At 74.7% G+C, this 55404-nt stretch carries 51 protein-coding genes and 1 pseudogene (2 of these 52 running past the window's edge); 25 read left to right on the top strand and 27 right to left on the bottom strand.

The window, feature by feature from the left end:
- From thrS to ACFZBX_RS03825, 4 genes are all read right to left on the bottom strand, one after another.
- Positions 1-817: the 5' portion of a threonine--tRNA ligase gene (thrS, locus tag ACFZBX_RS03840; RefSeq protein WP_391531341.1), read on the bottom strand. 470 nt of this gene lie to the left of the window's left edge; the window shows 817 of its 1287 coding nt (coding positions 1-817); its start codon is at positions 815-817; its stop codon lies beyond the left edge, outside the window.
- Between the two features lie 216 nt (positions 818-1033).
- Positions 1034-1765: a leucine-rich repeat domain-containing protein gene (locus tag ACFZBX_RS03835; protein WP_391531340.1), complete on the bottom strand. Its 732-nt coding sequence runs from the start codon at positions 1763-1765 to the stop codon at positions 1034-1036.
- A 94-nt stretch (positions 1766-1859) separates the two neighbouring features.
- Entirely contained in the window at positions 1860-3272 is a 1413-nt protein-coding gene (gene lpdA, locus ACFZBX_RS03830) for a dihydrolipoyl dehydrogenase (RefSeq protein WP_391531339.1), read from the bottom strand.
- 160 nt (positions 3273-3432) lie between these two features.
- Positions 3433-4923 (bottom strand): M28 family metallopeptidase, encoded by a 1491-nt coding sequence (locus tag ACFZBX_RS03825; protein WP_391531452.1) that lies wholly within the window; start codon positions 4921-4923, stop codon positions 3433-3435.
- Between the two features lie 229 nt (positions 4924-5152).
- Between ACFZBX_RS03825 and ACFZBX_RS03820 the strand changes: the two genes are divergently transcribed.
- From ACFZBX_RS03820 to ACFZBX_RS03810, 3 genes are all read left to right on the top strand, one after another.
- Complete coding sequence (locus ACFZBX_RS03820; RefSeq protein ID WP_391531338.1) at positions 5153-5332, top strand: antitoxin; 180 nt, start codon at positions 5153-5155, stop codon at positions 5330-5332.
- A 249-nt stretch (positions 5333-5581) separates the two neighbouring features.
- Positions 5582-6067, top strand: a complete 486-nt coding sequence (locus ACFZBX_RS03815; protein ID WP_391531337.1) for a cation:proton antiporter regulatory subunit — start codon at positions 5582-5584, stop codon at positions 6065-6067.
- Between the two features lie 7 nt (positions 6068-6074).
- Positions 6075-7394: a cation:proton antiporter gene (locus ACFZBX_RS03810; RefSeq protein ID WP_391531336.1), complete on the top strand. Its 1320-nt coding sequence runs from the start codon at positions 6075-6077 to the stop codon at positions 7392-7394.
- Between the two features lie 55 nt (positions 7395-7449).
- Here ACFZBX_RS03810 and ACFZBX_RS03805 read toward each other — a convergent pair whose 3' ends face one another.
- Positions 7450-7710 (bottom strand): hypothetical protein, encoded by a 261-nt coding sequence (locus ACFZBX_RS03805; RefSeq protein ID WP_391531335.1) that lies wholly within the window; start codon positions 7708-7710, stop codon positions 7450-7452.
- 75 nt (positions 7711-7785) lie between these two features.
- On the opposite strand from ACFZBX_RS03805, the gene ACFZBX_RS03800 reads away from it, so the two are divergent.
- Together ACFZBX_RS03800 and ACFZBX_RS03795 are read left to right on the top strand one after the other, a co-directional pair.
- The gene (locus tag ACFZBX_RS03800; RefSeq protein WP_391531334.1) at positions 7786-8412 is read left to right on the top strand and encodes a TetR/AcrR family transcriptional regulator; all 627 of its coding nucleotides are present in this window, start codon (positions 7786-7788) and stop codon (positions 8410-8412) included.
- Entirely contained in the window at positions 8409-9785 is a 1377-nt protein-coding gene (locus ACFZBX_RS03795) for an MFS transporter (RefSeq protein ID WP_391531333.1), read from the top strand. The genes ACFZBX_RS03800 and ACFZBX_RS03795 overlap by 4 nt, the downstream gene beginning before the upstream one ends.
- A 49-nt stretch (positions 9786-9834) precedes the next feature.
- Here ACFZBX_RS03795 and ACFZBX_RS03790 read toward each other — a convergent pair whose 3' ends face one another.
- On the bottom strand, positions 9835-10197 hold the full coding sequence (locus ACFZBX_RS03790) for a hypothetical protein (protein ID WP_391531332.1): 363 nt from the start codon (positions 10195-10197) through the stop codon (positions 9835-9837).
- A gap of 201 nt (positions 10198-10398) precedes the next feature.
- On the bottom strand, positions 10399-11799 hold the full coding sequence (locus tag ACFZBX_RS03785) for an MATE family efflux transporter (protein ID WP_391531331.1): 1401 nt from the start codon (positions 11797-11799) through the stop codon (positions 10399-10401).
- Between the two features lie 178 nt (positions 11800-11977).
- Between ACFZBX_RS03785 and ACFZBX_RS03780 the strand changes: the two genes are divergently transcribed.
- The 7 genes from ACFZBX_RS03780 to ACFZBX_RS03750 all read left to right on the top strand — a co-directional run bounded on the left by ACFZBX_RS03780 (position 11978) and on the right by ACFZBX_RS03750 (position 17973).
- Positions 11978-12520, top strand: a complete 543-nt coding sequence (locus ACFZBX_RS03780) for a PadR family transcriptional regulator (protein ID WP_391531330.1) — start codon at positions 11978-11980, stop codon at positions 12518-12520.
- Positions 12521-12813: 293 nt separating this feature from the next.
- Positions 12814-13629 (top strand): class I SAM-dependent methyltransferase, encoded by an 816-nt coding sequence (locus tag ACFZBX_RS03775; protein ID WP_391531451.1) that lies wholly within the window; start codon positions 12814-12816, stop codon positions 13627-13629.
- Positions 13630-13689: 60 nt separating this feature from the next.
- Positions 13690-14322 (top strand): phosphatase PAP2 family protein, encoded by a 633-nt coding sequence (locus ACFZBX_RS03770; RefSeq protein WP_391531329.1) that lies wholly within the window; start codon positions 13690-13692, stop codon positions 14320-14322.
- A 368-nt stretch (positions 14323-14690) separates the two neighbouring features.
- On the top strand, positions 14691-15446 hold the full coding sequence (locus ACFZBX_RS03765) for an acyltransferase domain-containing protein (protein WP_391531328.1): 756 nt from the start codon (positions 14691-14693) through the stop codon (positions 15444-15446).
- A 204-nt stretch (positions 15447-15650) separates the two neighbouring features.
- Positions 15651-16541, top strand: coding sequence for an oxaloacetate decarboxylase (locus tag ACFZBX_RS03760; RefSeq protein ID WP_391531327.1), 891 nt, complete (start codon positions 15651-15653; stop codon positions 16539-16541).
- The gene (locus tag ACFZBX_RS03755) at positions 16538-16843 is read left to right on the top strand and encodes a hypothetical protein (protein WP_391531326.1); all 306 of its coding nucleotides are present in this window, start codon (positions 16538-16540) and stop codon (positions 16841-16843) included. Before ACFZBX_RS03760 ends, ACFZBX_RS03755 begins: the two co-directional genes overlap by 4 nt.
- Positions 16840-17973 carry a bile acid:sodium symporter family protein gene (locus ACFZBX_RS03750; RefSeq protein ID WP_391531325.1) on the top strand — a complete coding sequence of 378 codons (1134 nt, stop codon included), beginning with the start codon at positions 16840-16842 and terminating at the stop codon, positions 17971-17973. The genes ACFZBX_RS03755 and ACFZBX_RS03750 overlap by 4 nt, the downstream gene beginning before the upstream one ends.
- A 348-nt stretch (positions 17974-18321) precedes the next feature.
- On the opposite strand, the gene ACFZBX_RS03745 is transcribed toward ACFZBX_RS03750, so the two are convergent.
- Positions 18322-20265: a glycerophosphodiester phosphodiesterase family protein gene (locus tag ACFZBX_RS03745; protein WP_391531324.1), complete on the bottom strand. Its 1944-nt coding sequence runs from the start codon at positions 20263-20265 to the stop codon at positions 18322-18324.
- Positions 20266-20698: 433 nt separating this feature from the next.
- On the opposite strand from ACFZBX_RS03745, the gene ACFZBX_RS03740 reads away from it, so the two are divergent.
- Together ACFZBX_RS03740 and ACFZBX_RS03735 are read left to right on the top strand one after the other, a co-directional pair.
- Entirely contained in the window at positions 20699-24718 is a 4020-nt protein-coding gene (locus tag ACFZBX_RS03740) for a helix-turn-helix domain-containing protein (RefSeq protein ID WP_391531323.1), read from the top strand.
- A 306-nt stretch (positions 24719-25024) separates the two neighbouring features.
- Positions 25025-25438: a hypothetical protein gene (locus ACFZBX_RS03735; RefSeq protein ID WP_391531322.1), complete on the top strand. Its 414-nt coding sequence runs from the start codon at positions 25025-25027 to the stop codon at positions 25436-25438.
- A gap of 55 nt (positions 25439-25493) precedes the next feature.
- On the opposite strand, the gene ACFZBX_RS03730 is transcribed toward ACFZBX_RS03735, so the two are convergent.
- Complete coding sequence (locus ACFZBX_RS03730; protein ID WP_391531321.1) at positions 25494-26405, bottom strand: helix-turn-helix domain-containing protein; 912 nt, start codon at positions 26403-26405, stop codon at positions 25494-25496.
- Positions 26406-26427: 22 nt separating this feature from the next.
- Positions 26428-27237, bottom strand: coding sequence for an alpha/beta fold hydrolase (locus ACFZBX_RS03725; protein ID WP_391531450.1), 810 nt, complete (start codon positions 27235-27237; stop codon positions 26428-26430).
- Positions 27238-27493: 256 nt separating this feature from the next.
- On the opposite strand from ACFZBX_RS03725, the gene ACFZBX_RS03720 reads away from it, so the two are divergent.
- The 3 genes from ACFZBX_RS03720 (at position 27494) to ACFZBX_RS03710 (ending at position 31340) form a co-directional block, all read left to right on the top strand.
- A complete protein-coding gene (locus ACFZBX_RS03720) occupies positions 27494-27958 on the top strand; it encodes an NUDIX domain-containing protein (protein WP_391531449.1) in 465 nt (154 codons plus the stop codon).
- A gap of 1865 nt (positions 27959-29823) precedes the next feature.
- Positions 29824-30042 (top strand): ferredoxin, encoded by a 219-nt coding sequence (locus tag ACFZBX_RS03715; RefSeq protein ID WP_391531320.1) that lies wholly within the window; start codon positions 29824-29826, stop codon positions 30040-30042.
- Between the two features lie 92 nt (positions 30043-30134).
- Positions 30135-31340, top strand: coding sequence for a cytochrome P450 (locus ACFZBX_RS03710; RefSeq protein ID WP_391531319.1), 1206 nt, complete (start codon positions 30135-30137; stop codon positions 31338-31340).
- A 91-nt stretch (positions 31341-31431) separates the two neighbouring features.
- On the opposite strand, the pseudogene ACFZBX_RS03705 reads toward ACFZBX_RS03710, so the two are convergent.
- A pseudogene (locus tag ACFZBX_RS03705) lies at positions 31432-31691 on the bottom strand (transposase); the annotation flags it as partial.
- Here ACFZBX_RS03705 and ACFZBX_RS03700 point away from each other — a divergent pair.
- Both ACFZBX_RS03700 and ACFZBX_RS03695 read left to right on the top strand, forming a co-directional pair.
- On the top strand, positions 31624-32373 hold the full coding sequence (locus ACFZBX_RS03700) for a hypothetical protein (RefSeq protein ID WP_391531459.1): 750 nt from the start codon (positions 31624-31626) through the stop codon (positions 32371-32373). The pseudogene ACFZBX_RS03705 and the gene ACFZBX_RS03700 overlap by 68 nt on opposite strands.
- Positions 32364-32639, top strand: a complete 276-nt coding sequence (locus ACFZBX_RS03695; protein ID WP_391531318.1) for a hypothetical protein — start codon at positions 32364-32366, stop codon at positions 32637-32639. The genes ACFZBX_RS03700 and ACFZBX_RS03695 overlap by 10 nt, the downstream gene beginning before the upstream one ends.
- 37 nt (positions 32640-32676) lie before the next feature.
- Here ACFZBX_RS03695 and ACFZBX_RS03690 read toward each other — a convergent pair whose 3' ends face one another.
- The 9 genes from ACFZBX_RS03690 to ACFZBX_RS03650 form a co-directional block, all read right to left on the bottom strand.
- Positions 32677-33267, bottom strand: a complete 591-nt coding sequence (locus ACFZBX_RS03690) for a S1 RNA-binding domain-containing protein (RefSeq protein WP_391531317.1) — start codon at positions 33265-33267, stop codon at positions 32677-32679.
- 472 nt (positions 33268-33739) lie between these two features.
- A complete protein-coding gene (locus ACFZBX_RS03685) occupies positions 33740-34441 on the bottom strand; it encodes a type 1 glutamine amidotransferase domain-containing protein (protein ID WP_391531316.1) in 702 nt (233 codons plus the stop codon).
- Between the two features lie 346 nt (positions 34442-34787).
- Complete coding sequence (locus tag ACFZBX_RS03680; protein ID WP_391531315.1) at positions 34788-35810, bottom strand: class I SAM-dependent methyltransferase; 1023 nt, start codon at positions 35808-35810, stop codon at positions 34788-34790.
- The gene (locus ACFZBX_RS03675; protein WP_391531314.1) at positions 35807-36427 is read right to left on the bottom strand and encodes a cysteine hydrolase family protein; all 621 of its coding nucleotides are present in this window, start codon (positions 36425-36427) and stop codon (positions 35807-35809) included. The genes ACFZBX_RS03680 and ACFZBX_RS03675 overlap by 4 nt, the downstream gene beginning before the upstream one ends.
- On the bottom strand, positions 36424-37644 hold the full coding sequence (locus ACFZBX_RS03670; RefSeq protein WP_391531313.1) for an isocitrate/isopropylmalate family dehydrogenase: 1221 nt from the start codon (positions 37642-37644) through the stop codon (positions 36424-36426). Before ACFZBX_RS03670 ends, ACFZBX_RS03675 begins: the two co-directional genes overlap by 4 nt.
- A 61-nt stretch (positions 37645-37705) precedes the next feature.
- The gene (locus ACFZBX_RS03665) at positions 37706-38239 is read right to left on the bottom strand and encodes an EF-hand domain-containing protein (protein ID WP_391531312.1); all 534 of its coding nucleotides are present in this window, start codon (positions 38237-38239) and stop codon (positions 37706-37708) included.
- Positions 38240-38411: 172 nt separating this feature from the next.
- Complete coding sequence (locus ACFZBX_RS03660) at positions 38412-39275, bottom strand: hypothetical protein (protein ID WP_391531311.1); 864 nt, start codon at positions 39273-39275, stop codon at positions 38412-38414.
- Positions 39272-41182: a GMC family oxidoreductase gene (locus ACFZBX_RS03655; protein WP_391531310.1), complete on the bottom strand. Its 1911-nt coding sequence runs from the start codon at positions 41180-41182 to the stop codon at positions 39272-39274. Before ACFZBX_RS03655 ends, ACFZBX_RS03660 begins: the two co-directional genes overlap by 4 nt.
- Positions 41179-41565, bottom strand: coding sequence for a hypothetical protein (locus ACFZBX_RS03650; RefSeq protein ID WP_391531309.1), 387 nt, complete (start codon positions 41563-41565; stop codon positions 41179-41181). Before ACFZBX_RS03650 ends, ACFZBX_RS03655 begins: the two co-directional genes overlap by 4 nt.
- A gap of 341 nt (positions 41566-41906) precedes the next feature.
- On the opposite strand from ACFZBX_RS03650, the gene ACFZBX_RS03645 reads away from it, so the two are divergent.
- Positions 41907-42707 (top strand): DUF4389 domain-containing protein, encoded by an 801-nt coding sequence (locus tag ACFZBX_RS03645; RefSeq protein WP_391531308.1) that lies wholly within the window; start codon positions 41907-41909, stop codon positions 42705-42707.
- A gap of 51 nt (positions 42708-42758) precedes the next feature.
- On the opposite strand, the gene ACFZBX_RS03640 is transcribed toward ACFZBX_RS03645, so the two are convergent.
- Together ACFZBX_RS03640 and ACFZBX_RS03635 are read right to left on the bottom strand one after the other, a co-directional pair.
- Positions 42759-44561 (bottom strand): S8 family serine peptidase, encoded by a 1803-nt coding sequence (locus ACFZBX_RS03640; RefSeq protein ID WP_391531448.1) that lies wholly within the window; start codon positions 44559-44561, stop codon positions 42759-42761.
- 223 nt (positions 44562-44784) lie between these two features.
- Positions 44785-45663 carry an MBL fold metallo-hydrolase gene (locus tag ACFZBX_RS03635; RefSeq protein ID WP_391531307.1) on the bottom strand — a complete coding sequence of 293 codons (879 nt, stop codon included), beginning with the start codon at positions 45661-45663 and terminating at the stop codon, positions 44785-44787.
- A 115-nt stretch (positions 45664-45778) separates the two neighbouring features.
- On the opposite strand from ACFZBX_RS03635, the gene ACFZBX_RS03630 reads away from it, so the two are divergent.
- Entirely contained in the window at positions 45779-46216 is a 438-nt protein-coding gene (locus ACFZBX_RS03630; RefSeq protein WP_391531306.1) for a MarR family winged helix-turn-helix transcriptional regulator, read from the top strand.
- Between the two features lie 52 nt (positions 46217-46268).
- Here ACFZBX_RS03630 and ACFZBX_RS03625 read toward each other — a convergent pair whose 3' ends face one another.
- Entirely contained in the window at positions 46269-47024 is a 756-nt protein-coding gene (locus ACFZBX_RS03625; protein ID WP_391531305.1) for a thioesterase II family protein, read from the bottom strand.
- A gap of 76 nt (positions 47025-47100) precedes the next feature.
- Positions 47101-47754 carry an AAA family ATPase gene (locus ACFZBX_RS03620; protein WP_391531304.1) on the bottom strand — a complete coding sequence of 218 codons (654 nt, stop codon included), beginning with the start codon at positions 47752-47754 and terminating at the stop codon, positions 47101-47103.
- A 551-nt stretch (positions 47755-48305) separates the two neighbouring features.
- Here ACFZBX_RS03620 and ACFZBX_RS03615 point away from each other — a divergent pair.
- From ACFZBX_RS03615 to ACFZBX_RS03600, 4 genes are all read left to right on the top strand, one after another.
- On the top strand, positions 48306-48491 hold the full coding sequence (locus ACFZBX_RS03615) for a hypothetical protein (protein ID WP_391531303.1): 186 nt from the start codon (positions 48306-48308) through the stop codon (positions 48489-48491).
- A 164-nt stretch (positions 48492-48655) separates the two neighbouring features.
- The gene (locus tag ACFZBX_RS03610) at positions 48656-49468 is read left to right on the top strand and encodes an aldolase (protein WP_391531302.1); all 813 of its coding nucleotides are present in this window, start codon (positions 48656-48658) and stop codon (positions 49466-49468) included.
- A gap of 1 nt (position 49469) precedes the next feature.
- Positions 49470-50360: a dihydrodipicolinate synthase family protein gene (locus ACFZBX_RS03605; RefSeq protein WP_391531301.1), complete on the top strand. Its 891-nt coding sequence runs from the start codon at positions 49470-49472 to the stop codon at positions 50358-50360.
- 94 nt (positions 50361-50454) lie between these two features.
- On the top strand, positions 50455-51366 hold the full coding sequence (locus ACFZBX_RS03600; protein ID WP_391531300.1) for a squalene/phytoene synthase family protein: 912 nt from the start codon (positions 50455-50457) through the stop codon (positions 51364-51366).
- A gap of 20 nt (positions 51367-51386) precedes the next feature.
- Here the strand turns inward: ACFZBX_RS03600 and ACFZBX_RS03595 are convergent, their stop codons facing one another.
- The 3 genes from ACFZBX_RS03595 to ACFZBX_RS03585 all read right to left on the bottom strand — a co-directional run.
- Entirely contained in the window at positions 51387-51962 is a 576-nt protein-coding gene (locus tag ACFZBX_RS03595) for a helix-turn-helix domain-containing protein (RefSeq protein ID WP_391531299.1), read from the bottom strand.
- A 93-nt stretch (positions 51963-52055) separates the two neighbouring features.
- Positions 52056-53048 carry an ABC transporter ATP-binding protein gene (locus ACFZBX_RS03590; protein WP_391531298.1) on the bottom strand — a complete coding sequence of 331 codons (993 nt, stop codon included), beginning with the start codon at positions 53046-53048 and terminating at the stop codon, positions 52056-52058.
- A gap of 100 nt (positions 53049-53148) precedes the next feature.
- On the bottom strand, positions 53149-55404 hold the 3' portion of the coding sequence (locus ACFZBX_RS03585; RefSeq protein WP_391531297.1) for a hypothetical protein. 576 nt of this gene lie beyond the right edge of the window; only the last 2256 of its 2832 coding nucleotides appear in the window; its start codon lies beyond the right edge, outside the window; it ends in the stop codon at positions 53149-53151.

Raw genomic sequence — 55404 nt, 5'->3', positions numbered from 1 at the left:
ACCGCAGACCGAAGCGCTCCGGCTGGTGGAAGTCGATCTGCACGGTGGAGAGGGTGGACTCGCGTCCGGCGGCGTCGGCGATCTGGACGTCGATCTTGGGCCCGTAGAAGGCCGCCTCCCCCTCCGCCGCCTCGAACGGCACCCCGGAGCGCCGGAGCACCTCGGTGAGCAGCGCGGTGGCCCGCTCCCAGAGCGCCGGGTCGGCCACGTACTTGCCGCCCGCGCCGGGCAGCGAGAGCCGGTGGCGGACCGGCCGGATGCCGAGCGCCCGGTGCGCCTCGCCGATCAGCTCCAGGGCGGCGACCGCCTCGTCGGCGGCCTGCTCGGGGGTGCAGAAGACGTGCGCGTCGTTCAGCTGGATGGCCCGCACCCGGGTCAGCCCGCCGAGCACGCCGGACGGCTCGGAGCGGTACATGCCGCCGAGTTCGGCGATCCGCAGCGGCAGTTCGCGGTGGCTGCGGGCGCGCGAGCGGTAGACCAGGGCGTGGTGCGGGCAGAGGCTGGGGCGCAGCACGACCTGCTCGGCGCCCAGGTCCATCGGCGGGAACATGTCGTCGCGGTAGTGCTGCCAGTGGCCGGAGATCTCGTAGAGCTCGCGTTTGCCGAGGACGGGCGAGTAGACGTGGCGGTAGCCTGCGCGCCGCTCGCGGCCGCGGACGAACTCCTCCAGGGTGTGCCGGATCGCGGCGCCGTCGGGCAGCCAGTACGGGAGGCCGGATCCGATCAGCGGGTCGGTGTCGAAGAGTTCAAGTTCCCGGCCGAGCCGGCGGTGGTCGGGGGCCGGTGCGGGCGCGGCCGCGACGGGGTCGCTGTTCATGGCGGTGTCTCCACTCGGTCGGGCGGGCGAGTGGACCGGTACGGCGAAGCCCCGGGGCACTCGCCCCGGGGCTTCGGACCAGCTCAGCGGTCAGCGCGCCGGGACTCTCTCCGGCGTCGTCGTGAGGACGGCTGCGGCGCGCTTCATACGGGGGACGGTAGCAGCCGAACGCCACGGTGGGCGAGGGGTTTTCGGCTGCGGGCGCCCGGGGCGGCGTCAGTGCAGGACGTGGCAGCCGCGTGCCGCGAGCGCCGACAGCAGGGCGGGTGCCGGGTCGACCGCGTTCCACCGCAGGTCGAGCTTCTCCAGGGCGGGCAGCGCGGCCGGGTCCCCCAGCCAGTCCGGCAGGGCGGTGATCCGGTTGCCGCGCAGGTCGAGCCGGCGCAGCAGCGGCAGCCCGGCCAGCGCCGCCGGCACCTCGGGGAGCGCGTTCTCGCGCAGTTCCAGTTCGCGCAGCTCGGTGAGGCCGGTGAAGGAGCCGGGCAGGGTGGTCAGCGCGTTGCCGCGCAGCCAGAGTTCGCGCAGGGCGCGCAGGCCGCCGAGGGATTCGGGCAGCGCGGTCAGCCGGTCGTGCTGGGCGCGCAGTTCCACCAGGCCGGCCATCGCGCCGAGGGCGTCGGGGAGTTCGGCGATCGGGTTCTCGCCGATGTTGAGGTAGCGCAGCGCGGTGAGCCGGCCGAGGGCGGCCGGGAGCGCGGTGAGGGCGTTGTCGTGCAGGTAGAGGAAGTCGGTGAGGCCGGTGAGGGCGCCGAGTTCCGGCGGCAGCTCGGTGATCCGGTTGTGCCCGAGGTCGAGGGTGCGCAGCCGGTGCAGCCGGGCGACGGCGGGCGGGACTTCGGTGATGCCGGTCTCGGCGAGGATGAGCACCGTCAGCCCGGTGCGGTCCCAGACCTCGCCGGGCACCGTGCCGAGCTGCCGGCGCCAGAGGTTGAGGGTGGTGTCGGTCATCCGGTCATCCTGCCGCACCCGTCCCGCCCCCGCCCCGGCTCGCGTACGGCCGGAACGGGACGGGTGGGAGCGGGACCGGTGGGAACGGGTGCGGTCACATGTTGATCATGTGGCCGGCCAGTCCGTGGATCGCCTCCTTGACGGCCTCGCCCAGGGTCGGGTGGGCGTGCACGTTGCGGGCGACCTCGTGCACGGTGAGGTCCCACTGCTGGGCCAGCGTCAGCTCCGGCAGCAGCTCGGTGACCTCGGGGCCGATCAGGTGGGCGCCGAGCAGCTCGCCGTGGGTGTTGTCGCAGATGACCTTGACGAAGCCGGTCGGGTGGCCGAGGCCGTGCGCCTTGCCGTTGGCGGTGAACGGGAACTTGGCGACCTTGACGTCGTGGCCCAGGTCGCGGGCCTGCGCCTCGGTGTAGCCGAAGCTCGCGATCTGCGGCTGGCAGTAGGTGGCGCGCGGGATCATCGCGAAGTCCACCTCCATGGTCTCCGCGTCGCCGATGGTCTCGGCGGCGATCACGGCCATCGCCTCGGCGGCGTGCGCGAGCATCAGCTTGGCGGTGACGTCGCCGATGGCGAAGATGTGCGGGACGTTGGTCCGGCCGCGGCCGTCGATCGCGATCGCGCCGCGCTCGGTCAGCTTGACCCCGGTGTTCTCCAGCCCGTAGCCGTGCACGCGCGGGGCGAAGCCGATCGCCTGGAGCACCTTGTCGGCCTCCAGCACCTGCTGCTGCCCGTCCTTGGCGGTGACGGTGACCTTGACCTTGGCGGCCGGGTCCTTGTCGTCGATCGAGTCGACCCGGGTCGAGGTCAGCACCTGGATGCCGAGCTTGCGGTACTGCTTGGCCAGCTCGGCGGAGACCTCAGCGTCCTCCAGCGGCACCATCCGGTCGAGGAACTCGACGATGGTGACCTGCACGCCGTAGTTGTGCAGCACGTAGGCGAACTCGACGCCGATCGCCCCGGCGCCGGCGATGATGATGCTGCCGGGCAGGTCCTCGGTGAGGATCTGCTCCTCGTAGGTGACCACGCGCTCGCTCAGGCTGGTGCCGGGCAGCAGCCGGGTGGTGGCGCCGGCCGCGATGATGCAGTGGTCGAAGGTGACGACCTCGAAGCCGCCGCCGTTCAGTGCCACCTGGAGGGTGCGGTCGTCCACGAAGGTGCCGCGGCCGTCGTACTCGGTGATGCCGTTCTTCTTCATCAGGTAGTGGACGCCCTTGACGCGGCCGTCGGCGACGGTGCGGCTGCGCTTGAACGCCTCGCTGTAGTCGAAGGTGACCTGGCCCTCGACCTTGATGCCGAAGGTCTTGGCCTCCTTGGTGAAGATGTGCGCGAGTTCCGCGTTGCGCAGCAGGGCCTTGGAGGGGATGCAGCCGACGTTCAGGCAGACCCCGCCCCAGTACTTCGACTCGATGACGGCGACCTTGAGACCGAGCTGGGCGGAGCGGACGGCCGCGGTGTAGCCGCCGGGGCCGGCGCCGAGGACGACGACGTCGTAGTGCGTGCTGCTCATGGTGCTGACTCCTCCGAGGGTGTCACGGTGTCGTGATCTCGGTGCCATGGTGTCAGGCCACCGCCCGGCGCACCCATCGGACCCCCGCCGCCGCACGCCCGACCGGGTTGCCGGTCCGGCCCCCACCCGCCGTACGGGGCGGGGGCCGGAGCGGGCGCGGTCAGCCCTCGGCGCCGTGCGCGTGGCCCGCGTGCAGGCTGCCGCCCTCGGTGCGCTGCGGTGCGACGGGGGCGCTCAGCGAGGAGAGGTCCCAGGCGTAGGTGCCCACCGAGTCCGCGATGACGTCGATGTTGACGTCGAACGCGGTCATGTCCACGTTGCGGATGTCGTCGCAGGCCTTGTGGTAGCAGGGGTCGAAGGCGAGGCCGGCGGTCCCGCCGTAGGTGGCGGCCTGGGCGGCCGTCTTGATCACCTCGGCGCCGGTGTCGGTGCCGCCGGCCGGGATTCCCGCGTCGATGAACGGGCCGTAGTCGGAGCGGCCGGTGAAGTCGGTGCCCTCGTGCGGCAGGCCGCGGCGGTCCAGGTAGTCGGTGATGTGCCGTTCCAGCTGCGCGGAGCCCTCCGGGCCGGGTCCGGAGCCGATGTGGTCGGAGTCGTCGCCGTCGTAGACGAACTGCGCGGAGTTGGGCGAGGCGATCATGTCGAAGTTCAGGTAGAGCTTGATCTTCTTCCGCTCGGCCTCGGAGAGCGACTTCACGTAGGCCGCCGAGCCGCGCAGGCCGAACTCCTCGGCCGACCACCAGGCGAACCGGACCTTGTTCTTCACCGGCCGGTTGCCGAGGTTCCTGGCGACCTCCAGGATGCCGGCCGAGCCGGAGCCGTTGTCGTTGATGCCGGGGCCGTCCAGCACCGAGTCGAGGTGCGAGCCGATCACCACGGTGTTGGCGGGGTCGCCGCCGCGGGTCTCGGCGATGACGTTCCAGGTCGTCCGCTTCTCCATGTGGGTGCGGATGTCCAGGGTGACGGTGACCGGGCCGGCCGCCGCCTTGCCGGCCAGCGCCTGTCCGGCGGCCTGGGAGATGCCGCCGGTCGGGATCCGCCCGAGGTCGGGCTCACCGAGGGTGCCGTTGAGGTCCCCCTCGACGTTGTTGTAGATCACCGCGCCGAGGGCGCCCGCGTCCGCCGCCGCGGCCTGCTTGACCGCGAAGCTGCAGCCGCCGCGCCGGATCAGCGCGATCCGGCCGGTGACCGCGCCGGAGGCGTAGTCGGCGGCCTCGCAGCCGGTGGTGGCGTCCACCGGGACGACCGCGAGCGCGGCGGTCAGGCCGTTCTCCGGGCCGCCGACCGAGTAGGTCATCGCCTTGATCGCGATGTCCTCGGCCTGCGGGGAGACCACCGAGAGCCGTTCGGCCAGCTCCTGGAAGAACGTGTACTCGAACTCCTGCTTGGACACCTTGAGCCCGGCCCGGCGGGCCTGCTCGTAGACGTAGCGGGCCGACTGGTCGTGGCCGGCCGAGCCGGCCACCCGGTTGCCGCCGTTGCGGCGGGCGATCCGCTGGAGCGCCTCCAGGGTGTCGTGGGCGCCGTCCGCGGTGCTCGCCTGGGCCAAACGGGTGGCGAGCTTCGCCCCCTTGCGGGCCGGGTCCGGGTCGGCGGCGGCACTGCCGGTGCCGACCAGCAGCAGCGGGGTCACCAGCGCCGCCACCGCCAGCGCGGCGCCCGCGGTCCGGCGGGTGGGGGCGGTGCGGGCGCGGCGGGTGGCGGCCGGGCGACCGGTCCGAGCGTTCAAGGCTTGTCCTTCCGACGGTCCGTGGGACTCCCGATTTGACATGTTCCTCGCCGCCTTGCCAACCCCGGCGCACAAGCTGACCGGATGCGGACACCCCGGTGTGCGGCGATGCTGGGAGAGGTGGGGCCGTCTCATCCGGGAGAGTGACCACATGTCCATGTTCGACAAGCTCAAGAGCATGCTCAAGGGCCATGAGGGCCAGGCCGAGAAGGGCGTCGACAAGGCCGGCGACATGGTCGACGAACGCACGCAGGGCAAGTACAGCGGCCAGGTCGACACCGGCCAGGAGAAGCTCAAGGACCAGCTGCGCGACGACCGTCCGCCGCAGTAGCCCCGCTCCGACACCCGTCCCCTCGCCCAGGGCCGTCCCGCGGTCTCCGGCCCGCCGCCCCGGTTCGTGTGCGCGCTTCCCAGCACGCACACGGACCGGGGCTCTATTTTCAGACTTTACATACTCATTACTATTAGTCCGGTTGCGCGTTCGTGTGTCACACGCGGTCAGGCGCCGGCGTCCCCTGCTCCGGCGCGCCCGCGCCACGCGCAGCCTCCTGGGAGCCCCCCTGACGAGAGGACAGCCGCCGTGTCGATCGCCCGTGTCCGGACCACTCCGCTTCCCGGTGTCGGCGTCCAGTACGACCTCAGCACCCGAGAACAACGGCACCTGTCCGTGATCGCCCACCGGGACGGCTCACGCAGTCTCAACGTCTACCGCTCGGACGACCCGGACGCCTGCGCCCAGGCCTTCCGGCTGACCGCCGAGGAGTCCGCCGCCCTGGTCGACGCCCTGACCCCGGCTCACCACAACCCGGCCATGCTGCACACCACCGACCTCGGCCTGGTCGCCGAGCGGCTCCCGGTCGACGGCGCCTCGCACTGGAACGGGCGGCTGCTCGGCGAGACCCGGATGCGCACCGAGACCGGCGCCTCGATCGTGGCCGTGCTGCGGCGCACCGGCGCCGTCCCCTCCCCCGCGCCGGACTTCCGGCTGGCGGGCGGCGACACGCTGATCGTGATCGGCACCCGCGAGGGTGTGGACGCGGCGGCGGCGATCCTGGAGCGGGGGTGATCGGGGGGTGCACACCGCGACCGTCTTCATCGAGCTCGGCTCGGTCATCCTCGTCCTCGGACTGCTCGGCCGGATCGCCGGCCGCTACGGCTTCTCGCCGATCCCGCTCTACCTGCTCGGCGGGCTCGCCTTCGGCACCGGCGGACTGCTGCCGCTGAGCGCCAGCGAGGAGTTCGTGGCGACCGGCGCCGAGATCGGCGTCGTCCTGCTGCTGCTGATGCTGGGTCTGGAGTACACCGCCGCCGACCTGGTCACCAACCTCAAGGCCCAGTACCCGGCCGGCGCGGTCGACTTCCTGCTCAACGCGACACCCGGCGCGGTCGCCGCGCTGCTGCTCGGCTGGGGCCCGGTGGCCGCCGTGGTGCTGGCCGGCGTCACCTGGATCTCCTCCTCGGGCGTCATCGCCAAGGTGCTCGGCGACCTCGGCCGGCTCGGTAACCGGGAGACCCCGGTGATCCTCAGCATCCTGGTGCTGGAGGACCTCGCGATGGCCGTCTACCTGCCGATCCTGACGGCCCTGCTGGCCGGCGCCGGCCTGCTCGCGGGCTCGGTCACGCTGGCCATCGCGCTGGCCACCGCGGGCGCGGTGCTCTTCATCGCGCTCCGCTACGGCCGGCTGATCTCGCGGTTCGTCTCCCACGACGACCCGGAGAAGCTGCTGCTGGTGGTGCTCGGGCTGACGCTGCTGGTCGCGGGCATCGCCCAGCAGCTCCAGGTGTCGGCGGCGGTCGGCGCGTTCCTGGTGGGCATTGCGCTCTCCGGCGAGGCCGCCGAGGGCGCGCACACCCTGCTCAGCCCGCTGCGGGACCTCTTCGCGGCGGTGTTCTTCGTCTTCTTCGGCCTCAGCACCGATCCGACCAGCATCCCGCCGGTGCTGCTCCCGGCCCTGCTGCTGGCCGTGGTCACCGCGCTCACCAAGATCGCGACCGGCTACTGGGCGGCCCGCCGCGCCGGGATCGCCACCCGCGGCCGCTGGCGGGCCGGCGGGGCGCTGGTCTCGCGCGGCGAGTTCTCCATCGTCATCGCCGGGCTCGCCGTCACCGCCGGGATCGAGCCGGGCCTCGGACCGCTGGCCACGGCGTACGTCCTGATCCTGGTGGTCACCGGCCCGCTGGCCGCCCGCTACACCCAGCCCGCGGTGGAGCGCCTGGGCACCGTGCTGGCGCGGCGCCGCCGCCCCTGGACGCCCGAGGCGCGCATCCCCGCGCAGGGCACGGGCACGGGCACGGGCACGGAGGCGGACGGCGTAGTGGTGGACGGCGCGGAGCCGGTGGAGGAACCGCTGGACAAGGGGTCCGGTCAGCCGCTCGACGGCCTGTCGCGCTGACCCGCTCCTGAGCGGCGCACCCTCGCGCCGGCTCGACAACCTGCCCCGGGGCGGGTCACCTCAGGTGGTCCGCCCAGGGGCTCTTTCCATTCCCGGGGCCCTCGCCGTCCGGTTGGGGCAGTTGCTCCGGCTGTTCCTCCAGCTGTTTCTCCGGCTGTTCCTCCAACTGCTTCTCCGGCTCCGGCTCGTCCGCCCCGGCCGTTCGGGCGCCGCCGCCGCAGTGCTCGCAGGGGCCGGGGCCGGACCGCTCGCGCAGCCGCCCGCACTCGTCGCACACCCGGTCCAGCCAGCAGGCCGGTTCGCCGCCCTCGTCCATGCGGGCGATTGTGCCCGCCGAGCGGCCCCGGACGCGAGTAGACAGTGTCTACTCGATCTTGATAGACACTCCCCCATGACCGAACAGGACAACCCCACCGGCCTGCGCGCCCGCCTGGTCGCGGCCGGAGTGGAGCTGCTCGCCCTGGAGGGCGTGCACGCGCTCACCCTGCGCGAGATCGCCCGCCAGGCCGGGGTCTCGCACGGCGCCCCGCGCCGCCACTTCGCCACCCATGCCGAACTGCTCGCGGCCATCGCCCGGCACGGCTTCGGCGAGCTGGACGCCGCGCTGGGGCTCGACGGACGCGACACGGGCGGGACCTGCGCCGACCGGGAGCCCGCCGAGGCCCGCGCCCGGCTCGAACGGCTGGCCCGCGGCTACCTCGCCTTCGCGGCCGACCGGCCGGGCATGTTCGAGCTGATGTTCCGCCACGACGTCCTGGAGGGCAGCGGAGCCGAGCTGCGCAGCACCTCGCTCCCGCTGTTCGACGCCCTGGCCCGCCTGGTCGCGGTGGTCCGCCCGCCCGCCGACGAGGGCGCCGCACCCTCCCCGGCCACGGTCGCGGCGGCGCTCTGGGCCAACCTGCACGGCCTCGCCCAGCTCCGCGCCTGGGGCAGCCTCGGTCTCGCCACCGGGACCGACACCCTCGACCCCGTCCTGCGCGCCACCCTCGACGCCCACCTCGGCCCGGTCCCCCGGTGACCCCGGCGGGCACCCGGCGCCTCACCCTGACCGGAAGCGTCCTCGGCGCCGCGATCGTCGCCCTCGACGGGACCGTGCTCACCATCGCCCAGCCGAGCCTCCAGCACGACCTGCACGCCTCGCTCGCCGCCGTGCAGTGGACCAGCACCGCCTACCTGGTCACGGTGGCCGCCCTGCTGGTCTTCGCCGGACGGCTCGGCGACCGCTACGGCCACCGCCGGGTCTTCGCGATCGGCGTGCTCGGCTTCGGCGCCGCCTCGGCCGGGATCGGCCTCGCCCCCGGCATCGGCTGGGTGATCGGCCTGCGCGTCCTCCAGGGCGCCGCCGGCGCGCTGCTCCAGCCGGCCACCCTCGGGCTGCTGCGCGCCGCGTACCCGGCGGACCTGCTCGGGCGGGCGATCGCGCTGCGCACCAGTGCGATCGGGCTCTCGGCCGCCGCCGGCCCGGTGGTCGGCGGCGCGCTGACCACGCAGTGGGGCTGGCGGTCGGTCTTCCTGCTGACCGTCGTACCGGCCGCGGTGGCCGGGGTGGCCGCACTGCTGGTCCGGCTGCCCGAGCCTGCCGCCGCCCACCGCGCCGGCGGCGGCACCACAGGCCTGGACGTGCCGGGTGCCGCGCTGCTCGGCGGCGCGCTGGCCTGCTTGGTGTTCACCCTGGTCGGCCTTCCGGAGCACGGCGCGACGGCGGGCGGTTGGCTCCGGCTCGCCGTCACGGCCGTGCTCTGCGCCGCGCTCGGCGCCGCCTTCGTGCGGCATGAGCGGCGGGCCCGCCACCCGTTGCTCCCGCCCGCCGTTCTGAAGGCCCCTGCGGTGGCCCCCGCGCTGGGCGTCCTGCTCGCCGCCTCGGCGGCGCTCTTCGGCACGCTCTTCCTCGCCACCTACTTCCTCCAGGACGTGCTCGCCCTCGACCCGCTCGCCGGCGCGCTCCGGTCGTTGCCGCTCGCGGTGGCGATGGTGGTCGCCGCGCCCGCCTCGGTGGTCCTGGCCCGCCGTCACGGCCCGCGGCGCACGGTCGTCGCGGGGATGTCCTCGATCACGCTGGGCGCCCTCGCGGTCGCCTCCCTCCGGCCGGGCGCCCCGGCGCTCGCGATCGGCGCGGCCTTCCTGCTGCTGGGCGCCGGCTTCGGGGCGGTGATGGCCACGGCGACGGCCGCGCTCGTCCGCGCCGTCCCGGTGGGCGCAGCGGGTGTGGCGGGCGGACTGCAGCAGACGGCGATGAACATCGGGCCCGCGCTGGGCGTGGCCGTCGCCACCACGCTGACCGCCGGCCACCCCCTGGTCGACCGCCTCCCGCCCGCCCTCGCCGCCCTGGCCGCGACCGCCGCCGCCGGCGCGCTGCTCGCCACCCGCCTCCCGGCGGCGCGCACGGCGTGACCCGCCGCCCGACCGGGCCGGGCCCGTCCGGCGGCGGGTCACCTCCCGGCTACGGCGCCGGGGTGGGGCTCACGGGCGCGACGGCGCCGGCGTTCACCGGAGTCCAGCCGGCATCCGTGCCGAAGGCAGCCCAGTTGGGGTCCATGCCGTCGGCGGGCCACTGCGCGTCGGCGCCCACGGCGAACCAACCGGCGTCCGCGCCGTCCGCGGTCGGCCACTGCGCCTCCGTACCGACGGCGGGCCAGGTGCCGTCGGCACCGACGGCGGGCCACTGCGCGTCGGCGCCGACGGCCGGCGAAGTGACGGCGGAGTCGGCGGCCGGCACGGTGGAGTCGGCGGCGTTGGCGGCACCGGCACCGGTCAGGAACAGTGCCGTGGCGGCCGCACCGGCCACGCAGAGCAGTCGTCTCATGAGAACCTCCTCGATGGGGTTGGGGCTCCGCCAACAGTTCCCACACGATCCATCCGGGTAACCGGCCATTCGCATGACCACATCACACCGCCCGCCGCCCGGCTCACCGAGGTCCGTGACCACGGTGGCCGCGGAGAAGCGCCCGTCCCACACCGTGCGAACGGCCGTCGGCGGCGCAACCGGCGACCCCGGCGGGCGGCCTCAGGTCCTCTCCTCCGGATCGTGCCGGGCGTTCGCCGCCGGAGCGCGCACGCCCGGCCTGGAGGCCGGCGGCGGGGGGCCGGTCGACGACGCCCGCTGATCCGACGTGCCCCGGAGGACTGGCCCGAGGCGGGGAAGCAGCAGGCGGAGCAGGGCGAGCTGGGCGACGGCGCCGATGGTCATACCGGCCCAGAGGCCGTGGACGCCGAGCGGGGCCGACAGGGCGGCGCCGGAGGCGAGTTGGGCGGCGAGGCCGAGCAGCACTGCGAGCACCAGCGGCCGGCCGGCGCCGGCCGCCTGGTGGACGCCGCCGAGGGCCACCACCAGCGCGTAGGGCAGCAGGTGGAGGCCGGCCATCCGCAGGAAGCCGACCGCCTGACCGGCCACCGCCGCGTCGTCGGTGAACAGCCCCGCGACCGGGACGGCGGCCGCAGCGCAGAGGACGGCGGAGCAGGCCCCGAGCGTGGCGGCCAGCCTGGCGGTGTCGCGGCCCAGGGTGCGCACTGCTGCGGTGGCGCCGGCCCCCGCCAGCCGGGCGGCCTCGATGGCGGCGGCCTGCCGGACGGCGTAGAAGGCCATGGTGACGATCAGCAGGACGCGGTAGCCGACCCCGTACCCCGCCACGGCGGACACTCCGAAGGAGGAGACCAGTGCGAGCTGCGCCGCGCCGACGCCCATCCGCGCGGTGAAGTCCAGGCCGAACGACGCACCGGCGGCGGTGATCGCACGGGCCTCGGCCGACAGCCCGCCCTCCGGTGCCGGCAGCCTGCGGCGGCGCCGGAGCAGCACGGTGACCGAGAAGGCGACGGCCCGGGAGGCGGTCAGCGCGAGCGCGGCGCCGGTCACGCCGAGCGCGGGGAACGGACCGGGACCCAGGATCAGCAGCGGGTCCAGGACGAGCAGCAGGGCGTTGGCGAGCAGCGCCGTCCGCATCGGCGTCCGGGTGTCGGCGGCGCCCTTGAACAGCTCGTCCGCGACGCGCTGTCCGAAGAACAGCGCGAAGGCCGGGAAGGCGACGGCGAGCCAGTCGGCGGCGAGCGCGGCGGCCTCGCCGTCCAGGAAGGCGTCGGCGATCCGCTCCCGGAGCAGGAAGCCGGGGACGGAGAGGGCGATGCTGCCCAGCGCGCAGAGCCGCCAGGCGGCGCGGGCGACCCGTCCGGCGGCGGCCCGGTCACCGGCGCCGTGGGCCCGGGCGAGTCGCACGGTCGTCCCCGAGGCGACCACCAGGACCAGGCCGAGCAGCAGGTTCTCCACGGTGCCGGCCAGGGTGACGGCGGCGACGGCGGGCCCGCCGAGCCCGGCCACCCAGTAGGTGCCGATCACCGAGGCGACCACGCCCGACAGCAGTTCGGCGTAGACCGGCCCCGCCAGTGCGACGAGCCGCGGCAGGTGCCCCCGCATGCTTCCTCCCCGTTGTCCCCGCTGTCCCCGCGGTTCCCGCTCGCCCCGCCTCGAATAGAGATACATCGAATCGATGCACATCGACAAGAGGTAGCATGACATCGCACGAGGGCGCGCGGCCCCGGGGGCGCGCACGCCGGTTCGGACGGGACGCCATGACGACGGAAAGGCCTCGACCGTGCTGACGCTCGCGATCCTCGGCTTCCTGCACGACCGACCGCTGCACGGCTATCAGCTGAAGTCCCTGATCACCGGCCTGACCGGCCACGTCCGGCCGGTCAGCGACGGCGCGCTCTACCCCGCCATCGCCCGCCTGGAGAAGGCCGGACTGCTGCGCCGGCGCAGCGAGCCCGGCAGCGGGGCCGTCCCCCGGCAGGTGCTGGAGCTGACGGCCGAGGGACGGGCCGAACTGGAGCGCCGGCTGGCGGACCCGGAGGAGGTCGAGATCTCCGACCAGATCCGCTTCTTCACCGTCGCGGCCTTCCTGGACCGGCTGGACGACCCGGCCCGGCAGGTGGCGGTGCTGCGGCGGCGGCTCGCCTTCCTGGAGGCGCCGAGCAGCTTCTTCTACGACGCCGAGGGGCGGCCGGTCACCGCCGAGCGGGAACGGAACCCGTTCCGGCGCGGCATGCTGCTGGTCGCCCGCGCCTCCGGGGCGGCCGAGCGGGCCTGGCTGGCGGAGACCATCGCCGAACTGGAGCACGCGCCGCCGAACGCCTGAACGGCGGCCGGACGCTCCGGTCCGGAGCGGTCCCGGCGGGCCACGGCGTGACTATGATGAGCCGCCACACACCACGGCCGACCCGTCCGGTACCACGGCACCGCCGCGCGTGACCAGGGCGCGGGCCCACACCGCGCCCGCTCCGTCCCGTCCCGAGGGAGACCGCCGTGCCCAGTGCCGAGACCGCCGCCTCCGGTCAGTCCGCCGTTGCCCCCTCCGCCGACGCGCGGTCCGCCGGCCCGCAGTCCGGCGGCGAGCCGGGCGCCCCCCGTCCGGCCGCGCACCCGGATTCCATTCCCGGCTGGTTCTTCCGGCTCGACCAGGAGGCCTTCCGGCATCTGCTCACGGCCCAGACCGAGGCCGGGCTCACCGGCGACATCCTCGAACTCGGCAGCTACCTGGGGCGCAGCGCCGTCCTGCTCGGCGACCACCTGCGGCCGGGCGAGCGGCTGACGGTCTGCGACCTGTTCGACTCCGCGGCGGGCGACGCCGACAACGACGCCGAGATGTCGATGTCCTACCGCTCCTCGCTGACCAGGCGCGGGTTCGAGGCCAACTACCTGGCGTTCCATCCGGAGCTGCCGACGATCGTGCAGGCGCCGACCTCGGTGCTGGCGGACGGTCGCATCCCGGACGGCAGCTGCCGCTTCGTGCACGTCGACGCCTCGCACCTCTACGAGCACGTCGCCGGGGACATCGAGGTGGCGCGCAAGGCGCTGGCCGAGGACGGGCTGGTGGCGCTGGACGACTACCGCTCGGAGCACACCCCGGGCGTGTCGGCGGCGGTCTGGCAGGCGGTGTTCACCGCCGGGCTGCGGCCGGTGCTGCTGACACCGATGAAGTTCTACGGGACCTGGGGCGATCCGGAGCCGGTCCGGGAGGTCCTGCTGGCCCGGGACTGGCGGGCCGAGGGGTTCACCGTGGACGAGGACGCCATCGCGGGGCGGCGGGTGCTGCGGCTGAACAACGCCGCGCGGCCGGCCGCGCCGCAGTCGGGCCCGCGCCGGGTGCTGCTGGACCTGCTGCCACCGGCGGCCACCCGCGCGGTCCGGCGGGGGCTGCGGACGCTCCGGGAGCGGCGGCCCGGGGCGGGCGGCCGGGGCCGGTAGCCTTTGGGCCGTGCACCGACCGACCACCGCCCCCGGCCGCCGTTCCGTCCGCGCCCGCCGGTGAGCGCCTTCGTCCCGCCCGAGCCGCCCGGTTTCGCCACCGCCTCCCCGCGCGAGCGGGCGGCCCGGATCGTCACCGAGGTGCTGGCGCCCGTCCCGCTGGTGATCGCCCTGCTGCTGGTCGTCGGCGCGCACGCCGCGGACGGCTGGAGCGGGGTCGGGTGGGGACTCCTGGCGGCGCTGTTCTGCGGGGTGGTACCGCTCGGCGTCATCGCACTCGGGGTGCGGCGCGGCGCGCTGACCGACAAGCACATCCGGATGCGCCGCCAGCGTGTGCTCCCGATGGCGGTGAGCCTGCTCCCGGTGGTCACCGGCGTGGCGCTGCTGTACCTGCTGGGCGCCCCGGCGGAGGTGGGGGCGCTGGTGGTGGCGATGCTGGTCGGGCTGGTCGCGGCGCTGGCGGTGACGGTGTGGTGGCAGATCTCGCTGCACAACGCGGTGGCCGGGGGGACGGCGATGATCCTGCTGCTGGCGCTCGGTCCGGCGTCGCCGGCTCTGGTCGCCGCGGCGGCGTCGCTCCCGGTGGCGGCGGGCTGGTCGCGGCTGGTGCTCAGGGCGCACACACCGGCCCAGGTGGTGGCCGGGACGGCGCTCGGCGGCGTCTGCGCGCTGGTGTTCACCCTGTTGCGCTGATCCCGGTGCGCGGACGCCCCCTGGCGGGCGGGCGCGCCGCCGGTAGGGCCGGCCGGTCCGACCGTCGATCCGGCGGGCGGACCGATCCCGCACCGTGGAGGGCGCCGTGGAACCGCGACTGTCGGAGCCGCCCGAGCCGCCCCGGGCGGCCGATGGGGCCGATGGGGCCGATGGGGCGCATCCGTTGGACGACCCCTACCTGCCCGAGGGCCCGTACCTGCCGGCCGACGAGGAGCTGGCCGAGGCGCTGCTGGCGCTCGCGGTGCCGTTCGAGGAGGTCAACGGCCTGCTGGCGGCCCGCACCCGGCTGGCCCGGGACGCCCCTGCGGGCGCTGTTCGAGGAGACCCTGCGGGCCCAGGCGGAGGCCGTGGGGACGCTCGGGGAGCCGTCCGGGCTCGACCGGGACTGGCCGGCGGGCGTCGCGGACGGCACTGCCGACGCCGACGGCACGGGGCTCGCCACGCTGCTCTTCGTCGCGCTGGCCCCCTGCACCCGGGCCCACCACCGGGCGCTGGGCATCCCGCCGGAGGTGACCCGCTCGACGCTGGCCGACCTCGGCCGGCAGCTCGCGGTGAGCCGGTGGCGCGGCCGCGCCGGGCTGGGCAATCCGCGCTGGCTGACGCTGCACTTCCGGGGCGAGCTGTTCCAGCTGGGCCGGCTGCAGTTCCAGCGGCGGCGGCTGACCGGGGCGGACGCCGCGGCGGCGCGGGCGGCGGGGATCGGCGAGTGGAGCCTCCAACTGCACATCCCGGACCACTGCGGCCCGCTCTCCCCCGGGGCGTGCGACCGCGCGCTGGACCGGGCCCGGGCGTTCTTCCCCCGGCACTTCCCCGGCGAGCGGTACCGGAGCGCGTTCGTCTTCTCCTGGCTGCTGGACCCCCAGCTCTCCCACTACCTGCCGGAGGGGTCGAACATCGTGCGCTTCCAGCGGCGGTTCGCCCCGCTGGTGCGGCCGGGCGGACCGCCGGCGCCCGAGGACACCAATCCGCTGCGGTACGTCTTCGGCGACGTCGGGCGGCCGCTGGAGTCGCTCCCCCGGGACACCGTCGTCCAGCGCGCCCTGCTCGACCATCTGCGGGCGGGCGGCCACTGGTACGTGCGGGGCGGCTGGCTCGCGCTCTGAGGGCCGTTTCCCGGCATGACAGTGATTCATCGGATTTATCTGATGCATATGACCGCATTCACTCTCAGGAGGGAACTTCCTTTAAAGATTTGCCCACGGAACATTAAAGCCCGCATAGTGATGGCGTCTCAGTTGGCCCTCGGAATGGCCAATTTATGGCAAAGGACCGTGCATGTCCCGCACGGGTCCCTGGCAGACGAGGAGATGGCGTTGCGTCACGAGAACCTTCACGACGGCTACGGGCAGCGGCTGCGGGAGCGGATCGCCGCCCCGGGGACGGCCCCGCTCATCGGTGTCTACGACATGTACTCCGCCTCCATCGCGGCCGCGCACTACGACGGCATGTTCGTCTCCGGCTTCGGCTTCGCGGCCTCCTACTACGGCCTGCCCGACATCGGCTTCATCGCCTGGCCGGACATGGTCGCCTTCGTCGAGCGGCTGCGCGGCGCCTTCCCCCGGCACCACCTGCTGGTCGACATCGACGACGGCTACGTCGATCCCGAGGTGGCCTGCCACGTGGTGCGGCGGCTGGAGCGGATCGGCGCCTCGGGCGTCATCCTCGAGGACCAGAAGCGGCCGCGCCGCTGCGGCCACGCCGACGGCAAGCAGGTGCTGCCGCTCGACGAGTACCTGGAGAAGCTGCACCAGGTGCTCGCCGCCCGCACCGACCTCGTCGTGGTGGCCCGCACGGACGCCACCGAGGAGGCCGACATCCTGCGCCGGGCCGAGGCGCTCGCCGCCACCGAGGCGGACGTGGTGCTGGTCGACGGTGTGCGCAGCGAGGAGTGGATCCGCCGGATCCGCCGGGTGGTGGGCGACAAGCCGCTGCTGTTCAACCAGATCGCCGGCGGCAAGTCGCCCCGGCTGTCGCTCTCCGAGCTGAGCGCGCTCGGGGTGGACGTCGCCATCTACAGCACGCCGTGCCTGTTCGCCGCGCACCAGGCGATGGACGAGGCGCTCGCCGGGCTCAAGGTCGCGGACGGGCGGCTGCCGGCCTCCGCCGGTGAGCGGCAGCCGGTCGGGGTGCGTGAGTCCACCGAACTGCTGGAGCGCAACATCCCGCGCCCGCAGTCCCGTGAGGAGGTGGGCGTGTGACGCTCCGGGTTCCGGGCTCGCTTCTGCGGGCGGGCGCGGTCGCGCTGGCCGGGGCCTGTGCCGTGCTCGGCTGCGCCGCCACGTCGGCGGTGGCCGCCACCGCCGGGCGCGGCCTGATCACGGTGATCGACAACTCCCACGCGGACTCGATCATCGAGATCGACCGGACGGCCGACCTCCAGTTCGGAAGCGGCGCGGCCGGCAGCGACCACGACGGGTCCACCACCCTGGTGAACGGCCTGCTGGGCACCGCACCGGCGCCCGAGGAGCCGGAGGAACCTGAGGAGGGGGACGAGGAATGACGACGGCCCGTCAGCACCGGGCACCGCAGCCGGCCTCGGCGCCGCAGCCGGCACCGCCGTCCGCACCGTCGGCGCAGGCGCGGGGCCGTCCGCCGGACGGCGTCGAGCGGCGGCGGCCGTGGTGGCGCGCGCTCGACCCGTATGTGGCGGCGCTGGCCGGAACGGTGGCACTGGCCGCGCTGCTGCCCGCCACCGGGCGGGCGGCGCGCGGCGCGGAACTGGCCTGCGACCTCGCGGTGGGGCTGCTCTTCTTCCTGTACGGCGCGCGGCTCTCCACCCGCGAGACGCTCGCCGGGCTGCGCCATCTGCGGTTGCACGGGCTGGTGCTGGCCTCCACCTTCGTACTGTTCCCGGTGCTCGGGTCGGTCGCGACGGCGCTCGCCTCCGGCCCGCTCACCGAGCAGTTGCGGACCGGGGTGCTGTTCCTCTGCCTGGTGCCGTCCACGGTGCAGTCCTCGGTGGCGCTCACCGGGGCCGCCCGGGGGAACGTGCCGGCCGCGATCTGCGCCGGCACCTACTCCAGCCTGGTGGGCCTGGTGCTGACGCCCCTGCTCGCGGCCTGGCTGCTGGGGGCCCGCGCGGCGCTGTCGGCCGACGGGCTGCTGCGGATCCTCGCCCAACTGCTCGCACCGTTCCTGCTGGGGCAGTTGCTGCGCCCGTGGGTCGGTGGCTTCCTGGGCCGGCACCGCCGGGTGCTGGCCCCGGTCGACCGGGGCTCGATCCTGCTGGTGGTCTACACCGCGTTCAGCGGCGCAGTGGTGCAGGGCGTCTGGACGACCGTCACGCCGGCCGCCCTGCTCACCTTGGCCGGGGTCCTGACGGCCCTGCTCGCGGCCACCCTGCTCGCCACCCGGCTCGGCGCGCGGCTGCTCGGCCTCGACCGGGCCTCCGGGATCGCGGCGGTGCTGTGCGGCTCGCAGAAGAGCCTGGCCGGCGGGCTGCCGATGGCCACGGTCCTCTTCGGGCCGCAGGCCGGGCTGGTGGTGCTGCCGCTGATGATCTACCACCAGCTCCAACTGGTCGCGGGGGCCCTGCTCGCCGGACGCTGGGCCCGGGTCGCGAGCAGCCCGACGGACGCCGCCGGGGCGGAGTCGGCGCCTCCGGCACGGGCCTCCCCCGAGGCGGCCTGACGGTCCCCGGGCGTCTTCGTCCTTCCAGCGGTGGGTGGAGAGGCCGGGGTCGACGGCCAGGTCGAGGTACCAGTGCGGTGGTCGGCCGTCGGGAGCGAGGAAGCGGTGCACGCTGAAGTACTGAGGTACTCGTGGGAGGTGAAGTCGCTGAGCACCACGGTGTCGCGTCAGGCCCAGGGGGACCGTTCCCGGCGGCCGGGGGCCGGGGCATGCGGGTCGGTCGGGAGACGGGAGGGCGAGGAGGTTGATGCCTCCGGGGCGGTTGCGGGAACGGTCCCGGGACGGCGGGGGACCTCGTGCCGCGGTGGGCGGCACGAGGTCCCCCGGGAGGGGCGCCGGGTGCGGGGGTCAGCTCCGCGGGGCGGCGTCGAGGGCGCGGGCGTCGGCGGCGATCAGGCGGGCGCGGTCGGCGGGGACACTGCGGCCGGCCTGGTTCTCGGCCCAGTGGGCGAGCGGCTGGTACTGGCCCTGGCCGAGCATCACGGTCAGGGTGGCGACGGCGTTGCGGTCGGCGCCGGAGGTGAGCACCAGCGAGGCCAGGCCGGTCGGGGTGGCCGCGACGGTGAACTCGGTGGTCGCCTCGGCGCGGCCGCCGGGGCCGGTGGCCTCGGCGCGCAGGGTGTGCTTGCCGAGGGCGAGAGCGGTGGTGTCCAGGGGCGCGCCGGCCGGCAGCTCCTTGCCGTCCAGGGTGAGCTTGACGGTGTCGGCGCCGCTCGCCTGCACGGCGGTCACCGGCTGCTGGGCGCGGTCCAGGGTCGCACCGGAGGCCGGGGAGGTGATCGCCACGGTGGGCGCGGCCGGCGGGGTGGTGACGGTGCCGCCCTGGAGCCAGGCGGAGTTCCAGCCGGCCAGCTCGGCGGGGCGGTTGGTGATGATGCCGTCGACGCCGGCGGCCTCCAGGGCCTTCCAGCGGGTGGCCGAGTCGACGGTCCAGACGTTGACCGCGACGCCGGCCGCGTGCAGGTCCTTCACCACGCCGAGGCGGGGCGCGAGGGCGCCGTCGGACGGGTTGTAGGCGGCCAGGCCGAGCTCCTTGGAGATGGCCACCGGGTCGGCGTCCAGGGCGCCGCGCAGCAGGCCGAGCGGCAGCTCGGGGGCCAGCTCACGGGTGTAGCGCAGGGCCTCGACCTCGAAGCTCTGCACGAAGACCCGGCCGGTCATGCCGTGGTCGCGGATCTCCTTGACGATCCGGGCGACCTCGTCGCGGCTGTGCTTGCCCTTGATCTCCAGCAGGAGGTTGCCACCGCGGGTGCGCAGGTCCTCCAACTGGGCCGCCAGGCTCGGCACCCGGGCGCCCGCGTAGGTCGGGCCGAACCAGGAGCCGGCGTCCAGGGCGTCCAGCTGGGCGGCGGTCAGGTCGCGGATGCGGCCCTTGCCGTTGGTGGTGCGGTCGACGGTGTCGTCGTGCAGTACGTAGGGCACGCCGTCCTTGCTGGGCTGGACGTCGTTCTCGATCCACTCGGCGCCGCCGCGGCGGGCGACCTCGTCCGAGTCCAGGGTGTTCTCCGGGGCGGCGGAGGAGGCGCCGCGGTGGGCGAACACGGTGAGCGGCGAGCCGGCCGGGCGCAGCCAGCCGCCGGGGGCGAGCGCGGTCACCTTGAGGTCGTCGAAGGAGACCTTCGAGCCGTTGACCACCAGGGCCTGGCCGCCGTCGGCGCTGCGGGCGACCTGGGTGGTGCGCATCACCTCCTTGCCGTCGAATATCCAGCGCGCGGTGGTGCCGTGCACCTCGACGGCGACCCGCACGTCGCGGCCAGTGCCGGCGGCGGTCGGGGCGGACCCGGTGTTGGTGACGTTCCAGCTGTTGGCGGGGGTGCGCTGGGCGAACTCCAGCCCGTTGGCGGCGGTGGTGCCGGAACGCATGGTCGCGATGGACCACGGGGTGGCGCCACTGGCCGGGACGTCCAGGCCGAGGGCGGTCCAGCGGGCGGCGTCCTGGACGCTCTCGAAGCGGGCGGTGGCCTCGAAGCGGAAGTCGTTCAGGTGGCGGCCGAAGGTGATCCGGCTCTGCTGGCCGGAGTTGGCGGAGGTGCCGACCAGTCGGCCGTTCTCGACCTTCCAGTCACCCTCGATCGCGCTCCAGCCTGCGGGGAGGGCGGAACCGGAGAAGTGCTCGTCGACGACGACCTCGCCGGCGGCCGGGGCCCCGGCCGCCGCGACGGGCGCGGCCGGCTCGGCGGAGGCGGCGCTCGAAGCGGTCATCGCGACGGTGGTGAGGCTCAGTGCGGAGGCGACGGCGGCGGCCAGCAGACCGGTGCGACGTGCCCGGTGGGGGCGGTGACTCTGTGTCATGGGCGGCACGCTAGAGACGGCGGCCGAACCGGAAGTCACCACTCCGGAAACCGCTCGTGACCATTGCGCGTGCGGTTCGTGGTGATGGCGGATTCCTTGCGACAAATGGCCGGTTCGCTTCCGTACGGTGCCCTCCGGCAGGCCCCTGGGAGGTCGCATGCCGGAGCACTCGGTGGACCTGCGGCGTTGCACTCCGTGCAACCTTCCGGGACGCCGCATGTGGTCCGCTCGCGCCGGGCCGCACGCCGGGGATCGGCCCGTGCGCACCCGCCCCCGACGGCGGCACGCGCTCCGCCGGTCGGCGGATGGCCCCCTGGCCGCGACGGTCCGTCAATGAGGTGGCGTAGGGGCGGAGCGATTCCGGCCTGACGGGCGCTCGCCGGGCGCCCTACGGCGAGGATGAGCCGAACGCGTCGACCTGAAGGGGGACAGGATGGGGCAGCACCCCGGCGAAGAGCCGCAGAGCGCAGCGGAGTTCGGGGCGGAGCTGCGGCGGCTGCGGCAGGCGCGCGGGCTCTCGCTCACGGCGTTGTCACGACTGGTCCACTACAGCAAGGGGTACCTCAGCAAGATCGAGAACGGCGCCAAGCCGGCCACCCCCGACCTCGCCCAGCGGTGCGACGACCTGCTGCGGGCCGAGGGGGCGCTGCGGCGACTGCTCGACCCGGTGGACGGCGAGCGGCCCGCGCCGCCGGCCGAGGACGACGATCCGTCCCCGTACCCGGGGCCGGCCCCCTTCGGCCCGCACCAGGCCCGCTGGTTCGCCGGCCGGGACGGCGCGACCGCCGCGCTGCTGGAGCGGCTGGCCGAGCGGGCCGGGCGCGGGCCGCTGGCGCTGGTCGGACCGCCCGGGGCGGGGAAGTCCTCGCTGCTGCTGGCCGGGCTGGTCCCCGCCCTGCGCGCCGGAGCACTGGCCTCCGGAGTACTGGCCTCCGGAGCTCTCGCTTCCGGCGACAGGCCGTCGCCGTGGCGGGTGGCGGTGTGCACGCCGACGGCGCACCCGATGGCGGCCCTGCGCACCGCCCTGCGCGCCACCCCGGCCACGGACGCCGGACTGGCGCTGATCGTGGACCGGTTCGAGGAGACCTTCACCCTCTGTACCGACGCGCGGGAGCGGCGCGCGTTCGTCCGTACGCTCTGCGGCCTCGCCTCGGCCCGGCCGACCACCCTCGTGGTGCTCGGCCTCCGGGCGGACTTCTGCGAACGCTGCCTCGACCACCCCGAGCTGGTCCCGGTGATCGGTCACGGTCTGTTCGCCCTCGGCCCGATGACCGACGCCGAGCTGCGCGAGGCCGTCACCCGCCCGGCGGCCGAGGCCGGACTGCAGCTGGAGCCGGGGCTGGTCGAACTGCTGCTGCGCGACCTCGGCGCCCCCGACGACACCCCGCACGGCACCAACGCCCCGGACGGCGGCAACAGCCCGAGCTGGGCCCCGGGATTGCTCCCGCTGCTCGCGCACGCGCTGCTGGCCACCTGGCAGCAGCGCACCGACCGCACCCTGACCGTCGACGGCTACCTGCGCACCGGCGGCGTCCACGGCGCGGTCGCGGCGAGCGCCGAGCGCGTCTACACCGGGCTCGGCGCCGAGGAGCGGGCGCAGGCCCGGCGGCTGCTGCTCCGTCTGGTGCGGGTCGGCCCGGAGGGCATGGAACGCCACCGGCCGGTCCCCCGCGCGGAACTCCTGGAGCCCCGGCCGGGCGGCCCGGCGGAGGCCGACCGGTCCGGCGCCGGTCCGGTGTTCGAGGCGCTCGTCCGGGCGGGGCTGCTGACGGTGGACCGCGACACCGTCGCGATCACCCATGAGGCCCTGCTGCGCACCTGGCCCCGGCCGGGCCGCTGGGTGCAAGCCGACCACGCCGGTCTGCTGATCCGCCGCCGGCTCGCCGAGGCCGCCGCCGAGTGGGAACGGGAGGGACGCGACCCGGCCGCCCTCTATCGCGGGAGCCGGCTCGCCGCCGCCTGGCAGTGGGCCCGCGACCCGGTCCGCCGGGCCGACCTCACCGGCTCGCAGGACGCCTTCCTGCGAGCCGGACGGGAGCAGGAGGAGCACCTCGGGCGCACCGCCCGGCGGCGAGCCCGCCGCGAACGTCGGCTGTTCGTCACCCTGGCCGGGCTCCTCGTGGTCGCGCTCACCGCCGGGGCGTTGACCCACCGGCAGCGGACCACCTCACTCGGCCAGGGCCGGACGGGGGCCTCGCGCGCGCTGGCGGCCGAGTCCGCCAGGCTCGCCGTGGGCCGCCCCGAGGCCTCGATGCTCCTCGCCGACCGGGCGTTCGGCCTCGCCCCGACCGCCGAGGCCCGCGGCGCGCTGCTCAGCACCCAGGCGCAGCCGTTCGCCGGACGGCTGACCGGCCACACGGGCGCGGTGAACAGTTGCGCCATCAACCCCGACGCCCGGCTGCTGGCGACGGCGAGCACGGACGGCACGGTCCGGCTGTGGAGCCTGCCGGACCGACGGCCGGCCGCCACCCTGACGGGGCACAACAGCCCGGTGCGCGCGGTGGCGTTCAGCCCGGACGGGCGGCTGCTCGCCTCGGCGGGCTCGGACGGCACGGTCCGGCTCTGGGACATCGCCCAACGCCGCCCGCCGGTCGTGCTGCGCGGTCACGTCGGCCCGGTCCGCGCGGTCGCCTTCGGCGCCGACGGGCGGACGGCGGTCTCCGGCGGCGCCGACGGGACGGTGCGCGTCTGGTCCACCGCCGGCTGGGACGCGCCGCCCACCGCCGAGCGGGGCGGGGCGGGCAGTTCGCGAACGGACCGGGCGACGGACCGGGCGACGGACCGGGCGACGGACCGGGAAGTGGACCTGACCACGGAGCCCGGAACGGGCCGTGACCTCGGCCGCACGGACGGCCGCGCGAGCGCCGGGCCCCGCGCGGACTCCCGCACGTCCCGGGCCGGCCCCACGGCCGCCCCCGCCCCGGGCTCCGCCGGTTCCACCATCGCGCCGGAGGAACCACCGGCCGACCCCCGGCTGCTCATGACGCTCGACGGCCACGACGGCGAGGTCCTGGCCGTCGTGGCCGGCCCGGAGGGACGGACCGCCGCCTCCGCCGGGGCCGACCGCACCGTGCGCCTGTGGGACACCGTCACCGGCACCCCCACGGCCACCCTCACCGGCCACCTCGGCCAGGTCCTCGGCCTGGCCGTCAGCCCGGACGGGCGCACCCTCGCCTCGGCGGGCACCGACCGCACGGTGCGCTTGTGGGACACCGCCACCGGCACCGCCGCGGCGGCCCTCACCGGCCACGACGACGACGTCAACGCGGTCGCCTTCACCGACGACGGCGCCACCCTGGCCAGCGCGAGCGGCGACGGCACCGTCCGGCTCTGGGACGTCGCCGCCCGCCGGGTGACCGCCACTCTCGGAGGCCACACCGACTACGTCCAGGGCGTCGCCGCCAGCCGGGACGGCACGCTGCTGGCGACCGCCGGGTTCGACCACTCCGCCGTGCTGTGGGACCTGGGCGCGGCGACGCTGACCCCCCATCCGCACACGGAAATCCGGCGCGCGGTGTTCAGCCCGGACGGCCGCACCGTCGCCACCGCCGGAGCCGACCGCTCGGTGCGGCTCTGGGACGTCGCGACCCGCCGCGAGACGGGCGTGCTCACCGGTCACGCGAGCCAGGTCCTCGGCCTGGCGTTCAGCCCGGACAGCCGACTGCTCGCCTCGGCCGGCGCCGATGCCACCGTCCGCCTCTGGGACCTCGCCACCCTGCGCGAGCGGGTCGGCCTCACCGGGCACCAGGGCCCGGTGTTCGCAGTGGCGTTCAGCCCGGACGGCCGACTGCTCGCCTCGGCGGGCGAGGACCGCACGGCCCGGCTCTGGAACGTCGGACAGCCGGGCCCCGAAGGCGTCCTGATCGGGCACCAGGACTTCGTGAACGCCGTCGCCTTCGCCCCCGACGGCCGGACCCTCGCCACCGGCAGCGACGACCTGACCGTGCGGCTCTGGGACATCGCCGACCGGCGGCCGACCCTTACCCTCACCGGGCACACCGGGGCGGTGCGCGCGGTCGCCTTCGCCCCCGACGGCCGCACGCTCGCCAGCGGCGGCAACGACGCCACCGTCCGCACCTGGGACACCGGGTCGCGGCACGAACCGACCGTGCTCACCGGGCACGCGGGCGCGGTGCGCACGGTCGCCTTCGCGTCCGACGGCCGCGCCCTGGCCAGCGGCGGCAACGACGCGACGGTCCGGCTCTGGGACGCCGTCGCGGGCGCACCGGCGGCCACGCTCTCCGGCCATGGCGGCTCCGTCCGGTCGGTCGACTTCAGCCCGGACGGCCGGACGCTGGCCAGCGGCGGCAGCGACGGGACGGTGCGGCTGTGGCACCGGGACACCGCGGAGCGCTCGGCGGCGGTCTGCGCGGTGCTCGGCCCGGTGGACCGCGAGCGCTGGTCCCGACTGCTGCCGGGGCAGCCGTACCGGAAGGGCTGCGGCGCAGACTGACGGCCGGCGTTCCGGCAGCCCGGCCGCGGTTTCCCGAGGGGTTTCCCGTTTCCCGCCGCAACGGGCGACGACGCTCCGCTGGACGCCGTCCGGACGTGCTTGCGACGCTCGGAACCGTCGCCACGGGGCCCGGAGCCGACGGCCCGTCCGATGCGGCCGCTCCGCCGGCGAACCACGCCCGGGACGCCTTCCGCGCATCCCCCTCTCCCCCTCTCCCCCGCCACCGCCGCGCGACGCGCCCAGCGGCGTACGGCACCGCACAACGCCACACCGCGCAGCGCCACACCGAAAGGCACCCGAACCACCATGAACTTCCGCAGGAAGCTCGCCACCCTCGGCATCGCCCTGGCGGCCGCCACCGGCGCCGCCGTGCTCCCGGCCGGCCCGGCCCACGCGGCCGCCGACTGCTGGGACGCCGGCTGGACCTACACCGGGACCGTCGGCGGCACCGTCAGCGGCAGCTGGCGCGTCCACTACTGCAACAACGTCCCCAACACCAACGTGCGTTCGCAGCCCTCCACCGCCTACCCGGTCACCGGCGTGATGCGCAGCAACCCGAGCTGGTTCGTCTGTAAGACCGACGAGGGCGGCTACAACGGCGGCGGACCCCACCCCTACCGGTGGCTGTGGACGCAGTCCGACACCGGCGGCTGGGGCTGGATGCCCGACACCGCGATCTACAGCGAGACCAACCCGGTCCCGGACTGCATCACCGGCTGAGCCACGACCCGAACGGCCGAGGTCCGCACCACCGAAGCCATCACCCGAACCATCGTCAGGACCGCCGGCCGGCCCCACCGACCGGCGGTCCCGCCGCCCGTAGCGCACACGGTGCCGGCGGCAGGTCGGCGGACGAAGTCGGCCACGCGACATCGTCGATCGCGAGCCACGGTGCAGCGGCAATGGCGGTGGGCGTCGCCCCGGTGAACGCCTTGACCTCGCGGTGGAGGTGGGACTGGTCGACGTAGCCGCTTGCGGCCGCCACGCGAGCAGCGGCGTCACCCGCCACGAGAAGGCGGGCGGCGTGGTCGAAGCGCACCAACTGGGCAGCCCGCTTGGGGGTGAGGCCGACCTGGGAGCGGAAGCGGGACCAAAGGCGCTTGCGGCTCCATCCCACCTCGTTCGCCAAACCGTCGACCCGCACCTGTCCCCGGCTGGCGCGCAACCGCCGCCAGGCGGCAGCGACCTCCGGATCGAGCGGTGGGCGGGCGTCCAGCCGCCGGCCGAGGGCATCCGCCGCGATCGTGAACCGCTCGTCCCACGACGTGGCGGCGCGCAGTCTGTCCTCGACTCGCCCGGCGTCGCGACCCCAGATGTCTGCCAGGGAGACCACCGTCCCGACGAGCTCGGTCGATGCGCTGAGCACCGCGGCTGCCACGACCGGCGACAACCGAATCTGGAGGCACTGGCATCCCTCGGCCGTCCGGCCGCTGACCCGAAGGTCGCCCGGGATCAGTCCGACGACCATGCTGCCGTGTTCGCGCCGGCCGTGGACGTCGTAGACGAGGCCGTCTCCCTCGCTCAGGTCCATGAACAGGGTGACCGATGGGTGCGCGACCATGGCGATGTCCGCGAGTGCCGGGACACGTTGGGCGAACCCGGCCATGCTGACACCGGGCAGTCGCTGTGACTTCCGTGGGACGGCGACCTCCACTGATGTCCAGTCAGGTGAATCGGTGGACCACATGGCACCAGGGTAGCGATCGGTGTCAGCGCCCTGCTGTCGCGAAGGCCAGCAGCAATTCACCGGTCGTCTCCGGCGCTTCGAACATGGGGAGGTGCCCGACGTCGGGCAACTGCTCGATCCGCGCGTTCGCCACCATGTCGTAGTGGTGTACCGAAGACGGATCCCAGCGGCGGTCGGCAGCGCCGAAGATCACCAGGACTGGGACGTCGAGGGCGGCGAGGCGCTCGGGGAGGCTCCGCTCGGCGATGTACGCGGTGTTTCGGCGCAGCACTGTCCTGAACGTGCGATAGCCGATGCCCCGGACCTCGGCGACCAGGTCGTCCGGGATGTTTACCTGGCGGTTGCACACTGCGCTCATCCCCTTGCGGAGCATCGCGTCCGAACGGATCGGCCAGAGGAGCGGGCCCAGCGGCGGGGAAATCAGCACCCGGAGGAGAGCGGGCTGCGGAAGGAGTGCGTCGGGACTCGGGCCGCTGCTGATCAGTGCGAGCGAACCGACCAGGTCAGGGCGCTGTTCGGTGAGCGCGGTGGCGACGTATCCACCGCTGGAGTGCCCGACCACGGTAGCCGGACGAAGGGCGAGCTCGTCGAGCACCGCGGCCAGGCGGCCTGCCTGCTCAGGCACGTCGTACGACGGCGCGGGCGGGGACTGGCCGTGACCCGGGAGGTCAACTTGAATGACGTGATACCGGTCGGCGAGTGCCGGCACCACCGGGCTCCAGGTACTGCCCGAGGATCCCGATCCGTGGATGAGCACCAGCGGCGGCGCCTGTCGCGGGCCGTAGTGGACCACGTGCATCCCGTGCAGGTGCGTGACGTCTTCATGTCCCATGCACGGGACGATGCCTGTGCTGCCGTCCATCAGTCTTGTACAAATGTCGCCGCGAGGCTGAACGCCCGCCGGACACGTTCGTGTCCACGGCGAGCAGGACCTCCGCGAAAGCCAGTGCGGCCATCGACATCCTGGCCGTCCTCGCCCCGGCAGTCACCGGGGCGAGGAGGTCGGCGCGGACGAAGGCGTTCGTGCCGCTGGACGGCATCCTGCTGCCGATCCACCGGATCTCCCGCCCGAGCAGTACGTCACCACCATCGAGAACGCCACGTCCTACGGCTGCTTCCACGTCACCGACACCTGCGGCCGCACCCTGGGCCTGCGCTCGCGCCGGGACCCCACGGTGTGGAACTGGCCCGGCGGCGACGTCGAACGCGGCGAGGACCCGTTCACCTGCGCGGCGCGCGAGTACCGGGAGGAACTCGGCTTCGGCCTGGAGGTTCTCCACCCCGGCCTCGTCGAGCAGCCCCGCCTCCTCGCCGTCACCTTCACCGGCCCCGGCCCGAGGTGGCCGCGCGTCAAGATCGGCTTCATCTTCGACGGCGGCACCCTCGCCGGCGACCAACTCAACGCCGTCACCCTCCAGCCCGAGGAACACACCGAGTGGCGAACCCACACGGTCGAAGGCTGGCGCCCGCTGCTCACCGAGGGCGCTCACAACCGGCTCGCCCAGGTCGACGCCGCCCTGCGCACCGCGACCACCGTCTACCTCCCGGGCTGATCGGTCGCGGAACGCCCTCCTGGCCGATGGTGCTCGGGAATCCGCGGCCCGACGGCAACGGCGGGGCGTCATGCGGCCTCGGTGTGCGAGGTCGAGTTCGGTGACGGCCAGGGCGAGCAGGGAGACGGCTGCGGCCCGCCAGCGTCCCAGGCGCACGCCTCCGGCGACCGCCTTGCGCAGGTAGGTGTGGCTTCGCTCGACCGAACACGCCGCGCTTGAGGGCGTTGAGGGCGTTGACGCGGCCCTCGGCTGGGCCGGATGACCAGTCGGTGCTCATGCCGAGGACGACGGCGTCGAGGTCGGGGATCAGTCCGGCGGCGAAGCCGGCCAGGCCGCTCTGGCTGTGATCCCCCAGCGCATGACGGAGGGCCCAGAGCGCGCCCGAGGCCCCCTGCTCCGGTCAGGCTGCACCTTCGAGGTGTGCTGCCCGCCACCCGGCGCACGCCGAGTGGCGGCCCCGCTCCAGGGCCAGGAACAGTCGACACATGACACAGACCACATGGACCGAAGCCAGAATTGAGCTCCCCGCCACCGAGGGCGGCCACGCCGCAGACACAGGCTTGGCCCTTATCGGCCCAGATGGCTGGGTGCACGTCAAGCCGGACAGCAGCGGTGGAGGGGGCTTCAGGTCCTACCCGCCCCACACGGTCTTCAAGATCACCTGGAAGACCGATCCGTGGTCCGCAGACCAGTAGCCCACGCGAAAGGGCCCCGGCACCGAAGCGCCGAGGCCCTGCCTGCTGCTACGCCGCGTCGTCCGGATCGACCCCCGCCCCGACCACCGCCCGCCGCGCCCATTCCGGCACCGGGGCGCGCCCTGTGGCGGGCGGCCATCGCCAGGCGGCTGGACCGGGACCGGGCCAGCCCCTCCTCCGCCCGCGCCCCGCTTCGGCCCTCCCCCACGGGCTCCCCGGGCGCTTCCTGCCACCGCCGTCTCCTTCTCCTCGCCCTCGCCGGCCATCCCGTGTCCACCTGGCCCAGGCCGGCGACGGCCTCACGGATCTGCCTGCGCACCGCAGTCAGGTGGTACCACTGCGACAGTTCCCGCAGACCACGCGAGTCGAGGTTGACGTCCACGACCGGCCGGCGCTGTCCCGCCCGGCTGCACCCGGCGGGACAGCGCCAGCGCGTGCTGCGCCTCCTCCACCGCCGCGAGGGCCGCGGCACACGCCTCCTGCATGGCTTCGTTCACTTCTATGGGGGTTCACCCCGACAAATAGACCCAGCCGAACCCGCCCTTCCTCCACCCCTCAGGGAAGTCGTCCGGCCGGGTCCCTGGCGAGCACCCGCACCGGCCGGGCCGGCACCAGCAGCCCCGGGCCACCTCGCCGCCCACCGTCCCGGTGACGCCGGTCAGAAGGATCACGGCGGATTTCCTGTCGTCGGGGCGAATCCGGTGCGCCGCCGGCGAGACCAGCGGCGACCGAGGGGCCGGCCGAGAGACTGGCGGGACAGCACAATAACGACCGTTTCCAGGAGGGTGATTGACGGTTCGTCCTCTCTGCACACACGGGCAGACACCTTCTGTCCATGTGTGCAGACCTGTCCTCTGCGTATTCCCGGCGGCTGGGGCATGCCGCAGTATCGGGGCACGTAATCGCCCCAGGGCTGTGGCGATTCCGACCGGAGCTGCCATCAGAACTCCGTGATACCAAGCCATTTGCACCCGACCATCGGGTGGGTGCTGTCACACCGAAGCGGGCCGGATCGGCGGCACATCGTCACGGGCACGGGAGTTGCGACTGCCGAAATCAGGATCCGGCCACCGCACCCCTCCGTGAACGGACCAGCGACGGCTGGGTTGACCATGACAACGAGAGGCGGTCGCCGGGCAACCGGCGCCGCCCTGGAGAAAGGAGCCCGACATGCAGGTGAGCATCGACCGGGACCGTTGCTGCAGCTCCGGCATGTGCGTGATGAACGCCCCCGCGGTCTTCGACCAGGACGACCGGGACAGTCTCGTGACACTCCGTCAGATCGTCCTGCTGCCCGAGCAGTTCGACGACGTCAGACTCGCCTCCGAGCTCTGCCCGGGCCGGGCGATCACCGTCACCGGGGACGAGCCCGCGCGGACCGGCGCCTGACGGACACCCGCCGCCGGCCCCACAGGCCGCCGGGAACCTTCCCGGGCCCCGAGCACCACGAGAACACCCGCGACATGAGGAGACCCCCCGCCTTGGCCACCGCACCCACCACCCCCGTCCTCCCACTGCCGGCCCGGCACTCCGGCGGCTGTCCGTTCGGCCCGCCGCCCGCGTACCCCGAGGCCGCCGCCACCGGGCCGGTGACCAGAGCCGAGCTGCCCGACGGCGACCTCTGCTGGCTGGTCACCGGCTTCGCCGAGGTCCGCACCGTGCTGTCCGACCGCCGGTTCAGCGCCGACATACGCCACCCGGCCTTCCCGCTGCTGATCGCCGGCGCTCGCGAGCTGATCACCGACAATCCGGACTTCCTGCGGCTGGACGACCCCGAGCACGCCCGCCAGCGCCGCATGATCACCGGGGAATTCCTGGTCAAGCGGGTGGAGGCACTGCGCCCGGAGATCCAGCGGATCGTGGACGGGGCACTGGACCGGATGACCGCGGGCCGGACCGCGGCCGACCTGGTCACCGACTTCGCGCTGCCGGTGCCCTCGCTGGTGATCTGCCTGCTGCTCGGCGTGCCGTACGAGGACCACGACCGCTTCCAGAGCCTGAGCCGCACGATGCTCAGCCAGGAGAGCACCGTGGAGCAGCTCCGGGAGGCCCAGGAAGAGGTCCGGGACTACCTGCGCGACCTGACGGCCCGCAAGCGCGCACAGCCGGAGGACGACGCCCTCAGCCGACTCGCGGCACGGGACGACCTGACCCCCGACGACGTGGCCGGCATGGGCGTGCTGCTGCTGATCGCCGGGCACGAGACGACCGCGAGCATGATCTCGCTGTCGACCGCGCTGCTGCTGGAGCACCCCGAGCAGATCCCCGGCCTGGCCGATCCGGCCACCCTGCCGGGCGCGGTGGAGGAGCTGTTGCGGCTGCTGACCATCGTGCACACCGGCCTGCCCCGGGTGGCGCTGGAGGACGTGGAGCTGGGCGGCGTCACCGTCCGGGCCGGGGAGGGCGTGATGGCGATGCTCTCCACCGCCAACCGGGACGAGGCGGTGTTCGGCGGCGCCGGCCATCGGGCGACGGACGAGCTGGACCTGGACCGGGACGCCCGGCGCCACCTGGCGTTCGGCTTCGGCGTGCACCAGTGCCTGGGCCAGCCGCTGGCCCGCGCCGAACTCCAGATCGCCCTGGAGACGCTGTTCCGCCGGCTGCCGGGGCTGCGGCTGACCGGCGAGCGCGAATTCCGTACCGAGTCGTTTATCTACGGGATGCGGTCACTGCCCGTGACCTGGTGAGCGGGGCCCAATGGAGAACTCTCACTGGAGTGCTGAAGCTTTTGCAAAAGTCCGGGTGCGGGCAGGCCGGTTTCTGCTCTGACCTGCTGGTTCACCGGGTTCGGGCGAGGTTGTGCATGTGGGGCGACGGCCTGCACGGCATGGTGCAGGCCGTCGCCCTTCTGTCGGCAGTCGCGGAGGATCTTGTAGTTCTTCATGCGGGCGAAGGTGTGCTCGACACGGGCGCGCACGCGGCGGTGTTCGGCGTTGTCCTCCTCCTGGGCCCGCAGCAGGGGGGCGGGCGGTGGCGACCACGAGGCGGGTGTCGGCGTCGATGACGGCCTGCACGTTCGCGGAGAACCGGTGGGAGCGGAGAGCGGGCCGGCGGTCGCTGCGCGCAGAGCTGCTGAACTGGCTGGTCTCGTTCGCCGATGTCGCCCGCCTGGACGCCGAGGACGGTGCCGGTGCGCCGCAGGACCTCGCCGCCGCCCGGGCCGTACGGCCGACGCTCCACACCCACGTCGCGGTCTTCTGCGAGGACGACGATCCGCAGGTGAGGGAGGCCGCCATCGCGGCCACCGCCCTGCTGCTGGCCGATCCCACCCTCGCCGCGTCGATCCCGTGCCACGTGCCCGTCGTCCACGATGTGCTGGCCCGGAGTGCGGACTCCTATTACCGGTGGATCGTGCGGGAGCGGCTGGAGAGCTGGGGCGAGGACACCGCAGTCCTCATCACCGAGGAAGAGGAATGCCGCGCGGCCGTGGACCGGGCGCACGCCCTGGCGGACGACCCGTTCGACGAGGGCCAGGAGCAGGCGATCCAATGGCTGGCCGAGCAGCCGGAGGACACCGCTGCCCTGGAATCCCCGGACCGGACGGCACCGGAGCCAGCGGCCCCGCACGAGCCGGCACCCGAACCGCCCACGGCGGCCCAGGGCAGGGCGCCGGGGTATCGGGGCCCGTGGCGGATCGCCGGAGACGACAAGCGCGATGAATGGACGTTCACGCCCTACGTCGGGGTGGGACCGCTGACCGTCTGGAGTGCGTGGCCCTGAACGCGCTCACCGGCCCCCAGGTGCGGCTGGACGGCGTTCCGCTGACCGGCTGCACACCGTCCCAGCTGGAGGACTGGCTCGTGCACCGCACACCGCACGGCCGCCTGAGGTACAGCGTCGCCGCCGACCCGGTCTTTTCCGGCCTCGGTCTTGCGATCCGCTCCCAGCGTGCGGGCGACATCAACCTGACCCGACCGCTGTTCCTGCTGCACAACCGGCTCGACCTCTGGCACTCGCTACCCGGCGAGGAGTGGAGCTCCCGGTAGACCTTGCCCGGGTGCGGCCTGGACCGTGGCAGGGAGCCTACGCCGCGAACGGGCTCTGTCCGGGCCGACCGCAAACCCTCGCCGACAAGCTGATCCGATGCCGTTCGAGGTCGACGGACACGATCCGCACGGCGATCTCCCGGCCTTCGTGGACGGACTGCTCGGCATCCCCCGCAGGTGCGTCGGAAAGCTCAGCGCGCGGAATGAGTCCTTCGACGCAGTGGGCGATGCGGACGAACGCTCCGATCGGCACGATCCCGGTGACGCGTCCGGTGACGACCTGGCCGATACGGTCGGCGAAGGCGGGTAGCGGGTCCTCGTGGTGGGCCCACGTGGCGAGCGTGACCCCGACCTGGTGGTTGTGATCGGCATGCCAGATCACGTCGCCGGTGACACGCCGGCCGACCGCGGGCAGGTCCAGGCATCTGGGCATGGCGTCGACCCTGGCGAGGCCGACGGCATCGGGCCGGCTGTCGATCGCGAGGAAGACACCGAAGGGCTGCCGTCCGACGACCTCGCCTGTGATCCGGGTCCCGATGGGCAGGGCTCGGACGGTTTCGGTCCAGGCTGCGCGGGCGATGGCCGCTCGGTCCTGATGGTTCTCCCAGGGCCAGGAGTACTCACTCATGTGCTGATCATGGCAGCCGAGAGCCCCGTCCGGGCCGGTTCGCACGCCACGGGCGGCGAAGAGCCAGGATGCGGGGTGCCGCCCCTTCGCCCATTCCTCCCAACAGGAGCATGGAAGGGCGCCGAACGAGAGCCCACCAACCCCGGCAACGGAGACGGAAACGCGGTGCCCCCGGCGCCTGCCACGATGGGCTCGCTGCTCCTTGACACCTCACCATGCTTTTGGCGGCGCAGCAGCAGGTGGAGGGCGGTGGTGTGGTGGGTGATCCAGGTGCCGTGGTTGCGTTCGCGCAGGTACCAGGGCCAGAAGGCGTGGACGAGGTGGGGCACGAGGGTGGGGTGGTCGGCGGCGAGGGCGAGGTGGGCGTCGAGGTGGGGGCCGCGGTGGTGAGGAGTTCGGCGGTGTGCGGGGAGTCCCCGCGCGGCCGGAAGGCGGCGTCCAGGAGCTGCTCCGGGCGGTCGGCGCCGGCGCGTCAGCCAGCCAGCCTCTTCAGCAGTTCGGCGGCGAGCGGGGCGGCGGAGGCCGGGTTCTGGCCGGTGACCAGGTTGCGGTCGACGACCACGTGCGGGGCCCAGGGCTCGCCGACCTGGACGTCGACACCGGCCTCGACGAGGCGGGTCTCCAGCAGCCACTCGGCCTTCGCGGCGAGGCCGGCCTGGGTCTCCTCGTCATTGGTGAAGGCCGCGACCCGGTAGCCCTTGAAGGCGTTGCCGCCGTCCTCCTCGACCGCGGCCAGCAGCGCGGCCGGGCCGTGGCAGACCACGCCGAGCGGCTTGCCGGACTTCAGCGCCCGGACCAGCAGGCGGCCGGAGTCGGCGTTGACGGCCAGGTCCTCCATCGGGCCGTGGCCGCCGGGGTAGAAGACGGCGTCGTAGTCGTCCAGGCGCACGTCCTCCAACGCGATCGGGCTCTTGAGCTCCTCGGCGCCGGCCAGCACCTCCGCGACCCGCCGCGCGCCCTCCTCCCCGCCGTTGAACTCGGGGGCGAGGCTGGCGGTGTCGACGGTCGGCACCACACCGCCCGGGGTGGCCACGGTCACGGTGTGGCCGGCCGCCTTGAACGCCTCGTACGGCGCGGCGGCCTCCTCGGCCCAGAAACCGGTCGGGTGCAGGGTGCCGTCGGCGAGCGTCCAGTGGTCGGCGCCGGTCATCACGAAAAGGATCTTCTTCGACATCGGGGGTCTCCGGGTCTTCGCTCGGCAGTTCGACGGCCGCTTCGACGCGTCGGTCGGCCCGCGCCTGCGGGGCGTCCACCGTGCACCTCCTGACGAAGCACACCCCGGAACGTCAACGCGGCCGACGCCCTCGACGGTAGGCCCGCCCGACGGCGGGCACCAATCGGAAAGCCGATGCCGGACGTCGGCCCGAGGACCCGCCGATCAACACCGCGCACGTGGTGCGGCGCCCGGGCCCGTCCGCCAACCCGCACGTCGCGCTGGTCCGCGAACGGGTGCCGCCGGCGGCACGGACCTGGTGACGTCCCGTCGGCGGGACCGGACGTCCGGCCGGCGGGGGCCCGGGTCAGAGCGGGGCCGGCCCCGGGCGGCGCGGGCCTGGCAGCGGCCCGCGCGAGGCGAAGCACCAGCGGTTGGCGGCGAGCGCGTCGTCCGGCTCGGGGCGCGGGCCGCGGCCGTAGTGGCGGGTGAACTCGAACGGGGTGTGGGTGACGGTGGCCCAGCCCCGGGCGGCCAGGTCGGCGGCGGTGTCGGGCCGGGGCTCCTCGTCGAACAGCACCAGCAGGTCGATGCCGAGCCGGTCGCGGGCCGCGAGGTAGACGGGGTTGCGGCGCACGGCGGCGGGCTCCATGCCGAGCTTCACCTCGTAGGCCAGGCTGCTGCCGGCCGCGCTCAACCGGTCCACGGTGGCGATCAGGCGCCGCTCGGCGGCGGCCGGCAGGTAGAGCAGCAGGCCCTCGGCGAGCCAGGCGGTCGGCTCGCCCGGGCGGAAACCGGCAGCGGTCAGGGCGGCGGCCCAGTCCAGGCGCAGGTCGCAGGCGACCGGCACCCGCCGGGCCGTCGGCCGCGCGCCGACCCGGTCCAGGACCTGCTGCTTGAACCCGAGCACCCGGGCCCGGTCGAGCTCGAAGACGGTCGTGCCTGGCGGCCAGTCCAGCCGGTGGGCCCGCGCGTCCAGCCCGGCCCCGAGCAGCACCACCTGGCGGGCGCCGAGCTGGGCGGCCCGCAGCAGGTGGTCGTCCAGGGCCCTGGTCCGCAGCGCGAAGTAGCCGCCGAGCCGCCCCCACAGCGGGTCGTCCGCGCCGTCCGCGCCCCGCGGGACGTCCCGGGGGTGGACCGGCCAGTGCGCGGAGGCGCGGGCGGCGCGGACGAAGTGCTCGGCGAGCGGGTCGCGGGCCAGCGCGTCGGGGCGACGGCTCTCGATCGCGCGGGCGGCGGCGACCAGCAGCGCGGTCAGTCCGACGCCCTCGTCGACGCCGGAGCCGCCGGAGCCGCCGCAGGGGGCGGCAAGGGCCACCCCGGTGGCGGCTCCGATGGTGGCACCGGTGGTGGCACCGGTGCCGGCGGGGGCGGCCGCGGCGGGGGTCATGGGCGCTCCAGTTGCTCGGGGTGCCGTGTCCAGACGGCGGGTCGGTCGTGGGTGGTGACGCGGGCGCCGTAGACACGGCCCATGAAGCTCAGGACCTCCTCGTCCGGGTAGTGCAGGGCGGCGGTGCAGTCCCGGAGCAGCGTCACATGGAGGCCCTTCTGGAAGGCGGTGCGCGCGGTGCTGTCCACGCAGACGTCGGCGAACACGCCCGCGAACGCCAGGTGCCCGATCCCGCGCCCGGTGAGGTACGGGCCGAAGCCCTCGCCGAGGAAGGCGTCGAAGCAGGCGTACTTGGTGAACACCGCCTCGCCGGGCTCCGGCGCCACGCCGTGGAACTCGGCGCCCCAGCTCCCGTCGAGGCACTTGGGGGGCTTGCCGAGCACGGCGTCCCGGTGGCGCCAGGCGGCGCCCTGGTGCTCGGGGTCGCCGAGGAAGCGGACGAAGAGCACCTCGGTGCCGTGCGCCCGCGCCGTCTCGACGGCCCGGGCGGCGTTGGCCGCCACGACGGTGAGCCGCTCCGGGTCCCCCGGGTAGCGGGCCGCGGCGACGGGGCCGGCGCAGAAGTCGTTCTGCAGGTCGACCACGACCAGCGCCGTCCGGTCCGGCACGGCGCTCACGGCCGGTCCGCGAGGACGGCCACGGGCGGCGGACCACCGACGGGCAGCGTTCCGGCGTCAGGCAGCGCACCACCGGCGGGCTGCGCATCACCGACGGGCTGCGCATCACTGGCGGCCTGCGCGTCACCGGCGGGGCGCGGCCCGCCGATCGGCAGCGGGCCGGCCGCGGCCGCCCGCGCCGTCAGGGCGTCGAGCACGGCGTCGACCACGGCGGTGGTGGAGTGCCGTCCGCCGAGGTCGGGTGTCCGCACGCCCCGCTGCTCGGCGGCGGCCAGGGCGGCCTCGACGGCGGCCACCGCGCCCGGGCAGCCCGCGTGCCGCTCGGCGATCGCCGCGGCGGCGCGCAGGGTGGCGACGGGGTTGACGGTGTCCTTGCCCGCGAGGTCGTCGGCGGAGCCGTGCACGGTCTGGTACTCCACCAACTCCCGCAGCTCCGGGTGCAGGTGGACGTTCTCGGTGTAGCGGCTCTCCTGCCGCTCGCCGCCGAAACGGTCCAGCAGGACGACGTGCATGATGTCGGCCCACTCGTTGCCCGCCACGACGACCGTCCGGTCGCCGAGGCCGTGGGTGATCAGGTTGCGGTTGACCGTGTCGGGCTGGAACAGCCGGACCTCGACGCCGAGCCCGCGCGCGATCTCGCCCACCCAGTCGTCCAGGGCGCCGTCCAGCAGGTGGAACTTGTAGGCCATCACCACCCGGGCGGGTCCGCCGTCGGGCCACAGCCGCCGGGCGCGCCGGACGGCGAAGTCGAGCACCTTGCCGGTGATCTCCCGGCTGAACTCCATGGTGCGGGTGACCACGCCCGGGGCGTGCCGGTTCTCTCCGGTGTAGAAGCCCTGGGCCTGGTCCCTGACCAGCAGCAGCGAACCGTCCCCGGCGGCGATCGGCTCGACCTTGACGGCCTGGAGGCGCCGGCGGACCAGGTAGAGCGACTGGGCGTTGACGGCCGTGCGGAAGACGGCCGTCGTGCCGAGCCGCGCGCGTTCGCGGCAGAACCGCTCGTAGTGGCGGGCGTCCTCCTCGGTCAGCGCGCGGATCCGCTCGACGTCGCCCACCTCCTCACGGAGCGAGACGTACGAGTGGTAGGTCCGCGGGGATCTGACGATCTCGACCCCGGTGCCGTACAGGGCCGCTATCCGGTGCAGGACCCGTTCGAAGACGGCCGCGAGCTCCGCGCCCGTTCCACGTCCCACGGCGAGTCCGACTGCTGGTTTCACACTGCTCCTCGGCTGGTCGTCGACTGGTCCGGAAACGGGCGGGGTGCCGCTGCCGGACGGATCAGGTGGCCGGGGTGCCCACCAGGTGGTCCCCCGGGATGCCGGCCTTGTCCGGCGCGTAGTAGTCACGGATGCCCTCCGCCCAGGTGGCCACCGCGATCCGGTCGTCGGCGGTCGGCTCGAAGGCGTCGAAGAGGGCGTCGATATTGGCGTGCCCGAAGCCGATCGCGGTCATCAGGGCGCTGAACAGCGGGCGTTCGACCAGGCCGTCGCCGTCCGGGTCGCCCAGGGCTGCCAGGGCGTCGGCGAACTGCCCGATCGTCGGGCCGAAGCGCTCGGGCGTCAGGACGAAGCCGCGGAACTCCTCCCGGGTGACCACGCCGTCGCCGTTGGCGTCCAACTCCGTCTCCAGAGTCACCCAGTAGCGCCGGAACGCGGCGCGGATGGCGTCCTTGTCCGCCTCGTCCGAATCGACCGCGGCCTCGACCACGCGCTTGGACATCAGGTCGAAGTCCCCGATGTCGATCACACCGTTGCCGTTGGCGTCGAACAGGCCGAAGACGAGATCGATCCGCTGGGTGGCCTCGGTCCGCATGTGCCGCTCCTTCTCTCCGTATCTCCGTACGTCGGGACACTCGGTGCCCGATCGGTCTCCCACTATCGGCGAGCGGCGGCGGGGCGGACGACCCGCCGCCGCCTGCTTCACCTGATGGAATGAATTTCAACCGCTCGCCCGCCAGTTGGCGCGACAGCGGGCCGGTTCCGGGTCAGCGGACGTAGTACGGGCGGTGGTGCGCGGCGACCGGGGCGGACTGGTAGGTCCACACCCCGGCGGCGGGCGCGCCGCCGACCAGCCGGGCGAGGTCGGTCGCGGCCTGCCGGCTGCGGTCCCCCGGCTCCGGGCCCGGCCGACCGAGGGTGAGCCGGATCCGGTCGGCGGTGCGGGTGTCGAGCGGGTGGAAGCGGTAGGGCTGGTGGACGGTCAGCGGACCGGCCAGCAGCCGCCCTTCCGGGTCGGTGCCGTAGCCGGTGACCGGAGTGTTGACGACCGGCTCGCCGTCGAGTCCGGCGAGGTCCGCCTCGACGGCGAAGAGTTCCTCGTCGTACCGCCGCAGGCCGTCCGGCCCGAGGCCGGCCCGGTGGCAGACGAAGGACCAGCGGTCGTGCACGGCGGCCGCGTTGAGCGAGGGCAGGACGGCGGTGAACCAGCCCGGGTGCTTGGGTTCGGCGTAGAGGACGGTGCCCGCGTCGATGGCGAGCGGGTTGTCGCAGAGCACGTGGAGGCGGGCGATGCCGAGCAGCCTGGTCTGGTCGTGGCCCCGGGCGTACTGGCCGTAGTCGACGGCCGGGAGCCGGTCGGCGGCGGACGCCGGGTGGGCGATGACGTTGATCTCCACCTCCTCGGTGATGCCGCCGCCGGTCGGGTACTGGGCGAAGTAGAGCTGGTAGTTGAGCGAGACGCAGGCCAGGCCGCCGAAGTCGGCGGCGGCCAGCGCGGGATGGCGTTCGGCGAGCAGCACCCGCACCGGTCCGGGCTCGACCAGGAAGTCCACGCCGATGTTGTGCAGGGCACCGTAGTGGAAGGGAAGGTAGTACGGCTCCGGCACGGGCGGCAGCGGCAGACCGGTCATGAGGGCTCCCTGGACGGGTTCGGGGACAGGGACGGGTTCGGGGACGGGGTTGCGGGCGGGGACGGGGGCGGGGGCGTGGTCGGGGCGGAGGGCGCGAGGACGGGGCGCGCGAGGACGGCCGCCCGGTGCAACGCCGTGAGCTCGCGGTGGATGCGGTCGGCGCTGCGCAGGGCGAGCGCCGCCATGGTGAGCGAGGGGTTGGAGGTGCCGAGGGAGGGCATCGAGCCGCAGCCGACGGCGTAGAGGTTGGGATGGTCCCAGCAGCGCTGCCACTGGTCGACCACGGAGTCCCCCGGCGCGTCGCCCATCACATGGGTGCCGCCGGCGTGGCCTGCGCCCCGGTAGGCGTAGGCCCGGCCCAGGTGTTCGAGGCGCCCGGGCCAGCCGGGGCCGGCCTCGTAGCGGGTGTGGTCCTCGGCGCCGAGCAGGGCGAACAGCTGGTCGGAGACGGCCCGGGCGGAGGCCATGCCGTGCCGGACGTAGGCCGACAGGTCGTAGTGCAGCGCGGGGCGCGGCAGTCCGAGCGGGTCGCGGCGGGTGTGGTCGAGGGTGACCCGGTTGGCCGGGTCGGCGGGCTGCTCCAGCTCGAACTGGAGCGAGAACTGACGGCCGAGCCGGTCGCCGAGGCGTTCGCGGAGCTCCTTGCCGCGCAGCCCGGCGCGCAGCAGCCCCGCGGTCTCGGCCTGGGGCGGCCGGCCGGCCCAGGACCAGCCCCAGTTGCCGATCTCGATCCGGAAGGGGGCCCGGCGGGCGCGGCCGGGGCCGAACCGGAAGGCCTCCAGACCGCTGGTGGAGCCCGGTCCCCGGTAGGGGCCGGTCGGTTGCGGCAGCAGGCCCCAGGTGAGCAGCGCCGGGTGGTCCATCAGGTTGCGGCCGACCCGGTCGCCGCGGTTGGCGAGGCCGGAGAGGAGGAGCAGCCGGGCGTTCTCGATGGCGTGGGCGGCGAGCACGACCAGGTCGGCGCGGACCCGGTGGACGGTGCCGCCGGTGTGGTACTCGACGCCGGTGGCGCGGCCGGTGGCGGCGTCGACGAGGACCCGGCTCACCACCGCGTCGGTGCGCAGCCGTACGCCGGGCGCCCAGCGGGCCTGGGTCCGCAGCGGGGTGTACTTGGCGCCGGTGGGGCAGACCGGGACGCAGTTGGCGGCGCCCTGGCAGAGCGGGCCGGTCGGGTGGGCGGGTACGGCGCCGGGGGCGCCCGGGGTGGGCGGCGCGTTGCGGGCGTGCGGGGTGGTGCTGACGGTGAGCCGGGCGTCCCGGTCGGCGGCCGGGTCGCGGGCGGTCCGGCCGTCGAGGGCGCGGGCGAGTGTGCGGTCGAGGTGGCTCGCGGGGACGGGGCGCATCGGGAAGGCGTAGTCGTCGGGGATGGGCAGGCCGACGTCGTGGCGCTGCTGGTCGGCGTCGGCGGCGACGCCGAGCTCCTGTTCGGCCTGCCGGTAGTACGGTTCGAGGTCGTGGTAGCCGATCGGCCAGTTGCGGCCGTGGCCGAGGTCGGCGGTGCGGAAGTCCTCGGGGTGCATGCGCGGGGTGAGGCCGGTCCAGAGCAGTCCGGTGCCGCCGTTGGCGCGCAGGTAGCCGCTGGCGTAGGGCAGCGGGCCGCGCTGGACGAGGTGGCCGCCGGCGGTGAAGCCGCCGTCGGGCAGGCCGGTGAGGTCGTCGACGTCCGGGGAGGGGGCGTCCGCGCTGCGCGGGTAGGGCGAGGTGGGGGTGCCGCCGCCGGCGGCCCGGTACGCGGTGGTGGTCGTGGCGGCGCCGGGGACGGCGTGGCCGGCTTCCAGGACGAGTACGCGGTGGCCGTGGGCGCCGAGGCGATGGGCGACCAGGGTGCCGGCGAGGCCCGCGCCGACCACGATCACGTCCCAGGGGCGGTCGCCGTCCTCGGGGTGGCGTTCCGGCGGCCGGTTCATCGGTCGCCTCCGCCGTGCGGGGCGTCGGCCCAGCTGCCGTGGCCGGGGGCGGCGCTGCCGGGGGCGGCGCCGTCGAAGGTGCGCCACATCAGACCGCGGTCGTGGGCGCGGGGCGAGGAGGGCGGTTCGTCCGGCCAGGCGCCGACGTACCAGAGGTGGAGCAGGTCGTGTTCGTCGCGGACGCGGTGGGCGAGGAGGGTGCGGTGGTGTTCGTGTGCCATGCCGGTGTCGCGCAGTTCCGTCTCGTCGAAGCCGGTGAGGTCGGCGGAGAGCCGCAGGAAGGCGCCGAAGTCGGAGAGCTCTCCGAGGTCTGCGCCGCCCGGCGCGGGCGGGCCGTCCCCGTCGGAAGGGTCGGGCAGGTGGTCGTCGTCGATCGCCGGCAATCCGGCACCCCCTCGGTCAATGCGCCCCGAACATGACAGGCGATCGGGTGGAGACCCGGTCGTCCTCGGAGCGATGCTGCCTCGCCGACCGCCTCCGATGGGGTTTCGACCGGAATCGTTCGAACCTGCTCGCCCGATGTCCGTCACGCCACTGTTTGGCAGCCACCCGCTTGTCGGATCGGATGTCGAAATGACCGGAGCGGACAGGCCGTGGCGCCGCCGAACGGAGCAGTGCAGCGCGCGCGCACCGGAGCGGGGCTGCGATCTTCGGAGCACGCGCGGCTTCAGCACGCGCGGCCCCGTCGCGCCGTCCGCCCGGTGCCGAGACCTGGAGGCCCCCGATGTGGCAGGCTCCCCCCACCGCCGCCCCCGACCAGCGCGAGTGGCTGCCCCCGCTCGACCTGCCCGCCCCCGGACCGCAGAACCGGCTGACCGTGCTGGTGCGGGTCCTGCTGCTGATCCCGCAGTTCATCGTGACCTGGGTGCTGTCGGTGGTGGCCTTCTTCGTGGCGGTCATCGGCTGGTTCGGCGCGCTGGTGCTGGGCCGCCTGCCGGGATTCGCCGCCGACTACCTCTCGGCGTACCTGCCGTACGAGACCAGGGTGAGCAGCTACCTCATGCTCACCCACGACCGCTATCCGCCGTTCGCCTTCCGCGCCCCCGACTACCCGGCCCAGGTGGGGCTGCGGCCGGGCGAGCTCAACCGCCTCGCGGTGCTGTTCCGGCTGATCCTGGTCATCCCGGCGGCCATCGTCCAGGGGCTGCTCTTCGCCGGCTGGTGGGTGGTCGGCTGGATCAGCTGGCTGGTGGTGCTGATCCTCGGGCGGATGCCGCAGCCGCTGTTCGAGGCGACGGCGGCCGTCCTGCGCTACCGCATGCGCTACCTGGCCTACCTGCTGATGCTGACCGCCGCCTACCCGAAGCGGCTGTTCGGCGACGAGCCGGGCTCCGAGCCGGGCGGGCCGGTGTCGGCGACCCGCCCGCTGGTCCTGAGCGGCGCGGGGCGCGGACTGCTGGTGGCCTTCCTGGTGCTCGGCCTGCTGTCGGGCGCGACCAGCTCGATCACCGCGAACGTCGACTCGGACGACTACGACGACGGCTACCTCACCGGCCCGCTGGTGCCGGGCCCCCCGGCCGGCTGACGCCCCGCTGTCCTGGTTCCCCGGTAGCCGAACCAGGACAGCGGAGGGCGCCTAGAAGGTGAGGTTCCAGGCGTCGATCCTGCCGACGTCGCCGGAGGCGCCGTCCTTGACCCGCAGCTTCCAGGTGCCGTCGGCCGGGTCGGCGGCGGCGTTCACCAGGTAGGTCTTGGCGACGTCGTCGGCGCTGTCGCCGTTCGGGAAGTCCTCCAGCAGGTGGACCGTGCCGTTCGGGGCGACCAGGGAGAGGACCAGGTCGCCGCGGTAGGTGTGCTTGACGTCGACGCCGACCTTGAGGGTCGCGGGGGCGTTGCCGCCGACGCCGGTGACGGCGAGCGGGCTGTCCACCGTGGCGTTGTCGGTGATCGCCGTGTCGGTCAGGGTCTCGAAGTACTTGCCGGTGGGCGTGGTCGCGCCGCCGACCGCCTTGAGGGCGTCGACCTGGCCCTCGCCGAAGAAGCCGTTGACGGCGGTGGTCCCGGTGCAGCGGCTGTCGGACGCGGGGCAGGCCAGGTCGTTGGCCTGGGCGGCGAGCTTGGCCCGCAGGTCGGCCGGGGTGGACGAGGGGTTGGCGCTCGCGAGCAGCGCCGCGACGCCGGCCACGTGCGGGGAGGCCATCGAGGTGCCGCTCTTGGTGCCGTACCTGCCGCCGGGCAGCGTGGAGTAGACGCCGGTGGCGCCGTCCCCGCCGGGCGCGGCGACGTCGATGACGCCCCGGCCGTAGTTGGAGTAGGAGGCCTTGGCGGTGCCACTGGCCATCGCGGAGACGGTCACCACGCCCGGCAGTTCGGTCGGGATGTCCAGGCAGGCGTTGGTGATGGTCCGGGTGACCTTGGTCGAGTCGTTGGGGCTCTCGCTGTCGGTGGTCTTGTTGGCGAGGTCGTAGTTGGAGTTGCCGGCCGCGGCGACCTGGAGCGAGCCCTTGCCCTCGGCGTACTCCTGGGCGCGGCGGACGCCCTCGATGATGGCCGCCTGGTCCAGGTTGTCCGGGCAGTTGAACTGCCAGGGATCGGTGTAGTAGCTGTTGTTGGTGACCTTGAAGCCGTGGTCGCCCGCCCAGACGAAGCCGCAGACGGTGTTCTCGGCGAAGAACAGCGTGCTGGTCGGCTCGGCTATTCGGACCGAGGCGATCCTGACGGCGGGGGCCACGCCGATGACGCCCTTGCCGTTCTTCGCGGCGGCGATGGTGCCGGCGACGTGGGTGCCGTGGGTGTCCACGTCGCGCCAGGCGCCGGCCCGGGTGTCGGGTTTGCCGTACGCGCAGGAGACCGAATCGGCGGCGTCGAAGTTGGGCGCGAGGTCCTGGTGCTGGTCGTCGACGCCGGTGTCCAGCACGCCGACCTTGACGGTGGGCGAGCCGGTGGAGACGGCCCAGGCCTGGTCGGCCTTGATCTGGGTCATGTCCCAGCGGTTGGTCTCGGTGAGGGTGGTGGCCGACTGTGCGGGGTTGGCCGGCAGCGCCGGGTTGTAGGCGTCGGCCGGGACGTCCGAGGTCCGGGTGGCGCCGACCTGCTGGATGCCGGGCACGGCGCGCAGCGTGGTGGCGAAGGTGCCGGAGGTCGCGTGGGCGACGACGACGCCGATCGCGTCGTAGCTCGCGAAGACGGTGCCGCCGTTGGCGGTCACCGCGGTCCTGGCGGCGGCGATGTCGGCGGGGGCGCTGATCACCAGGTAGGCGCGGGTCCCGGCGGCCCAGCCGGCGGCGGCCTGCGGGGCGCTCGCCGGGGCGGCGGCGACCTGGGCCGGGGCCTGCGGGACGGGCACTGGAGCGGCCGGAACCGTCCCCACCGGGGCGGCGGCGGCGGGAGCGGCGGCGGCCAGGGTCGCGGGGGCCGCCAGGGCCGCGGCGGCGAGCAGGGCGAGCGCGGCGGTGGGGCGGCCGACCCGCAGGGCTATCGGGCGGGGCGTCAGGCGGGGTATCAGGGGTGACACGTGCGTCCTCCGATCGGCCCGTGCTTGAGGGGATCACACGGGGCTTGAACGCAACATGCCAGAACGGCGAGCACTTGGGGAAGGCTTTACGCATGACCTTTTGTCACAAGCGTGTCAACTTTTTTGACGCCCCCCCTGGGCGGGGCGCTCAGGCGTCCACCGGACACCAGGCCGGGCCGTCGCCGCCCGACGCCACCCGGCCGAACACCACGTCGGCGAAGTGCAGGCCGAAGCCGAGTACGTCGGGCTCCGTCAACTCCCGGATCAGCCGGGTGCGGTGGGCCGCGGCCAGGACGGGGTCGTGGTCGACGGCCAACCGCCACTCGGGGTGGACGACCTGGACGGGCGAGTGCATCGCGTCACCGAAGGCGATCAGGCGCCGCCCGCCGCCCTCGATCAGGTACTCCGCGTGCCCGGCGGTGTGGCCGCCGGTGATCCGCACCCGCACCCCGGGGAAGACCTCCTGGCCGTCCGTCACGGTCCGGACGTACGGCGCGAGCGCGGCGGCCTCCTCCGACGGGCCGCCGTCGTCCCGGGCGGCCCACTCGGATGCGGCGACCAGGTGGTCGGCGTGCGCGAAGACGGGCGCACCGCCGTCCGGTGCGGGCCGCCAGGCCCAACCGAGGTGGTCGGGGTGCAGATGGGTGACGGCCACCGCCTCGATCTCCTGCGGCCGGCGCCCGAGTTCGGCCAGGCCCGCGAGGAGCGCGCCCCCGCGGATCACGCTGCCCGGCACGTCCGGAAGGAGCGGCCGCGCCTCGGCCCCGAACCCCGCGTCGATCAGCAGGCAGCGGTCCCCCCGCTCCACCAGCAGCGCGCCGATGCCCAGCACGAGGAGGCCGGAGTCGTCCAGGTACTCGGGACGGGCGGCCCAGAACTCCGCGCCGGCGGCCGGGAACGCGGCGGCCGGCGGGAGCCGCAGTTCGCCGTCCGGCACGTAGGAGACCCGCGTCCCGCCGAGCCACAGCGACCGCAGCACCCCCGGCCGGTGCCACCGCTCCCCCGCCGCACCCGACCGGTCCGCCATGAGCCCTCCCCCGATCCGGGTCCGCCGTCGACCGGGCCAGCCTAGGCTTCCCCGCCTGAAACATTCAAGCTTGAATGGTTCTGGCTTGACGCATCCGGGCGATACGATGGCCGGCATGACGCCGCACCAGGAGCAGCCGGAGGGGCGGACCGTCGCCGAGCGCGCGCTGTGCGGCCTGGTGAACGGGCTCGCCCAGCAGATCGCCGACCACCTGCGCGACCACGCCGCCGCCCTCGGGCTGACGGCGCCGCAGGCGACCGCGCTGCGCGAGCTGACCGGCCCGATGACCATGCGGGAGCTCGCCGGGCGGATGAGCTGCGAGCCCTCCAACGCCACCTTCGTCGTCGACCGGCTGGAGCGGCAGCGCCTGGTCGAACGCCGGCCGCACCCCACCGACCGGCGCGCCCGCCTGCTGGTCCTCACCGCGGAGGGAACCGCCCTGCGCGAGCGGCTGCTCGCCTCGCTCGCCGCGGACTCGCCGCTGGCCGGGCTGCGCCCCGATCAGCGCGGCGCCCTCCAGGAGTTGCTGGAGCAGGCGCTCGGCCGCCCCTGAACCGCGCCGGCGAAGGCGCGGGCGCGGGTGACGCCCGCGCCCACCGGCGCCCTCAGCCCCGCAGGTGGGGCGTCACGACCTCCAGGACCGCGCGGCGCTCAGGGGTCAGGTAGAAGTGACCGCCCGGGAAGACGTGGAGGTCGAAGGCGCCGGTGGTGTGCAGGGCCCAGTCGCGCGCCTGGTCCAGCGTCACCCGCGGGTCGGCATCGCCGGTCAGCGCGGTCACCGGCACCGCGACGCTCTCCTCCCGTCCGGCGACGTACGTCTCGATGGCCTTGTAGTCGGCGCGCAGCGACGGCAGGATCAGCGCCCGCAGGTCCGGGTCGGCCAGCAGCCGCGCGTCGGTGCCGCCGAGCCGGCCCAGCTCGGCGAGCAGCCCGTCGTCCGGCAGCAGGTGCACCGCGGAGTCACGCGGCTCGGACGGCGCCCGGCTGCCCGAGACGCACAGCCGCACCGGTCCGGTCACGCCGTCGCGCTCGAAGCGGCGGGCCACCTCGAAGGCGACCGCCGCGCCCATGCTGTGCCCGAACAGCACGAGCGGCCGGTCGGCCCACGGCCGCAGCTCCGCGTAGACGCGCTCGGCGAGCTCGGGCAGCGAGTCCAGCGGCCCCTCGTCGATCCGGTCCAGCCGGCCGGGGTACTGGACGGCGAGCACATCGGCGTACGGCGACAGCGCGGCCGACCAGTCCCGGAAGAACCCGGCCGAGCCGCCCGCGTGCGGGAACATCACGACCCGGACCGGCGCCGCGTCGAAGGGGTGGAATCGGCGGAACCAGAGGTTGTCGGTGACGGCGGTGCGGCCGGACATGGGGGCACTCCCTCGCGGCTGACGGATCGACGGGATCTTCTCGGGGCACAGTCTCCCCGGCCGACCCGCACCCGCGTCAACCGATCACCGGATGTGCCGCCGCCGGACACCCCCCGAAGCGCGCCTCGGCCGCCCGTGAGCGGGAGGCGCCGTCCAGCAGCAGCACCGACACCGCCTCCGGCACGGGCGTCGCGGCGGCGCCGCGCGCGTGCGCGGTGAGCGCGTGCGCGGTGAGCGCGCCGAGGAGCCGGCCGAGGCCCCGCCGGTGCCGGGCGAAGGCCCGCCGCGACACCCGGCGGCCGCGCGCCCGCTGGCCGGCCAGCGCGGCGGCCTCGCCCACGTCGAGCAGCACCAGGTGCAGTTCCCGCCCCTGCCCGGCGGCCTCGCGGGCCAGCCAGCGGCGCATCCACGCCCGGCTGCCGCAGTCGTGCACCAGCAGCGGCCCGCCCCGGCGCACCGAGCGGCGCAGCAGGCGGAAGTGCTCCAGCCGGGCCCAGGGCCGGTAGACCGCGTACGGCAGGCGGTCCGGCATGACGGCGGCGCAGGCCTCGTGCACCGCGCGCGGGTCGACGGTGGCGACGTGCGGGGCGCGGGCGGACCAGCGGTGCAGCAGGGTGCTCTTGCCGCTGCCGGGAAGTCCGGAGACCATCACGACCGCGTCGCCGGGGTAGTGGGCGGCGAAGGGCGCTCCGTGCTCGCCGCGCAGGTCCACCAGGCCCCGCGGTTCCATCCCCGCTCCCGCCGCCCGGCCCGCGGCCGGTGGGCCCGCCGCCCCCGGCCCATCCGCGATGGCCGACCTGTCCATGCTGCGCTCTCATCCCGTCCGTGTCCGACCCGGAACGATAACAATCCACGCCCGCGCGCTCGCGCTCGGTTCCCGGCTGCGCCGCCGCTCGCAGCGGGCGGCCCCGGCGGGGCCGCGGCGGGGCCTCACCCGAACGGGTGCGTCCGATACCCGCGACCGGGCCGGGCGCCCTAGGGTTGTCGCCGGTTTGTGAGGATGCGTCAATTTCGGGACGGCCGGGGCGCGGTGGGCGGAGGGCTGGACGTGGCGGCGACGTACACCGGGCTGGTGCCGGCGGGGCCGGCACGCGAGCCGACGGGCGCCCGGGGCGCACGGCCCGGCCTGGCGTACGCCGTGCGCGCTTCGACCGCCCGCGCGCACGGCCGTCAGCGCGGCGGTCGCCCGCCGGAACCGCCCGTGGACGCTCGACCCGGCGGGCCGGTCTGCCGATATCACCGGCGGCACTCCCTCGCACCGTCCCTCTGGAGGCACCTTCCGTGACCTGGCTCCGCGTCCTGACCGCCCTGGGCATCCTCGCCGTCGCGGCGAGCGCGCTGCTCGTCTTCGCCCTCTGCACGGCCGCGGCCCGCGGCGACCGCGCCACCCGTGACGCCCCCGGCGGTGACCTGCGTTCGGATGCCGAGCGTTCCGGTCTGATCCGCCGCATGGGCGACGGGAACTGACGTCTCCTCATCTCGCCCTCACCGCCCCCGGAGGGCTCCACCGGGATTCGCCGTCGACAGCAGGACACGAAGTGTCCTATGGTGAACAACGTGTTCACCAGGTCGTCCCTCGCCAGCCCGTGGACACCCGCATGCCGCCCGCCCGGACGAAGGAGAACCACGGCATGGCCGACACCATGACCACCGCCAAGGCGGACCTGGTCGACCTCGCACAACGCAGGATGAGCACCGCCATCCCCGACAACGGCTGGACCATCCGCCAGAAGCTCGCCCTCACCTGCCGGATCCTGTTCGACGCCGGCCACGACTCCGGCCTGGCCGGACAGATCACGGCCCGCGCCGAACGCCCCGGCACGTACTACACCCAGCGGCTCGGACTCGGCTTCGACGAGATCACCGAGGACAACCTGCTGCTGGTGGACGAGGACCTCAACGTCCTCGACGGCGAGGGCATGGCGAACCCCGCCAACCGCTTCCACAGCTGGGTCTACCGGGCCCGCCCCGACGTCGCCTGCATCATCCACACCCACCCGCCGCACATCTCGGCGCTGTCGATGCTCGAAACGCCCCTGGCCGTCTCGCACATGGACCTCACCCCGCTGTACGACGACTGCGCCTTCCTGGAGAGCTGGCCCGGCATCCCGGTCGGCAACGAGGAGGGCGGGATCATCTCCGCCGCGCTCGGCGACAAGCGCGCCCTGCTGCTCGCCCACCACGGGATGCTGGTGGCCACCGGCGGCGTCGAGGAGTCCTGCACCCTCGCCGTGCTCTTCGAGCGGGCCGCCCGGCTCCAACTGCTCGCCTCGGCGGCCGGCCGGATCCAGGAGATACCCGCGGCCCTCGCCCGCGAGGCCCACGACTGGACCTCCACCCCCAAGCGCAGCCAGGCCAACTTCGCCTACTACGTCCGCCGCGCCCTGCGGGCCGGCCACGGCGACGCGCTCGCCACCGTCGCCCGCACCGAGGGAGGTGCCTGAGATGGCCGGACTCGTCCTGGAGGGGATCATCGCCTACCCGGTGACCCCGTTCGCCCCCGGCGAGGCGGGCGGCGTCGACACCGACGCCCTCACCGCCCTCGTCAACCGGCTGGTCGACGCCGGCTGCCACGCCGTCGCCCCGCTCGGCTCCACCGGCGAGAGCGCCTACCTGGACGACGAGGAGTGGTACACCACCGCCGAGACCGCGCTCGCCGCCGTCGCCGGCCGGGTGCCCGCCGTGGTCGGCGTCGCCGACCTCACCACCCGCAACGCCGTACGGCGCGCCCGCTTCGCCGAACGGGCGGGCGCGGACGCGGTGATGGTGCTGCCGCAGTCCTACTGGAAGCTCGACGAACGCGAGGTGGTCCGGCACTTCACCGAGGTCGCCGACGCCGTCTCCGTCCCGGTGATGATCTACAACAACCCGGCCACCAGCGGCATCGACCTCTCCCCCGAGCTGATGGTCTCGCTGGTCCGGCGGGTGGAGAACATCACCATGGTCAAGGAGAGCAGCGGCGACGTGCAGCGGATGCACCGGCTCACCCAGCTCACCGACGGCGCGCTGCCGTTCTACAACGGCAGCAACCCGCTCGCGCTGGAGGCCTTCGCCGCCGGAGCGGCCGGCTGGTGCACCGCCGCACCCTGCCTCATCCCCGGCCCGGTGCTCGAACTCCACCGCGCCGTCCGCGTCGGCGACCTGGACGCCGCCCGCGAGGCCTTCTACCGCCAGCTCCCCGTCCTGGAGTTCATCCTCCGCGGCGGCCTGCCCACCACCGTCAAGGCCGGCCTGGCCCTGCTGGGCCTCGACGCCGGTACCCCGCGCCCCCCGCTGCTGCCCCTCGACGAGTCCGGCACCGCCCGCCTCGCCGAACTGCTCGCCGCCGCGGCCTGAGGCCCCCACCCGCACCGCCCGGGCACCGAATAGGTGTCCGGGCGGTGCGCTGACTAGGCTCGGGCCTTTCGACACGAGAGGAACGGTGGGCCGGGTGGGCAGGTGGGAGCGGGCGCTGGACGCGGCGGGGATCCGGGAGCCCGGGTTGCGGGCCGAGTACGGGCGCCAGCGCGAGCAGGTGACCCGCTACCGGCGGGAGGTCGCGGTGGCGGCCGGACTGCTGCTGCCGGAGCGGACGGTCCCGCACGTGATCACCGCGGCCGCGTTCATGCACCGCACCGACACCCTGCTCGACAGCGGCCCGGTCGCCGGACGGCGGGAGGCGGCCGCCCGGTGGCGGCGGGCGGTCACCGACGGCCTCGCCGCCCGCCGCACCGACGACCCCGGACTGCGCCCGCTGCTCAACAGCGCCACCGCCCACCCCGTGCTGCGCGAACGGGTCCTGGAGTACCTCGCGGCGGCGGACGCCGACCTCGACTTCGCCGGGTTCGGCACCGAGGAGGACTACCAGCGCTACGTGGACGGGTACTCGCTGCCGGGCTTCATGGTCGTCGCCGCGCTGCTCGGCCCGCCCGGCGACCAGAGCGCCTACCGGGCCGCCTGCCGGACCTTCATCGACGGCAGTCAGCGGCTGGACTTCGTCAACGACCTCGCCGAGGACCTCGCGGACGGCCGGCTGACGATCCCCGCCCGGCAGTTGGAGCGGCACGGCGTCACCCGGGCCGATCTGGAGCAGGCCCGCGACCGGCCGGCCGTGCGGGCCCTGCTCGGCGAACTCCTCGACACGGCGGACCGCACCCTGGCCGAGGGCCGGGCCGTCATCGCCCTGGCACCGGAGGCCCACCGGCCGATGGTCCGCTGCGTCGTCGAGGTGGAGACGCTCACCAGCGCCGCCGCGCGCGCCGACCTCGGCGCGCTGCTCCACCGCTCCGCGAGCCCGGCCAAGCCCGCCGCGCTGCGCCTGCTCGCCCGCGAGTACCTGCGGGCCCGCCGCTTCCGCCGCTGAGGCTCGGGCCCGCGCCGGTGTCAGGGCAGCGCGGGGACGCGGTCGCCGGGGCCGGCCGGGTCGTCGTGGATCACCACGAGGATCGCGGCCGGCGCCTCGCCGGTGGAACGGCAGCGGTGCGGCAGGGCGGCGTTGAAGTAGACGCTGTCGCCCGGGGCGAGGGCCACGGTCCGCTCCGGGAACTCCAGTTCGGCGGTGCCCTCGTGGACGAAGAGGAGCTCCTCGCCCGCATGGGACTTGAACGGCGCGTCGGCGGGCTCCAGCGGCGGGTGCATCATGAACGGCACCATCTGCTTGCCGGCCAGCCCGGTGGCGATGCCCTCGTAGCGCGTGCCGCCGGAAGCGGCCCCCGCGGCCATCGGGGTCCGCTCGCCGGCCCGCACCACGGTGACCAGTTCGGGCTCGACCTCGTCCGAGAACAGCCGCCCGACGTCCACCTTCAGCGCGTGCGCGAGCTTGAGCGCGGTGGAGATCGACGGGTCGCTGAGGCCGCGCTCCACCTTGGAGAGATAGCTCTTGGTGACGCCGACCTGCGCCGCCAACGCCTCCAGGCTGAGCCGGTTCTGCTTCCTCAGCACCCTCACCCTGCTGCTCATGGGCCGCCTCTCACCACCTGTCGCCACCGCGGAACGTTCCGGTCCAGTATCCCAGCCCCGGAGCGTCCGGCGGCCGGCGGCCGGCCGCGCCCGTCAGTGCCCGTCGAGGTCGTCCGGGCGCACCGCGATGTGGTCGGGGGCGAGCTCGACGGCGACCCGGTGCTCCATCCCGAGCGCCTCCAGGAACTTGGCCGGGAGCTGGACGCGGCCGGTGCGGTCCAGCATCACGTACTCGGTCTCGTTCACCGACTCCTCGCCGTGCTCGTCGGTGAGGGTTCGGCGGAGCACCTCGCTGCTGGTGCGGCCGTCGCGGATGGCGACGGTGCGGCGGACCTCGCCGGCCACCATCGGGTCGTGGGTGACGATGACGACGGTCGCGCCCAGGTCGCGGTTGACGGTGCGGAAGGCCTCGAAGATGCTCGCCCCGGTCTCCGAGTCCAGCTCGCCGGTGGGCTCGTCGGCGAGCAGCACCGGCGGGTTGTTGGCCATGGCGACGGCGATGGCGACGCGTTGCTGCTGGCCGCCGGACATCTCGCTCGGCCGGCGGCAGGCGAGTTCGCCGATCTCCAGGGCCTCCAGCAGCTCGGCCACCCTGGCCGCCTGCTGACGGGCCCCGCCGTGCGTCTTCCGGCCGCGCAGCTGCATCGGCAGGGCGATGTTCTCGGCGGCGGTGAGGAAGGGCAGCAGGTTGCGGGCGGTCTGCTGCCAGATGAAGCCGACCACCTCGCGGCGGTAGCGCAGCCGCTCGCGCGGGGACATCTCCAGCAGGTCGCAGCCGGCCACGGTGGCGGTGCCGGCGGTCGGCACGTCCAGCCCGGCGAGGATGGTCAGCAGGGTGGACTTGCCGCTGCCGGAGGCGCCGACCAGCGCGACCAGGTCGCCCTGCCGGATGGTCAGTTCGAGGCCTTGCAGGGCCTGCACCTCGACGCCCTGGGCGCTGAAGATGCGCACCAGCCGGTCGCAGACGATGGCGGCGTCCGCGCCGTGGGCGGCCCTGGGGCCGGCCGCGGCGGCGCGCGCCCGTTCCTGGAGTTCCTGGAAGGTGGGGGCCTGGGCGGTCCGCTGGTCCTGGGCGCTGCCGTTCACCGCGGCTCTCCTCTCGTCGGCGATGGGGTGCTGGGGTCGGGGTCGGGGCTGGGGTCCGGACCCGGGTCGGTCGCGGGCGGGCGCGTGGTCACCGGGGGTCTCATCGCTGGTCCCCCGCGCGCAGTTCGGTGGTGATCTGGCGGCGCCCCGCGATGAGCGCCTCGGCGACGATGCCGGCCGAGACGAGCGCGGCGAGGCCGACCGTCGGCAGCAGGACCGCCGGGACGGAGACCGGCAGGCCGGGCGCGATGTCCGCGCCGACCAGGATCGACAGGTCGAAGGACGGGCCGAGCAGGGCGACCGCGCCGAGGGCGACGAGGCCGCCGCCGACGGCCGCGACGAGGGTCTGCGGCAGCGTCTCGACCAGGATGAGGGTCAGGCCCTGCCGGGGGCGCAGCCCCATGGTGCGCAGCCGGGCGAGCAGCGCGGTGCGCTCGGGCGCGGCCCTGACCAGGGTGAGCAGGACGGCGAGCAGGGCGAGCGAGCCCGCGCCGAGGACGGCGGTCCAGAACAGCCGCCCGGCGGACCGCTGGAGCGGGTCGTCGCCGAGTTCGGCGGTGACGCCGACGCTGGTGCGCACGGTGTAGCCGGCGGGCAGCGCGTCCGGGCCGGCCGCGGCGGCCTCGGCATCGCGCTCGGTGCCGGTGGCGATCTTCTCGCGCACCAGCTTCCGCAGCTCGCCCTCGTCGGCGGAGCCGGTGGCCAGCCAGAGGTTGGCGCGGTCGAGTTCGGGGGCGACGGCGATCGCCGGGGCGGCCGGCAGGACGACGAACAGCCGACCGTCGCCCTGGAGCGCGGGGGTGCTGTCGACGGTGCCGGCGTTGCCGACGAGCAGTTCGCCGCCGTTCGGCAGCCGCAGGCGGTGGTTGGCGCCCGGGCCGAGCCGCTCGGCGAGTTCGGTGGAGAGCAGGGCCGGCACGGGCGCGTCCGGCCCGCCGGTGCCGCCCGACAGCGCGGCCGGGTCGAAGGCGCCGCGCCCGAGCGAGCGGGAGATCTCCGCGTAGGCCGTGGGGTCGGCGACGACGGCGAAGACCCGCACGGCGCCGCTGCCGCCGAGCACGAACACCTCGGTGTCGGCCCAGATCCGGGCGGAGGCCCGCACGCCGGGCAGGGCGCCCGCGGCGTCGGCGAAGCCGGACGACACGGCGACGCCGACCGGGACGACCACGGAGGCGTCGCCGCCGACGCTCAGCCGGGCGGCGCCGGTGCGCGCGGTGTCGACGGCGCCCAGGATGGTGGCGCCGAAGCCGGCGGTGGTGACGGCGAGCAGCAGTGCGAGCAGCGGCAGCACGGAGGGGCGCTGACCGCCACCGGGGCCGCCGGAGCCGCGGGCCGCGCGGGCCAGGCCGAGGAAGCCGATGGCGCCGGGGCGCCGGGCGCTCGCCCGGGCGAGGGTGCCGAGCAGCAGCGGCTGGAGGCGGGCGAGCAGCAGCCCGCCGGTGAGGGCGAGCAGCAGGGGGGCCGCGACCAGCAGCGGGTCCGCGCCCTCCCCGACGGGGGCCACTCCGCGCCGCCGGACCTCGGCCACGGCGGCGATGGTCAGGCCCAGGACGGCGAGTTCGCCGACCACGCGCCGGCGGGCGCGGCCGGGCCGGGGCCGGGACCAGAGCCTGGCGGCGCGCAGCGGGAGCGCGAGCAGGGAGAACAGGGCGACGGCGGTGGCGGCGAGCGCCGCGCCGCCCCAGCGCGGGGTGGGCAGCAGCAGGAACGCGAGCGCGGTGGCGAGGGCCGCGGCGGGCAGGACGGTGACGGCGCCCTCGGCGAGCAGGCGCCGGACGACTCCTGCCCGGGAGCCGCCGCGGGCCTGGAGCAGGCGCAGTTCGGCGATCCGCCGGTCGCCGGCGAGCGCGGCGGCCAGGCAGAGCACGACCACGCCGACCCCGGCCAGTCCGGCCGGGCCGATCGAGGACAGCGGCGCGGCGGCCTCCTGCCGGGCGGTGGCCCGCTCGAACAGCGTGGGCAGCTGGGAGGTGATCCGCAGGCCGGGGCGCTCGGTGGCGTTCGCCAGCGCGTTGGCGGTGTCGCCGGTGAGGAAGGAGGAGAGTTCCAGCCCGGTCTCGTGGAGCCGGTCGGCGCGCAGACCGTCGACGTCGACGGGCAGCCGCCAGAAGTCCTGTGCGCCGGTCTGCCAGGTCCTGATCCGGTCGAAGGCGGAGGCGTCGACGAGTCCGGCGCTGTGCCAGTAGGCGGCGGGCCGCTTGCCGCTGGTGAAGTTGAGGCAGGCCCGGTCGGGGCAGGGCAGGTCGCTCCAGTAGGGGTCGTTGAGGTCGGCGACCTCGACGATGCCGACCACCTGGGCCAGCGGCGCGGTGTCGTCGGCCGTGGCCGAGGCGGTCTTCAGGATGTCGCCGAGGTG

The sequence above is a fragment of the Kitasatospora sp. NPDC008115 genome, assembly GCF_042957205.1.
GTDB lineage: Bacteria > Actinomycetota > Actinomycetes > Streptomycetales > Streptomycetaceae > Kitasatospora.
Note: the sequence above shows the minus strand (reverse complement) of the source record. Positions and strands in the feature narration are given on the sequence as shown.

What these genes read in the sequence shown, in the direction of transcription:
- ACFZBX_RS03835 (WP_391531340.1), bottom strand. Translation starts at nt 1,765, where the DNA reads ATGACCGACACCACCCTCAACCTCTGGCGCCGGCAGCTCGGCACGGTG.
- lpdA (WP_391531339.1), bottom strand. Translation starts at nt 3,272, where the DNA reads ATGAGCAGCACGCACTACGACGTCGTCGTCCTCGGCGCCGGCCCCGGC.
- ACFZBX_RS03820 (WP_391531338.1), top strand. Translation starts at nt 5,153, where the DNA reads ATGTCCATGTTCGACAAGCTCAAGAGCATGCTCAAGGGCCATGAGGGC.
- ACFZBX_RS03805 (WP_391531335.1), bottom strand. Translation starts at nt 7,710, where the DNA reads ATGGACGAGGGCGGCGAACCGGCCTGCTGGCTGGACCGGGTGTGCGAC.
- ACFZBX_RS03800 (WP_391531334.1), top strand. Translation starts at nt 7,786, where the DNA reads ATGACCGAACAGGACAACCCCACCGGCCTGCGCGCCCGCCTGGTCGCG.
- ACFZBX_RS03790 (WP_391531332.1), bottom strand. Translation starts at nt 10,197, where the DNA reads ATGAGACGACTGCTCTGCGTGGCCGGTGCGGCCGCCACGGCACTGTTC.
- ACFZBX_RS03785 (WP_391531331.1), bottom strand. Translation starts at nt 11,799, where the DNA reads ATGCGGGGGCACCTGCCGCGGCTCGTCGCACTGGCGGGGCCGGTCTAC.
- ACFZBX_RS03760 (WP_391531327.1), top strand. Translation starts at nt 15,651, where the DNA reads ATGGCGTTGCGTCACGAGAACCTTCACGACGGCTACGGGCAGCGGCTG.
- ACFZBX_RS03750 (WP_391531325.1), top strand. Translation starts at nt 16,840, where the DNA reads ATGACGACGGCCCGTCAGCACCGGGCACCGCAGCCGGCCTCGGCGCCG.
- ACFZBX_RS03745 (WP_391531324.1), bottom strand. Translation starts at nt 20,265, where the DNA reads ATGACACAGAGTCACCGCCCCCACCGGGCACGTCGCACCGGTCTGCTG.
- ACFZBX_RS03740 (WP_391531323.1), top strand. Translation starts at nt 20,699, where the DNA reads ATGGGGCAGCACCCCGGCGAAGAGCCGCAGAGCGCAGCGGAGTTCGGG.
- ACFZBX_RS03735 (WP_391531322.1), top strand. Translation starts at nt 25,025, where the DNA reads ATGAACTTCCGCAGGAAGCTCGCCACCCTCGGCATCGCCCTGGCGGCC.
- ACFZBX_RS03730 (WP_391531321.1), bottom strand. Translation starts at nt 26,405, where the DNA reads ATGTGGTCCACCGATTCACCTGACTGGACATCAGTGGAGGTCGCCGTC.
- ACFZBX_RS03725 (WP_391531450.1), bottom strand. Translation starts at nt 27,237, where the DNA reads ATGGGACATGAAGACGTCACGCACCTGCACGGGATGCACGTGGTCCAC.
- ACFZBX_RS03715 (WP_391531320.1), top strand. Translation starts at nt 29,824, where the DNA reads ATGCAGGTGAGCATCGACCGGGACCGTTGCTGCAGCTCCGGCATGTGC.
- ACFZBX_RS03690 (WP_391531317.1), bottom strand. Translation starts at nt 33,267, where the DNA reads ATGAGTGAGTACTCCTGGCCCTGGGAGAACCATCAGGACCGAGCGGCC.
- ACFZBX_RS03685 (WP_391531316.1), bottom strand. Translation starts at nt 34,441, where the DNA reads ATGTCGAAGAAGATCCTTTTCGTGATGACCGGCGCCGACCACTGGACG.
- ACFZBX_RS03680 (WP_391531315.1), bottom strand. Translation starts at nt 35,810, where the DNA reads ATGACCCCCGCCGCGGCCGCCCCCGCCGGCACCGGTGCCACCACCGGT.
- ACFZBX_RS03665 (WP_391531312.1), bottom strand. Translation starts at nt 38,239, where the DNA reads ATGCGGACCGAGGCCACCCAGCGGATCGATCTCGTCTTCGGCCTGTTC.
- ACFZBX_RS03660 (WP_391531311.1), bottom strand. Translation starts at nt 39,275, where the DNA reads ATGACCGGTCTGCCGCTGCCGCCCGTGCCGGAGCCGTACTACCTTCCC.
- ACFZBX_RS03655 (WP_391531310.1), bottom strand. Translation starts at nt 41,182, where the DNA reads ATGAACCGGCCGCCGGAACGCCACCCCGAGGACGGCGACCGCCCCTGG.
- ACFZBX_RS03645 (WP_391531308.1), top strand. Translation starts at nt 41,907, where the DNA reads ATGTGGCAGGCTCCCCCCACCGCCGCCCCCGACCAGCGCGAGTGGCTG.
- ACFZBX_RS03635 (WP_391531307.1), bottom strand. Translation starts at nt 45,663, where the DNA reads ATGGCGGACCGGTCGGGTGCGGCGGGGGAGCGGTGGCACCGGCCGGGG.
- ACFZBX_RS03630 (WP_391531306.1), top strand. Translation starts at nt 45,779, where the DNA reads ATGACGCCGCACCAGGAGCAGCCGGAGGGGCGGACCGTCGCCGAGCGC.
- ACFZBX_RS03625 (WP_391531305.1), bottom strand. Translation starts at nt 47,024, where the DNA reads ATGTCCGGCCGCACCGCCGTCACCGACAACCTCTGGTTCCGCCGATTC.
- ACFZBX_RS03620 (WP_391531304.1), bottom strand. Translation starts at nt 47,754, where the DNA reads ATGGAACCGCGGGGCCTGGTGGACCTGCGCGGCGAGCACGGAGCGCCC.
- ACFZBX_RS03610 (WP_391531302.1), top strand. Translation starts at nt 48,656, where the DNA reads ATGGCCGACACCATGACCACCGCCAAGGCGGACCTGGTCGACCTCGCA.
- ACFZBX_RS03605 (WP_391531301.1), top strand. Translation starts at nt 49,470, where the DNA reads ATGGCCGGACTCGTCCTGGAGGGGATCATCGCCTACCCGGTGACCCCG.
- ACFZBX_RS03595 (WP_391531299.1), bottom strand. Translation starts at nt 51,962, where the DNA reads ATGAGCAGCAGGGTGAGGGTGCTGAGGAAGCAGAACCGGCTCAGCCTG.